Origin of the sequence: Pseudomonas corrugata, from assembly GCF_001269905.1 — a bacterium.
GTDB lineage: Bacteria > Pseudomonadota > Gammaproteobacteria > Pseudomonadales > Pseudomonadaceae > Aquipseudomonas > Aquipseudomonas corrugata.
The window spans coordinates 399,029-455,381 of sequence record NZ_LHVK01000003.1 but is presented as its reverse complement, the minus strand read 5'-3'; the positions used below and the strand labels follow the sequence as shown (position 1 = coordinate 455,381).

General features: G+C 60.7%; 55 protein-coding genes, 4 tRNA genes and 1 pseudogene (1 of these 60 only partly in view). 20 read left to right on the top strand and 40 right to left on the bottom strand.

All coding sequences use genetic code 11. The features are described from left to right. Positions 1-138: 138 nt before the first annotated feature. The gene (locus AD665_RS02385) at positions 139-654 is read left to right on the top strand and encodes a DUF2062 domain-containing protein (protein ID WP_024776925.1); all 516 of its coding nucleotides are present in this window, start codon (positions 139-141) and stop codon (positions 652-654) included. A gap of 140 nt (positions 655-794) precedes the next feature. Here AD665_RS02385 and AD665_RS02380 read toward each other — a convergent pair whose 3' ends face one another. From AD665_RS02380 to AD665_RS02370, 3 genes are all read right to left on the bottom strand, one after another. Beyond that, positions 795-1,574 (bottom strand): ABC transporter permease, encoded by a 780-nt coding sequence (locus AD665_RS02380; RefSeq protein ID WP_024776926.1) that lies wholly within the window; start codon positions 1,572-1,574, stop codon positions 795-797. Further along, positions 1,571-2,503 (bottom strand): ABC transporter ATP-binding protein, encoded by a 933-nt coding sequence (locus tag AD665_RS02375; protein WP_053190739.1) that lies wholly within the window; start codon positions 2,501-2,503, stop codon positions 1,571-1,573. Before AD665_RS02375 ends, AD665_RS02380 begins: the two co-directional genes overlap by 4 nt. 133 nt (positions 2,504-2,636) lie before the next feature. Further along, a complete protein-coding gene (locus AD665_RS02370) occupies positions 2,637-3,260 on the bottom strand; it encodes a glutathione S-transferase (protein WP_053190737.1) in 624 nt (207 codons plus the stop codon). A 344-nt stretch (positions 3,261-3,604) separates the two neighbouring features. Between AD665_RS02370 and AD665_RS02365 the strand changes: the two genes are divergently transcribed. The 6 genes from AD665_RS02365 (at position 3,605) to AD665_RS02345 (ending at position 9,222) form a co-directional block, all read left to right on the top strand. Then, on the top strand, positions 3,605-6,052 hold the full coding sequence (locus AD665_RS02365; protein WP_053190735.1) for an acyl-CoA dehydrogenase: 2,448 nt from the start codon (positions 3,605-3,607) through the stop codon (positions 6,050-6,052). 94 nt (positions 6,053-6,146) lie between these two features. Next, positions 6,147-6,554, top strand: a complete 408-nt coding sequence (locus AD665_RS02360; RefSeq protein WP_024776930.1) for a PA2817 family protein — start codon at positions 6,147-6,149, stop codon at positions 6,552-6,554. Positions 6,555-6,629: 75 nt separating this feature from the next. Continuing rightward, on the top strand, positions 6,630-6,884 hold the full coding sequence (locus AD665_RS27275) for a hypothetical protein (RefSeq protein ID WP_147460434.1): 255 nt from the start codon (positions 6,630-6,632) through the stop codon (positions 6,882-6,884). A gap of 52 nt (positions 6,885-6,936) precedes the next feature. Beyond that, positions 6,937-8,160 (top strand): type II and III secretion system protein family protein, encoded by a 1,224-nt coding sequence (locus AD665_RS02355; RefSeq protein ID WP_053190732.1) that lies wholly within the window; start codon positions 6,937-6,939, stop codon positions 8,158-8,160. Between the two features lie 56 nt (positions 8,161-8,216). Continuing rightward, positions 8,217-8,930, top strand: a complete 714-nt coding sequence (locus AD665_RS02350) for a tetratricopeptide repeat protein (protein ID WP_053190728.1) — start codon at positions 8,217-8,219, stop codon at positions 8,928-8,930. Positions 8,931-8,952: 22 nt separating this feature from the next. Then, on the top strand, positions 8,953-9,222 hold the full coding sequence (locus AD665_RS02345) for a DUF3613 domain-containing protein (RefSeq protein ID WP_024776933.1): 270 nt from the start codon (positions 8,953-8,955) through the stop codon (positions 9,220-9,222). A gap of 624 nt (positions 9,223-9,846) precedes the next feature. Here AD665_RS02345 and AD665_RS02340 read toward each other — a convergent pair. The 12 genes from AD665_RS02340 to AD665_RS02285 form a co-directional block, all read right to left on the bottom strand. After that, positions 9,847-10,812, bottom strand: coding sequence for a type II secretion system F family protein (locus AD665_RS02340; RefSeq protein ID WP_053190724.1), 966 nt, complete (start codon positions 10,810-10,812; stop codon positions 9,847-9,849). A 27-nt stretch (positions 10,813-10,839) separates the two neighbouring features. Continuing rightward, a complete protein-coding gene (locus AD665_RS02335; protein ID WP_053190722.1) occupies positions 10,840-11,826 on the bottom strand; it encodes a type II secretion system F family protein in 987 nt (328 codons plus the stop codon). After that, complete coding sequence (locus tag AD665_RS02330) at positions 11,823-13,265, bottom strand: TadA family conjugal transfer-associated ATPase (RefSeq protein WP_053190720.1); 1,443 nt, start codon at positions 13,263-13,265, stop codon at positions 11,823-11,825. Before AD665_RS02330 ends, AD665_RS02335 begins: the two co-directional genes overlap by 4 nt. Before the next feature lie 3 nt (positions 13,266-13,268). Beyond that, positions 13,269-14,489 carry an AAA family ATPase gene (locus AD665_RS02325; RefSeq protein WP_053190717.1) on the bottom strand — a complete coding sequence of 407 codons (1,221 nt, stop codon included), beginning with the start codon at positions 14,487-14,489 and terminating at the stop codon, positions 13,269-13,271. Beyond that, positions 14,483-14,977 (bottom strand): TadE family protein, encoded by a 495-nt coding sequence (locus AD665_RS02320; RefSeq protein WP_053191292.1) that lies wholly within the window; start codon positions 14,975-14,977, stop codon positions 14,483-14,485. The genes AD665_RS02325 and AD665_RS02320 overlap by 7 nt, the downstream gene beginning before the upstream one ends. Before the next feature lie 8 nt (positions 14,978-14,985). Then, the gene (locus AD665_RS02315) at positions 14,986-15,465 is read right to left on the bottom strand and encodes a TadE/TadG family type IV pilus assembly protein (RefSeq protein ID WP_024776939.1); all 480 of its coding nucleotides are present in this window, start codon (positions 15,463-15,465) and stop codon (positions 14,986-14,988) included. Positions 15,466-15,473: 8 nt separating this feature from the next. Next, positions 15,474-16,793 carry a TadE/TadG family type IV pilus assembly protein gene (locus AD665_RS02310; RefSeq protein WP_053191290.1) on the bottom strand — a complete coding sequence of 440 codons (1,320 nt, stop codon included), beginning with the start codon at positions 16,791-16,793 and terminating at the stop codon, positions 15,474-15,476. A 63-nt stretch (positions 16,794-16,856) separates the two neighbouring features. Next, the gene (gene cpaB / locus AD665_RS02305; protein ID WP_024776941.1) at positions 16,857-17,672 is read right to left on the bottom strand and encodes a Flp pilus assembly protein CpaB; all 816 of its coding nucleotides are present in this window, start codon (positions 17,670-17,672) and stop codon (positions 16,857-16,859) included. Between the two features lie 15 nt (positions 17,673-17,687). Further along, positions 17,688-19,016 (bottom strand): P-loop NTPase family protein, encoded by a 1,329-nt coding sequence (locus tag AD665_RS02300; protein ID WP_053190714.1) that lies wholly within the window; start codon positions 19,014-19,016, stop codon positions 17,688-17,690. 2 nt (positions 19,017-19,018) lie between these two features. After that, positions 19,019-19,549 carry an A24 family peptidase gene (locus AD665_RS02295; protein ID WP_024776943.1) on the bottom strand — a complete coding sequence of 177 codons (531 nt, stop codon included), beginning with the start codon at positions 19,547-19,549 and terminating at the stop codon, positions 19,019-19,021. 25 nt (positions 19,550-19,574) lie between these two features. Further along, a complete protein-coding gene (locus AD665_RS02290) occupies positions 19,575-19,769 on the bottom strand; it encodes a Flp family type IVb pilin (RefSeq protein ID WP_024776944.1) in 195 nt (64 codons plus the stop codon). A 155-nt stretch (positions 19,770-19,924) separates the two neighbouring features. Then, complete coding sequence (locus AD665_RS02285; protein WP_024776945.1) at positions 19,925-20,119, bottom strand: Flp family type IVb pilin; 195 nt, start codon at positions 20,117-20,119, stop codon at positions 19,925-19,927. 266 nt (positions 20,120-20,385) lie between these two features. Between AD665_RS02285 and AD665_RS02280 the strand changes: the two genes are divergently transcribed. Further along, positions 20,386-21,258: a response regulator transcription factor gene (locus AD665_RS02280; protein ID WP_053190712.1), complete on the top strand. Its 873-nt coding sequence runs from the start codon at positions 20,386-20,388 to the stop codon at positions 21,256-21,258. 36 nt (positions 21,259-21,294) lie between these two features. Here the strand turns inward: AD665_RS02280 and AD665_RS02275 are convergent, their stop codons facing one another. The 6 genes from AD665_RS02275 to AD665_RS02250 all read right to left on the bottom strand — a co-directional run bounded on the left by AD665_RS02275 (position 21,295) and on the right by AD665_RS02250 (position 23,927). Further along, positions 21,295-21,726 (bottom strand): Lrp/AsnC family transcriptional regulator, encoded by a 432-nt coding sequence (locus tag AD665_RS02275; protein ID WP_024776947.1) that lies wholly within the window; start codon positions 21,724-21,726, stop codon positions 21,295-21,297. A gap of 893 nt (positions 21,727-22,619) precedes the next feature. Beyond that, positions 22,620-23,252 (bottom strand): LysE family translocator, encoded by a 633-nt coding sequence (locus AD665_RS02270; protein ID WP_024776948.1) that lies wholly within the window; start codon positions 23,250-23,252, stop codon positions 22,620-22,622. A gap of 261 nt (positions 23,253-23,513) precedes the next feature. Then, positions 23,514-23,589: transfer RNA gene (locus AD665_RS02265), tRNA-Gly, on the bottom strand. Between the two features lie 3 nt (positions 23,590-23,592). Continuing rightward, positions 23,593-23,668: transfer RNA gene (locus tag AD665_RS02260), tRNA-Glu, on the bottom strand. A 105-nt stretch (positions 23,669-23,773) separates the two neighbouring features. Continuing rightward, positions 23,774-23,849: transfer RNA gene (locus AD665_RS02255), tRNA-Gly, on the bottom strand. A 2-nt stretch (positions 23,850-23,851) separates the two neighbouring features. Beyond that, positions 23,852-23,927 (bottom strand) — tRNA-Glu (locus AD665_RS02250). A 358-nt stretch (positions 23,928-24,285) separates the two neighbouring features. Here AD665_RS02250 and AD665_RS02245 point away from each other — a divergent pair. Continuing rightward, positions 24,286-25,044, top strand: a complete 759-nt coding sequence (locus tag AD665_RS02245) for a hypothetical protein (RefSeq protein ID WP_053190708.1) — start codon at positions 24,286-24,288, stop codon at positions 25,042-25,044. Between the two features lie 161 nt (positions 25,045-25,205). On the opposite strand, the gene AD665_RS28080 is transcribed toward AD665_RS02245, so the two are convergent. From AD665_RS28080 to AD665_RS02230, 4 genes and pseudogenes are all read right to left on the bottom strand, one after another. Continuing rightward, a complete protein-coding gene (locus AD665_RS28080; RefSeq protein ID WP_411157122.1) occupies positions 25,206-25,910 on the bottom strand; it encodes a methyl-accepting chemotaxis protein in 705 nt (234 codons plus the stop codon). 204 nt (positions 25,911-26,114) lie between these two features. After that, positions 26,115-26,291, bottom strand: a pseudogene (locus AD665_RS28075) (HAMP domain-containing protein); the annotation flags it as partial. 988 nt (positions 26,292-27,279) lie between these two features. Continuing rightward, positions 27,280-28,677: an aminotransferase-like domain-containing protein gene (locus tag AD665_RS02235; protein WP_053190704.1), complete on the bottom strand. Its 1,398-nt coding sequence runs from the start codon at positions 28,675-28,677 to the stop codon at positions 27,280-27,282. A gap of 215 nt (positions 28,678-28,892) precedes the next feature. Further along, positions 28,893-29,654, bottom strand: a complete 762-nt coding sequence (locus tag AD665_RS02230; RefSeq protein WP_024776952.1) for an SDR family oxidoreductase — start codon at positions 29,652-29,654, stop codon at positions 28,893-28,895. Between the two features lie 225 nt (positions 29,655-29,879). Between AD665_RS02230 and AD665_RS02225 the strand changes: the two genes are divergently transcribed. Continuing rightward, positions 29,880-30,884 (top strand): NADP-dependent oxidoreductase, encoded by a 1,005-nt coding sequence (locus AD665_RS02225; protein ID WP_053190702.1) that lies wholly within the window; start codon positions 29,880-29,882, stop codon positions 30,882-30,884. Positions 30,885-31,012: 128 nt separating this feature from the next. Here AD665_RS02225 and pyrF read toward each other — a convergent pair whose 3' ends face one another. Then, positions 31,013-31,711, bottom strand: a complete 699-nt coding sequence (pyrF, locus tag AD665_RS02220) for an orotidine-5'-phosphate decarboxylase (protein ID WP_047699017.1) — start codon at positions 31,709-31,711, stop codon at positions 31,013-31,015. Between the two features lie 291 nt (positions 31,712-32,002). On the opposite strand from pyrF, the gene AD665_RS02215 reads away from it, so the two are divergent. The 3 genes from AD665_RS02215 (at position 32,003) to AD665_RS02205 (ending at position 34,274) form a co-directional block, all read left to right on the top strand. Then, positions 32,003-32,761, top strand: coding sequence for a response regulator (locus tag AD665_RS02215; RefSeq protein ID WP_024776955.1), 759 nt, complete (start codon positions 32,003-32,005; stop codon positions 32,759-32,761). Next, positions 32,761-33,807: a sensor histidine kinase gene (locus tag AD665_RS02210; protein ID WP_024776956.1), complete on the top strand. Its 1,047-nt coding sequence runs from the start codon at positions 32,761-32,763 to the stop codon at positions 33,805-33,807. Before AD665_RS02215 ends, AD665_RS02210 begins: the two co-directional genes overlap by 1 nt. 173 nt (positions 33,808-33,980) lie before the next feature. Then, a complete protein-coding gene (locus AD665_RS02205; protein ID WP_024776957.1) occupies positions 33,981-34,274 on the top strand; it encodes a hypothetical protein in 294 nt (97 codons plus the stop codon). Between the two features lie 259 nt (positions 34,275-34,533). Here the strand turns inward: AD665_RS02205 and AD665_RS02200 are convergent, their stop codons facing one another. The 8 genes from AD665_RS02200 to AD665_RS02165 all read right to left on the bottom strand — a co-directional run bounded on the left by AD665_RS02200 (position 34,534) and on the right by AD665_RS02165 (position 41,824). Further along, the gene (locus AD665_RS02200; protein WP_024776958.1) at positions 34,534-35,571 is read right to left on the bottom strand and encodes an AI-2E family transporter; all 1,038 of its coding nucleotides are present in this window, start codon (positions 35,569-35,571) and stop codon (positions 34,534-34,536) included. Positions 35,572-35,633: 62 nt separating this feature from the next. Beyond that, the gene (locus AD665_RS02195; RefSeq protein ID WP_024776959.1) at positions 35,634-36,455 is read right to left on the bottom strand and encodes a DUF4892 domain-containing protein; all 822 of its coding nucleotides are present in this window, start codon (positions 36,453-36,455) and stop codon (positions 35,634-35,636) included. 129 nt (positions 36,456-36,584) lie between these two features. Further along, the gene (locus AD665_RS02190) at positions 36,585-37,436 is read right to left on the bottom strand and encodes an alpha/beta hydrolase (RefSeq protein ID WP_053190696.1); all 852 of its coding nucleotides are present in this window, start codon (positions 37,434-37,436) and stop codon (positions 36,585-36,587) included. Then, positions 37,433-38,227, bottom strand: a complete 795-nt coding sequence (locus AD665_RS02185; RefSeq protein WP_024776961.1) for an alpha/beta fold hydrolase — start codon at positions 38,225-38,227, stop codon at positions 37,433-37,435. Before AD665_RS02185 ends, AD665_RS02190 begins: the two co-directional genes overlap by 4 nt. Positions 38,228-39,324: 1,097 nt before the next feature. After that, complete coding sequence (locus tag AD665_RS02180; RefSeq protein ID WP_024780596.1) at positions 39,325-39,768, bottom strand: hotdog fold thioesterase; 444 nt, start codon at positions 39,766-39,768, stop codon at positions 39,325-39,327. 203 nt (positions 39,769-39,971) lie between these two features. Then, entirely contained in the window at positions 39,972-40,424 is a 453-nt protein-coding gene (gene sixA, locus AD665_RS02175) for a phosphohistidine phosphatase SixA (RefSeq protein WP_024780597.1), read from the bottom strand. Next, positions 40,421-40,768, bottom strand: coding sequence for a DUF4389 domain-containing protein (locus AD665_RS02170; protein ID WP_053190694.1), 348 nt, complete (start codon positions 40,766-40,768; stop codon positions 40,421-40,423). The genes sixA and AD665_RS02170 overlap by 4 nt, the downstream gene beginning before the upstream one ends. 30 nt (positions 40,769-40,798) lie before the next feature. Further along, a complete protein-coding gene (locus AD665_RS02165; RefSeq protein ID WP_053190691.1) occupies positions 40,799-41,824 on the bottom strand; it encodes an NAD(P)H-dependent glycerol-3-phosphate dehydrogenase in 1,026 nt (341 codons plus the stop codon). 243 nt (positions 41,825-42,067) lie between these two features. Between AD665_RS02165 and AD665_RS02160 the strand changes: the two genes are divergently transcribed. The 5 genes from AD665_RS02160 (at position 42,068) to fabB (ending at position 49,007) form a co-directional block, all read left to right on the top strand. Continuing rightward, a complete protein-coding gene (locus tag AD665_RS02160) occupies positions 42,068-44,191 on the top strand; it encodes a TonB-dependent receptor plug domain-containing protein (RefSeq protein WP_053190689.1) in 2,124 nt (707 codons plus the stop codon). After that, entirely contained in the window at positions 44,192-45,124 is a 933-nt protein-coding gene (locus tag AD665_RS02155; RefSeq protein WP_024780601.1) for an ABC transporter substrate-binding protein, read from the top strand. It abuts the gene before it with no gap. Continuing rightward, entirely contained in the window at positions 45,121-47,022 is a 1,902-nt protein-coding gene (locus AD665_RS02150; RefSeq protein WP_024780602.1) for an ATP-binding protein, read from the top strand. The genes AD665_RS02155 and AD665_RS02150 overlap by 4 nt, the downstream gene beginning before the upstream one ends. Positions 47,023-47,259: 237 nt before the next feature. Next, complete coding sequence (gene fabA, locus AD665_RS02145) at positions 47,260-47,775, top strand: 3-hydroxyacyl-[acyl-carrier-protein] dehydratase FabA (protein ID WP_024780603.1); 516 nt, start codon at positions 47,260-47,262, stop codon at positions 47,773-47,775. Positions 47,776-47,786: 11 nt separating this feature from the next. Then, positions 47,787-49,007 (top strand): beta-ketoacyl-ACP synthase I, encoded by a 1,221-nt coding sequence (gene fabB, locus AD665_RS02140; protein ID WP_024780604.1) that lies wholly within the window; start codon positions 47,787-47,789, stop codon positions 49,005-49,007. 310 nt (positions 49,008-49,317) lie between these two features. Here fabB and AD665_RS02135 read toward each other — a convergent pair whose 3' ends face one another. Continuing rightward, positions 49,318-50,349 (bottom strand): amidohydrolase family protein, encoded by a 1,032-nt coding sequence (locus tag AD665_RS02135; RefSeq protein ID WP_053190687.1) that lies wholly within the window; start codon positions 50,347-50,349, stop codon positions 49,318-49,320. A gap of 106 nt (positions 50,350-50,455) precedes the next feature. Here AD665_RS02135 and AD665_RS02130 point away from each other — a divergent pair, with 106 nt between their 5' ends. Then, the gene (locus tag AD665_RS02130; RefSeq protein WP_024780606.1) at positions 50,456-51,316 is read left to right on the top strand and encodes a pirin family protein; all 861 of its coding nucleotides are present in this window, start codon (positions 50,456-50,458) and stop codon (positions 51,314-51,316) included. A 145-nt stretch (positions 51,317-51,461) separates the two neighbouring features. Here the strand turns inward: AD665_RS02130 and AD665_RS02125 are convergent, their stop codons facing one another. The 4 genes from AD665_RS02125 to AD665_RS02110 all read right to left on the bottom strand — a co-directional run bounded on the left by AD665_RS02125 (position 51,462) and on the right by AD665_RS02110 (position 55,181). Further along, entirely contained in the window at positions 51,462-52,190 is a 729-nt protein-coding gene (locus tag AD665_RS02125; protein WP_053190686.1) for a dienelactone hydrolase family protein, read from the bottom strand. A gap of 65 nt (positions 52,191-52,255) precedes the next feature. After that, a complete protein-coding gene (gene htpG / locus AD665_RS02120) occupies positions 52,256-54,160 on the bottom strand; it encodes a molecular chaperone HtpG (RefSeq protein WP_024780608.1) in 1,905 nt (634 codons plus the stop codon). Between the two features lie 86 nt (positions 54,161-54,246). Next, complete coding sequence (locus tag AD665_RS02115) at positions 54,247-54,708, bottom strand: PaaI family thioesterase (protein WP_053190683.1); 462 nt, start codon at positions 54,706-54,708, stop codon at positions 54,247-54,249. Next, positions 54,705-55,181, bottom strand: a complete 477-nt coding sequence (locus AD665_RS02110; RefSeq protein WP_053190681.1) for a PaaI family thioesterase — start codon at positions 55,179-55,181, stop codon at positions 54,705-54,707. Before AD665_RS02110 ends, AD665_RS02115 begins: the two co-directional genes overlap by 4 nt. Positions 55,182-55,339: 158 nt before the next feature. On the opposite strand from AD665_RS02110, the gene AD665_RS02105 reads away from it, so the two are divergent. Then, positions 55,340-55,591 (top strand): hypothetical protein, encoded by a 252-nt coding sequence (locus AD665_RS02105; RefSeq protein ID WP_024780611.1) that lies wholly within the window; start codon positions 55,340-55,342, stop codon positions 55,589-55,591. A 73-nt stretch (positions 55,592-55,664) separates the two neighbouring features. Here AD665_RS02105 and AD665_RS02100 read toward each other — a convergent pair whose 3' ends face one another. Beyond that, positions 55,665-56,353, bottom strand: partial view of a DUF599 domain-containing protein gene (locus tag AD665_RS02100; RefSeq protein WP_024780612.1) — the 3' portion only. Its footprint extends 49 nt past the window's final position; only the last 689 of its 738 coding nucleotides appear in the window; the start codon falls outside the window, past its right edge; the stop codon is at positions 55,665-55,667.

The window sequence follows — 56,353 nt, the reverse complement described above, 5'->3', positions numbered from 1 at the left end:
CCTTGAGAGTTCTCTCTCCAGGCTTAGCCGATCTGCGGCACCGTGGGCGTTATCAATTGTCACAAACTCTGAATCTGCCGGACTTAGAATCCGGACATACTTGCCGCTTCATTGCTTTAGAACCGACCGAGAAGCCTTATGCCCCGGCGCCTATTCAAACGTTACCTGCCAGACCCAGCGAGCATCCGGGAACACAAGTCCTTACGTTTTCTCGGCACCCTCTTGCATGACCCCAACCTCTGGCACCTCAATCGCCATTCAGTGGCCCGGGCGATGGCGGTCGGCCTGTTCGCAGCTTTTCTCCCCATTCCCTTGCAAATGCTCCTGGCCGCAGCGTTGGCCATCGTGGTACGGGGCAACATTCCGATTGCGGTGAGCCTGGTCTGGCTGACCAACCCCATCACCATGCCGGCGGTGTTTTTCTGCACCTACCAGACCGGCGCCTGGCTGATGGACGTGCCGGCCCGGACCTTGCCGGATGAACTGACCTGGGCCTGGATCACCGAGCAGGTGTCCACCTTGTGGCAGCCGTTCCTGCTGGGCTCGGTGGTGACCGGCCTGGTGCTGGGCGCACTGGCCTACTTTGTCACCATGAGTTATTGGCGCTGGTGGGTGGCCCGGCAATGGAACCGGCGCAGGAAAAGCCGGATGTGAAAAAAGAAGGCCTCCAATTTGGAGGCCTTCTTTTTGCGGCGTATCTGCGGCTAAGACAGATCAAGTGTGGGAGCGAGCCTGCTCGCGATTGCGATGGGTCAGATCCGACGCCATCGCGAGCAGGCTCGCTCCCACAGGGATCAGGTGCGCATGCCACGCCCACTGACCAGCAACCGGGCGCAACCGATATAGAGCGCCACGGTCGCCACCAGCATGAAGGTAATCGCAACGCTGATGCGGATATCGGAAACCCCGAGGATGCCGTAGCGGAAGGCGTTGACCATGTGCAGTACCGGGTTGGCCAGGGACACCGTCTGCCAGAACAATGGCAGCAGGGAAATGGAGTAGAACACTCCGCCCAGGTAAGTCAGCGGCGTGAGCACGAACGTCGGGATGATGGAAATGTCATCGAAGTTGCGCGCAAATACGGCGTTGATGAAACCCAGCAGCGAAAAGATCGTCGCCGTGAGCACCACCACCAGTATGGTCACGCCCAGGTGATGCACCTGCAGATGGGTAAAGAACAGCGACAGCAAGGTCACGATCAGGCCCACCGCCAGGCCGCGCAACACGCCGCCCAGGGCATAGCCGATCAGGATCGTGTGGGGCGAAACCGGCGAAACCATCAACTCTTCGATCGAGCGCTGGAACTTGCTGCCGAAGAAGCTCGACACCACGTTGCCGTAGGAGTTGGTGATCACCGACATCATGATCAGCCCCGGCACGATGTAGTCCATGTACGTGAAGCCGCCCATGTCGCCGATCTGCCGGCCGATCAGGTTGCCGAAAATCACGAAGTACAAAACCATGGTGATGGCCGGCGGCAGCAGGGTCTGCGGCCAGATCCGCGTGAAACGCCGGACTTCGCGGTAAACGATGGTATTGAGGGCGATGAGGTTGGGGCGCAATTCGGAACTCATACCGCCTCCTTTGCCAGGTTTTTCTCCACCAGGGACACGAACAGCTCCTCGAGGCGATTGGTTTTGTTGCGCAGGCTCTGCACTTCGATGTTCTGCAGGGCCAGTTGAGTGAATAGCCCGGTGATGCCGACGGTTTTATCCACCTGGACCTCCAGGGTGTGACGGTCCACCAGCCGTGCCGGATAGCCGATCAGTTGGGGAGCGGCCATCAGGTCACTCTTCAGATCCAGCAGGAACGTCTCCACGTGCAGTTGGCTGAGCAACTGCCGCATGCTGGTGTTCTCGACGATGGTGCCGTGGTCGATGATGCCGATGTTGCGGCACAACTGTTCGGCCTCTTCCAGATAATGGGTGGTGAGGATGATGGTGATGCCTTTCTGGTTCAGCTCGGTCAGGAAGGTCCACATCGAGCGACGCAGCTCGATGTCCACGCCCGCGGTCGGTTCGTCGAGGATCAGCAAGCGCGGCTCATGCACCAGTGCACGGGCGATCATCAGCCGGCGCTTCATGCCGCCGGACAACGAACGGGACGGCACGTCGCGCTTGTCCCACAACCCCAGCTGGGTCAGGTATTGCTCGGCGCGCTCGTTGGCGATCTTCGGCGGGATGCCGTAATAACCCGCCTGGGTCACGACGATGTCGAAGGTCTTTTCGAACTGGTTGAAATTGAATTCCTGGGGCACCACGCCAATGCAGCGCTTGAGCGCGGCAGGCTCGCGGTCCAGGTCATGGCCGAAGACATTCACTGTGCCGCTGGTCTTGTTCACCAGGGTGGAAAGAATGCCGATGGTGGTGGATTTGCCGGCACCGTTGGGGCCGAGCAAGGCGAAAAAATCACCTTCGGCAACGTCCAGATCGATACCACTCAGGGCCTGGAAACCGTTGCCGTAGGTTTTGGTTAGCTGCCGGATGGACAGAGCGGAACTCATATCGGATCTACGCACCAAGAAGGGAGGAAAGGAATACATGAGGGCGAGCGGCGAGCAATACAACCACAACGCATGGACGCCATGGTGCTTGGCGCCGCTGCACAAGTACAGTCACGCGTGTCGATAGTAAGTATTAAGTCAACGCGGTCATGACGGCCTTGCGGTAAGCCGGGCGCTGTTGCAACCGCCGGTACCAGGCTTCGAGATGAGGCTGCGCCGCCCGCTCGATGGGCATTTCGAACCAGGCATAAATGAAACTGCCCAGGGGAATGTCGCCCATGCCGATGTCCTCACCCGAGAGATAGGGTTGTTCGCTCAAGGCCTCGTCTGCCATTGCCAGCAAGCCCTCACACTCCTTGATCGCTGCCTGGATGGCGGGCCAGTCCTGCTGCTCTGCTGGCGTGCGAACGATCCCCCAGAACACGGTGCGAAACGGCCCGGCAAAGGACGATGTGGTCCAGTCCATCCATTTGTCAGCCGTGGCTCGCGCCTGGAGATCGCTCGGATACCAGGCTGAACCGGGCGCATGGCGAGCCAGCAGATAACGTACGATGGTGTTGGATTCCCACAGCACGAAACCGTCGTCTTCGATCATTGGAACGCGACCGTTGGGGTTCTTCGCCCGGTACTCCGGGGTGTCCACTACCCCGAATGCACCACCCGCATCGATGGCCTCGAAGGCCAGCCCCAGCTCTTCGGCGCACCACAGTGCCTTGCGGACATTCGATGAATTCTTCCGGCCCCAGATCTTCAGCATCACGGTTTCCCTCAGTGGATAAGTGCCGCAGCAGCATACGCCGGATCAGTCGCGGCTCAAATCGTCACCATGCCCCGGAACCGAACTGATCCCCTCACCACAGGTTCTGGGTTCGCTTTTATGATTTAGCGTCCGGGCTCGATCCACAGCTAATGTCATTTCAGCCAAATCATGGCGTTTTCTCACTTTTCCAACGAACCATTTCCCACGATTGTTGCCAACCAGACTGGTGCAATGCATCCGGGGTTTCCCGCGAAATCAATCACATTGCGCTGACCGCCGCTTTTACAGATGCCGTCTAAGCTCTGTGGGTCGGTTTTGCCCTGGTTCACGGAGGACTTCCTATGCTGTTGTTGTGGATACTGGTTCTGGTCGTCGGGATAGCCTGGCTGGCCCATCGGCGCACCGCCCCGCTGCCCGTACTGGGTATCGTCGCGGTCTACCTGCTGGCGATGGGCATATTCAGCCATGCCCCAGGCGCGCTGATGCTGATCCTCTGGATCATGCTCGGCGCTATCGCGGCACCTTTGTTGCTGCCGGACCTGCGTCGCAGGTATTTCAGCGCGCCGATGTTCGACTGGTTTCAGAAGACCCTGCCGCCCATGTCGGAAACCGAGCGCGATGCCATCGACGCCGGCACGGTGTGGTGGGATGGCGAGCTGTTCAGCGGCCGTCCGGATTGGGACCGGTTGCTGGCCTATCCCAAGGTGCAACTGACCGAAGAGGAACAGGCGTTTCTCGACGGTCCCACCGAAGCACTCTGCGCCATGGTCAGCGACTGGCAGATCGGCCAGGCCATGGACCTGCCGCCCGAAGCCTGGGCGCACATCAAGGAACATGGATTCTTCGCACTGATCATTCCGAAGGAATATGGGGGCAAGGGCTTCTCCGCCTATGCCCACTCCCAGGTGGCGATGAAGCTGGCCACCCGCAGCGGCGACCTGGCCTCCACGGTGATGGTCCCAAACTCCCTTGGCCCGGCGGAGTTGCTGCTGCACTACGGTACAGAGGAACAACGTGACCATTACCTGCCGCGACTGGCCCGTGGCGACGATATTCCATGCTTCGCCCTGACCGGGCCCCTCGCCGGTTCCGACGCCGGTGCGATGCCCGACACCGGCATCATCTGCAAAGGTGACTGGCAAGGCCAGGAAACCCTGGGCCTGCGTCTGAACTGGGAAAAGCGCTACATCACCCTGGGCCCCGTGGCCACCCTCCTCGGCCTGGCTTTCAAGGCCTATGATCCCGACCACCTGCTGGGGGACGAGGAAGACCTGGGCATCAGTCTTGCCCTGATTCCCACCGACACTCCCGGCGTCCATATAGGCCGGCGCCACCTGCCCTTGGGTGCAGCGTTCATGAACGGGCCGAACTGGGGCAAGGACGTGTTTATTCCACTGGACTTCCTCATCGGCGGCCAACCCATGCTCGGCAAGGGCTGGATGATGCTGATGAACTGCCTGTCGGTCGGCCGTTCGATTTCCCTGCCAGCCGTGGGCACCGGAGCAGCGAAGTTCACCAGCCTGGTGACCGGCCAGTACGCCCAGGTACGCGAACAGTTCAACGTGCCGTTGTCAGCCTTCGAAGGCATCCAGGAAGCCATGGCACGTATCGGTGGCAACGCCTGGATGATGGATGCCGCCCGCATGCTGACCGCCAACGCGGTGGACCTGGGGGAAAAGCCCTCGGTGCTGTCGGCGATCCTCAAGTACCACCTGACCGAACGCGGCCGCGAGTGCATCGGCCACGCCATGGACGTGCATGGCGGCAAAGGCATCATCATGGGCCCGAACAATTACCTGGGGCGCAGTTGGCAAGGCGCGCCGATCTTCATCACCGTGGAAGGCGCGAACATCCTGTCGCGCAACCTGATGATCTTCGGCCAGGGGGCGATCCGCTGCCATCCGTTCGTGCTCAAGGAAATGGCCTTGGCGACACGCGAAGACAAGGACCAGGCGCTGGTCGAGTTCGACGGCTTGTTGCTCAAGCACATCGGCTTCGCCATAAGCAACGCGGCCAGCACCCTGGTGCTGAACCTGGGACTGGGGCATTTCGACCGGGCTCCCGGCAACACCCTGAGCCAGGGGTATTTCCGCGCGCTGAATCGACAGGCAGCGGCCTTTGCCCTGCTGGCGGACCTGAGCATGATGCTGCTGGGCGGTGAACTCAAACGTCGCGAACGCCTGTCGGCGCGCCTGGGCGATGTACTGAGCAACCTCTACCTGGCCTCGGCGGCCCTCAAGCGTTATCACGACCTGGATTCGCCGGACCACATGACGCCGCTGTTCACCTGGGCCCTGGAGGAGAGTCTCGGCCAGTCGGAGCGTGCGCTGGACGAACTGTTGGCCAACTTCCCGAACCGGCTGCTGGGCGGCCTGTTGCGCTGCGTGGTGTTCCCCTTCGGTCGGCGCCACAAGGGGCCAAGCGACCGGCTGGATGCAGAAGTGGCCGCAGTGATCGGGCGGGCCAAGGGCGACCCGACGCTCGAAGAATTGCTGCAAGGCTGCTATCGCCCGAACTCGGTCGATGATCCGGTCGGCGCCCTGCAACACGCCGCCGACCTGCTGATGGCGGCCCAGCCGTTGCAGAAAAAATTGCATGCGGCGCTCAAGCACGGTCAGCTCAATCCGGCTCCCGGCGAGCACCCTATCGATGCGGCCCTCGAAGCCGGTGTGCTACAGGCTGGCGAAGCCCAGACCCTGCTCGCGGCCGAAACGGCGCGGCGCAAGGTGATCGACGTGGACGATTTCGACAAGAAGGCCCTCACGCTTGCCGAGGACAAGGTTCGTTGATTTTGGACTGGCCCCATGCTGACCCACGGCCATGTAAAAACCGGCGCGGGCGCTTTATACTCCCGCGCCCGTTTTGCTCTTGAGGACTTATCTCGTGTCCAATGTCGTTGCCGATCACCTTGTCTTGCTTGACCACTTGCGCAGCATCCTGGTCGCCGTAGGTGAGGCCGAACAGGTTCCCGAAGAAAGCCATGCGCTGTTCCTGGAGCGCTTCGATGAATTGCGCGCGCAATTGCCCGTCGATCCGATCGAAAGCCAGTACCTGGGCCAGGACCTCCTCTGCCAGGTGATCGTCCGTTATCCACAAATCGCCCACCTGGTGCCGCGTGACCTGCTGTGGTACTTCGGCGGTGACTGCCTGCACTACATGCCCGACGAGGAAATCGACCTGTACCAGGCCCTCGAGGAACGTCGTTTCGAAGCCGAACAGAATGACGAACCTTTCGACTGGAACCAGGAGAAGCAATTGCTGGCGATGTCGGACCAGGACAGCAAGCACTGATTGCGATCAGTCATGCAAAAGCCCGCACGGTTAACCCTGCGGGCTTTTTTGTGCCCCTGCCAAAGGATGTTGTCCATGGAGGCGCCAAAAAAATCCGAAAAAGACGTTTTATTGACGCATCCATCATCACTTTTTTCACCCCCGCCACTTTTCAGACGTTTTTTTCAATTTCGGCGTGGCGCTTTGCCATGGGTGAACTACCGTCAATCAGAAGCGAGCAAGGTGACCGGCAAATCGCCTCAGGCGAACTGTTTGCGCCAGTCACCGCTCGACAGCCTGGGTCTATTTCCGGGTGGTGAGATAGGGGGGCAGCCCGGACCCCATAAATGATCCGTGGCAACTGGTTAAGTCTAGGGACGGCCTGTCTGTCGAGGAGCATTCTATGAGCTATCGTACCGCGCCCGCGTTGAAACACTTTATCCATGGCCTGTTCCTGATGGGCCTTGGGCTGGATGCGGCGCAGGCCGCAGCCAGCAATTGTTCGCAACTGGACAACTTGCCGGCGACCTTCGAGGTCGGCCAGGGACTCCAGAGCGAGTTGCGCATCCTGGCCCCCGTGACCAAACTCGCGGTGGGCGACCCGAAAATCGCCGACGTGCAGCCCAGTGGCAGCGACGCGTTCATTCTCACGGGCGTAGCGCCGGGCGCTACCAGCCTGATGGTCTGGACAGCGTGTTCGAAGATGCCCCGCCAGAGCATGATTTTCGTCAAAGGCAGGGCCACTGAAGCACTGACCACGGCAGCGAGCGTGCCTTCCGAAGATCCGATGCTGCTCGCCCAGGTGCAGACCGACATCCGCTTCGTCGAGGTCAGCCGGACCAAACTCAAGGAAGCCTCGACCTCGATCTTCGGCAGCCGCGGCAACTTCCAGTTCGGAGCACCGAGGACCCTGCCCACCATCGGCGGTGTGGTCCGGCCTTCACTGCCGGTCAATAACGACATGTTCAACCTGTCCTTCGCCACCGGACAAACCTTGCTGATGATCAACGCGCTGGAGGGCAGCGGCTTTGCCTATACCCTGGCGCGTCCGAGCCTGGTGGCCCTCAGTGGGCAGAGCGCAAGCTTCCTGGCCGGCGGCGAGGTGCCGATTCCAGTGCCCAGTGCCGGCAGCGACAACGTGTCTATCGAGTACAAGGAGTTCGGTATCCGCCTGACCCTGACGCCGACGGTCATCGGTAAAAGCCGCATTGCATTGAAGGTAGCCCCGGAAGTCAGCGAGCTGGACTTCACCAATGCCGTGAACATCGCCGGCACGCTGGTTCCGGCGCTCACCGTTCGCCGCACCGATACCAGCATTGCCTTGGCCGACGGCGAAAGCTTCGTCATCAGCGGCCTGATCAGCACACGCAACGCCTCCCAGGTGAACAAGTTTCCCGGTCTGGGCGATATTCCGATTCTCGGCGCCTTCTTCCGTAACCACTCCATCGATCGTGAGGAACGGGAACTGCTGATGATCGTCACGCCGCACCTGGTCCAACCGTTGGCCGCCGACGCACAACTGCCGACCTTGCCGGGCGAACAATTGCGCAACTATGACCCGAACTTTTACCGCATGTATTTCCTCGAACACGGCGAGTTCGACAACCGTAGCGGGCTTTCCCAATGAGCCGGCGCCTGATGTGCAGGGAAGCGGGGGGGCAGCCTGATGCCGGAGGGCATTCCATGAAAGCAGTGATTGCGATAACGGCGACCTTGATACTCGCCGGTTGTGCCAGTAACGGCGTAGTAGCCTCCCGTCCCTCCAGTTGCGCCAGGCCCGGTTCCGATCAGGAACTGGCGCTGAACCTGGCGGATGACATGGCCAATGATGGGCGTTTGTACGCCAGCCTGGCGAACCTCGAAGGCTTACCCGAAGACCTCGTCCAGGTCCGTCTGCGCAAGGCCCGGGTGCTACGCCTGATGGGACGCAACGAGGCAGAGCCGTTGTACAAGAGCCTGCTCGGGACCTGCCTGGCTGCCGATGGAGAACATGGCCTGGGCCAATTGGCCGCCGCCAAGAATGACAACGCCAGCGCGACCGAGCACCTTGAACGCGCGGCGAAAATGGCCCCGACCGAAGGAAAAATCCGCAACGACCTGGGTGTCGTCTACCTCAATCAACACCGGATCCCTGAAGCGCGTTTCGAGTTCATGACCGCCATGGAACTCAGGCAGGCGGATTCCCTGGCCGCCCTGAACATGGTGACGCTGCTGATCTACCAGGACAACTGGAAGCAAGCCGCCGAACTCGCGAGCATGGCCAAGTTGACCCCCGCACAAGTGGCGGATGCCCAGGCCCGCGCGGAGAGAATCAGGGGCTCGGCCACCAAGACGGGAACGACACAGGCAGACCGGTCCAATGAGGTAGTCGATGCCTCATCCGGCGCGGTCAAGTAGAGTGTTACGAGGAGTCCAAGAGATGAAAACGAAACAGCTGTTGATCATCTGCACCGCATGCCTGTCCACCTCCGCCTGGGCAATCGAGCCGGGGCCCTCTTCGGCCGCGCAACAAGGCACGGAAAGCTGGATGCAGTTGCAGATTCGCGGTGTGGTCGCGTCCACCAACCTGCAGACCGCCTCCGCCGCCGAGCGTGAAATGGCCATGCAGCGCTGGCTCAATAGTTTCAACTATCCGATTCCGGAGTTCTTTGAACAGAAGTCGGGTGGAGAAATCACCAGCAGCAAATGAGTCGTGCTGGAAACCAAAAAGATCGTCCGAAGGCTTTGCGGCTTTCGGACGATTTTTTTACGCCACCACGCCTATGGGAGCGAGCTTGCTCGCGATGGCGGCCCATAACCCTTGCGTGACAGACGCTCCGCTATCGCGAGCAGGCTCGCTCCTACAATGGGATTGGGGTTCGACCGGAGAGGTAGGTCGGCTGTACGGCCGCCTTCGCGGGCGAGCCCGCTCCCACACTGGACTCGGGGTGTACGCAGCCTTTGCATCCACCACCAACCTCTGTCTGCGAGCCTGCTCGCGATAGCGTCGGCCCATTCAACACTTGCGTGACAGACGCTCCGCTATCGCGAGCAGGCTCGCTCCCACAATTGGATTGGGGTATGGCCGGGGAGATAGGTCGGCTGTCAGGTCGCCTTCGCGGGCAAGCCCGCCCCCACAGGGGGGTTGATGGTCATATGCATAAAGTGGGTTCAGCCGGGAACAATGTGGGAGCGAGCCTGCTCGCGATGGCGGTCTGTCAGTCGGCATTGGTGGCGACTGATCGGACGCCTTCGCGAGCAGGCTCGCTCCCAGAGTTGGATTGGAGTGCACCCGAAGGAACCAGGTCGGCTGCAAGGCCGCCTCGTCACACAGCTACATATTCCCAAACGCCCTGAACACCCCAATCATGGCCGGCCCAATCGCAACCAGAAAGAAACTCGGCCACAAACAGAAGATCAGCGGAAAGATCAGCTTGGTGCCAATCTTCGCGCCCATTTCCTCGGCAGCCTGGGTACGCCGGTCGCGGAACTCATCAGCGTAGATACGCAAGGTATCGGCCACACTGGTGCCGAAGCGGATGCTCTGCGCCAACAGGCTGACCAGCCCCTGGATGTCCTCCAGGCCGGTGCGCATTGCCAGTTGCCGGAGCGCCTCGGTGCTGGTGATGCCTGCGCGGATCTGCGCATTGACCAGGGCCAGCTCTTCGGCCAGTTCAACCTGGCTGACCGCCATTTCCTCGGCCACCCGCTCGATGGTCGTGGGCAGGGCCAGGCCCGACTCGACGCACACCACCATCAGGTCCAGCGCATCCGGGAATGCGGCGCGCAACCGCGCCTGGCGCGCCTGCTTGCGCTTACCGACGTAGAGCGCCGGCAGCAGCCAGCCGATGCCCACCATCATGATCACCCCCAACAGCCCGATGATCATCGGCACCTTGACCAGCGGCAGCAACAAGAGCGCCAGGCCCAGCAGCAACAGCGGCAGCATCAAGCGCACGGCCCAGTACATCTGCACCGCCGACGCGGAGCGGAAACCGGCGTGCGTCAGCAGGATCTGGGTGGCGGACGTCTGGGTCGGATCGGCCGAGGCAAAGCGCTGGCCGATCCGTTCGAGCAGCAGTTGCAGGTTCCCGGGCGCCTCATGCCCCGCCGCACCGCCCGAATAGCCGCGCTTGATCAGCGCCAGGCGCCGCTGGACCGGGTCCTGCAACCCCAGCATCAGCAATAGCAAGGCCACCACGGTCAACACCGTACTGAGACCAACCGCAGTGATGAATAGCAGGCGAGCCAGCTCTTCGTTCCCGGTAAACCGACTGAATAACCCGAGCAAAAAATCCATGACTGATACCCCGCGGCAAAACAGCGTTCAAACCTGGATCCGGATGATCTTCCGTATCCAGAAAATCCCGATCAACATGGCGCAGAACGCACCGATGATCAGCTTGTGGCCTATGGGATCGTTGATCAGCACAGGCATGTAGCTGGGGCTCGTGAGCACGATGGCAATCGCCAGCACGAAAGGAATCGCCACCAGCACCCAGGCCGACATGCGCCCTTCCGCCGACAGGGTCCTGATCTTGCGCTGGAAGCGGAAGCGCCCGCGGATCAACCGGCTCAGGCGCTCCAGCACCTCGGTCAGGTTGCCACCGGTTTCGCGGTGGATGAGGATCGAGGTCACGAGCATCATCACCGTCATGCTGGGCATGCGCTCCAACAGGCCGAGCATGGCCCGGCGCACATCGTTGCCATAGTTGATGTCGGCGAAAGTCATGCCGAACTCCTGGGCCACCGGCCCCTTATGCTCATCGGCCACCAACCGCAGGGTTTCGTTGAACGGGTGACCGGCACGCAGGGCCCGGCACATGGCGTCCAACGCATCCGGCAAACCCTCCTCGAACGCAGCAAAACGCTTGCTGCGGTCACGCATGATTTTCAGCACCGGCAGCCAGAACAGCACGAAGGCCACCAGCAGTGCCATCCACCAGAACGGCGAAACCATCATTACCAGGGCTCCGGCCGTCACGCCGAGGACCAGACCGAGCAGCATCACCCGATAGGCGCGGTATTCATGGCCGGCCTGCTCGATCAGTTGCGTCAGGTTGGCCATGAAGGGCAGCTGCTCGAGCCGGGCCTCCAGGGGAGACAGGCGCGTCAGGTATTTCTGCCGCAATACGGTTTGCATATTGGGCAGATGATTGGCCTTTTCCAGTACATGCAGGCGCCCGCGAATGCGCTTGCGCATCTTGCCGGCCTCACCGAACACCGGCACCACCACGCCCTGGGACAAGAGGAAAACGGCGATGAAGACCATGCCCAGGAAAATCAGAATAAATTCGGTAGGGATATTGTTCATGACGTCCGGGCCTCCATCCACTCAGGGCGGAACAGGGTCAGCGGCAACTCGATGCCGCGCTTGGCCAACACATCGCGAAAGGCCGGGATCATGCCGCTGGGCCGATACTCGCCGAGCACCCCTCCCTGCTCGCCGATACCCTGGCGTGCAAAGCAGAAGATTTCGGTCATGGTGATGACTTCCCCTTCCATGCCGTTGATCTCTTGGATACTCACCACGCGTCGTTTGCCATCTTCTTGACGCTCCAGTTGGATCACCACATCGATGGCTGAGGCAATTTGTTGACGCATGGCCTTGATCGGAAAAGTTGCGCCGGTCATCGACACCATGTTCTCGACGCGCCCCAGTGCATCCCTTGCAGTGTTGGCGTGGATCGTGGTCAAGGAACCGTCGTGACCGGTGTTCATGGCCGTGAGCATGTCCAGCGCCTCGGCACCGCGCACCTCGCCAATGACAATTCGGTCCGGACGCATCCGCAGGCTGTTACGCACCAGTTCCCGCTGGCTCACCTCGCCCCGGCCCTCGATGTTCGAAGGCCGGGTTTCCAGGCGCACCACGTGGGGTTGCTGCAGTTGCAGCTCGGCCGAGTCCTCGATGGTGACGATGCGCTCGTTGTGGGGAATGAAACTGGACAGCACATTGAGCATGGTGGTCTTGCCGCTGCCGGTCCCGCCGGAAATCAGCACGTTAAGGCGCCCACGCACGATGGCCTTGAGCAACAGGGCGATGGCCGGGGTCATGGTGCCCACCTGGATCAGGCTGTCGGTGTTGAGCAGGTCCACTGCGAAACGCCGGATCGACATGCTCGGACCGTCGATGGCCAGCGGCGGGATGATCGCGTTGACCCGCGAGCCATCCTTGAGCCGGGCGTCTACCAGCGGCGAGGACTCGTCGATGCGCCGCCCCAGGCTGGAGACGATGCGGTCGATGATGTTCAGCAAGTGCTGGTCGTCTCGAAAGCGCACGTCGGTCCGTTGCAGCTTGCCGAAGCGCTCGACATAGACAGAGGCAAACCCATTGACCAGGATGTCGGAAACGCTGTGGTCGGCCAGCAATGGCTCCAGCGGACCGAGACCCAGCACCTCGTCGGTGATCTGCTTGATGATCAATTGACGACTGGCAGTGCTCACCGGTGCCGAGTGTTCATCGAGCAGGCGCTGGCAGATATCGCGAATCTGCCGCGAGGCCTCGGCCTGCTCAAGGGCATCGAGCAAGGACAGGTCCATGACCTTGAGCAACTGCTGGTAGATCTTTTCCCGCCACTCGGCTTCCACCGGCGTGACCTGGCTGCGGGTTTCGTAGAGCACATCCGGGACGGCCTGTTCCCAGGCCATCAGGTCCTCAGTCGAATCCGGCAAGCCATCGCCCTGCTGGGAGGCCACTGAAGCGCCGGGTTTACCTGACTGTTTACGCAAGCGGTTGCGGAAATCGCTGATCATGGGTCATCCCCCGAAGAAACGGTTGAAGGCGCGTTTGAACAGGCCTTTGTCTGGGCTCATCTGGTGACCGACCAGGTCTTCGGTCAAATCGCGCAGGGCGACGGTGATGGCCGCCCTCGGCGCATGTAGCCCCAACGGCACGCCAGTGTTCTGACTCTGGCTGACCAGGTTGAAGTCATTGGGTAATTTGGACAGGTTCGCGCAGCGCAGGGCCTCGCCGATGTCCTTGAGGCTGATCGCGGCGGCCTTGTCGTAGCGGTTGACCACAATCTGCAACTGGTCCCCGCGCAGACCCAGGTCTTCACGCAGGATCCGCACCAGGGCGCTGGCATCGCGCAGGTGGCTGACGCTTTGTTGCACCACCACGTACACCCGGTCCACCTGCTCCAATACGGAGCCGGTGAGTTGGTCGATCTGCCTCGGCAGGTCCACCACCACCCAGTCGTAGCTGGCGCGAGCCAGCTGCAGCAGGGTGTCGAGCTGTTCCGGTTGGGCGTCCTGGGGCAGGCACAATTCGCCGGCTCTCCCGCCCAGCACGTGCAGCGTCGGGCTGAAGTGGCTGCAGAAACCGCGCAACGCGATGCTGTCCAGATCGTCGATCTGCTGCAGCACTTCCAGGTGGCTGTGGGACTGCGCCACGTCGAGGTAATGGGTCACACTGCCGAACTGCAGATCCATATCCAGCAACAGCGTATTACCCGCACGGGCACTCAATTGCTGGGCCAGGTTGCAGGCCACCAGGGTCCCGCCCGAGCCGCCCTTGGCGCCGATCACGGCGACCAGCTTGCCCTCGGCGCCGTTGCCCAGGCGAACCTCCGCCACCAGGCGATTCAGCGCAGCGACCAATTCATTTTCGGCGATGGGCTCAGGCAGCACGTCGCGAGCACCAGCCTGCATGGCCAGGCGCATGGCCTCCTGGTCGCCCAGCAAACCACACACCAGCATCGGTGGACGCTCATGGGCCGGACGTTGCAGCAACGCCGCCAGCTCCTCGCGCCACAGATGGCTGACCCGCAACAGCAGCAAGTCAGGCATGCGCTCCAGGCCGTAAAGGGGATCGACATGCCCATTGCTCACCAGCCGGGTACTGACTTCCAGGCAGGGCATGCGCTGGCAGACACATTGCAGGTCGCGCAGGGCTGCGGCGTCGCGGCTGCTGATCAGCAGTCGCAGCCCGGCTTTGCCGGTGGCGGTCGGAACGGGCGTTTCTCTGGTATTCAGCATGGTGTGATCTCCCCGGAATCGGAATGACGCCCAAGGCTTTCGCGTGGCAAGGTTGCCCTGAAGGCGGGCAAGGTAATGGACACGCCCAAGCCGGGAATGAACAGGTTGAACACGTAGTTCTGCACACTCAGCCGGACATAGCGGATGGCCCGGAAGCCGGTGGCGCTGGACGTGTCGGCGGGGTTCGCCACCACGGCGCCATTGACGTCCAGATAGGTCAGCGCCAGATTCGTGGTGGCCAGGCTGCTGATCAGTTGGCTGGTGCCTGCGTCGGTCGCGGCATTGAAGATGGCCCGGCGCAACACCACCGGATCGCTGATGTTGCACACCGCCGCCAGGCGCGCACCGCGCCGCGCGGCTTCATCCAGGGCGTTGGCGGTAAAGTACAACCGGCCCATCTCCAACACGCCGAACAACAGGACGAACACCAGCAGGCCGACGAAGGAAAACTCGACGATGTAGGTACCGCGCATGCATTTATGGTTCATCGGCTTCATCACAGCACCCTCATCACAGTGGTTGCGACCAGCGGAATGCCCAGCGGCATGGCGGCGCCGAAAAACCCCGGCAGCGACCCGGTGCAATTGCCCGCGCCAATCACCGGGCAGAACGTGTACGTGACGGTGACGCGTACATGGTTGGTACCTACCGCAGCGACCGTCACGTTAGTCGCGGTCAGACCGGACACAACCGGGTTGCCGACCTGGGCGGGCACGCCGTATACCGCAACGTTTTTTGTCTGGGTCAACAACGTGTTGCTCAGGGCGATGCCGCCCAACGTGGAGTTCCAGGCCTGGCCGGCGACAAAACGACCGGCGTCACGGCTGGCCTGCAACAACACGTTGTACTGGTAGAGCATGCGGCCGAACTCGCCGAAGGCCAGCAACAGCACCAGCACCAGGGGCAGCACCAGGGTGAACTCCACCAGCGCCAAGCCTTGCTGAGCCTGCGGGGATCTGAATTGAGTAAGTCCCATGACGCCTCCTACGAGTCAGTGCTCGGGTTGCCACTGCCGTTGAGGTAGGTTTTGTAGAGCTGGATGATCTGCGGGCCGGCATCACTGGACGGTGTGGGGCCTGGCACGCCATCGCCTTCACATTCCTGGACGAACTGGCCGAAGACCAGGGAGTCCGAACCACCGCCATCCACCGGTTGCACCACGAAATAGCAGCCGAACCCCAGCACCGGAATCGAGCTTGAGCCACCCTGCTTGCCGGTGCAGTTGCCGATCACGATCTTGAGCATCCGCCGTTCGAACACCCCATTGCTTTCACAACCGCTGCCGCTTCCGCCGACACAGGCGGCGACCTGGGTGCGCCAGTCGTTGTAGTCCTTGATCGCCTCACCGCCCGCCGAGAGATCGCCGTTGCTCGAAGTGACCGTCTTACCCTTGTACTTCACCTGGTCAAGCGCACTGTCGTAGGTCATCGCCGGCGTGCTCGACGAGGTCACCAGGTCCGGCGGGTAATCGGAGGAACTGACCGGCCCCTTGTAAATGCCGAAGCGGGTGTTCAAGCCCTGGGAGGTCGGACCGGCCTTGTTGCCGGGTGCGGTCTGAACGTTATCGCCGACACTGCGACAGACCGAACCGCCGCCCGCCAGATCCTCCCTGACCGTACTGCCGCCAGAGCCAAAATCGAGTAACTGAAAGTTGCCCGGCCCGATAGGCGAAGAATTACCCGCCGCCGTCTTCAAGACCTCAAGGTCACCAAAGTGGTAGCCCCAGAAGTTGCCGGCCGCCGGGTTGTACTGGCCGGGGTCGCCACAGACCATCAAGGGCGCCAGGTCGCAAGGCGAAGTCGGGCTGGGACCGGCAGTGGCAATCGCCGCCACTCGCTTGTTACCCAGACCGGCGCTGCCCATGGTCTGGACGAAACTCCAGAAAAAACCGTTCAGTTGATAACTCGACACCGACACCCGCACGTACTTGGCATCCGCTGGCCCGGGGTAAGAGAACGGACCGTAGACACTGCTGGCCAGCTCTACCACGGCAAACGCCCCCGGATTGCCGGCGACGGCGGTGGCCAGTTCAGTGTTGCCCAAGGCCTGGGCGTTCTTGTTCAGCGTGTCCAGGGCCGCCGCACGCGTCGTGCTGGCCATGTTGAGGCCGCCGGTGACCTGGCTCAGAGTCTTGGCCCCGCTCAAGGCCGCGGCATCCACTGCGTTCTGCAAACGCGTCTTGTTGAGCAACATGTGGCCACCGTCCAGGGCCAACGCTGCCATCATGGAGATCGCCACCAAGGCGAACACCATCAATACACTCACTGCCCCTCCCTGGCGCCTCCGGATATCGGAATTCATCATCACGCCCTCGTTGACTGCATTGAGGATCGCCATCGCCTGGAAACCAGGTGTTTTTCACGCCATTCAGCGAAGGTTGATCACCTTGCTTTCAATGCCACGGATCACCGTCACCGCCCCGCCGTCCTGCGCCTTGACGATGCGTTGCACCACGGGCCTAGGCACCGCGGCGGCCGCTACCGCCATGACCGGTGGCGCTGGCGGCGCGACAGCCACGGCTTTTTTCTCCAGGTTCAACGGATTGCGCAGGGCCAGTTGCAGCTTGCCTTCGGTTTGCGCGGTGACCAGCGCTTCCGCTTCGGTCGCCGTCATCTCCAGCGTGACGGCGCGCACCACAACCGGTTGGGTCTTGTCGGTACCCGCTGTCTGATCCACCGCCAATACCCGCAGGTTTTCCAGGATGGTCCGGGATGTGGCGCTGTTGCTGCCGGCGTTGGTGGTCTTGGTCGCCAGCACGTCGACCCGGTTGCCCGGCAGCAGGAACCCGCCGACGCCCACGACATCGTCCACCCGGACCGAGATGGCACGCTTGTCGGGCGCGATCAGCGAGGCCAGGGTGCTGCCACCCAGGTGCTCACTCAGACGCGCACCGCGCACGATGTCGCCGCGCAAGATGTCAAACGTGGCGATCTTGCCCACGGCCTTTTCACTGGCGTCGAAGGCATCGTCCGGGATCGTATCCATCGGCATGCGCACGGTGGTGACCTGCTGGGCCTCGACCATTTGCCCGAAAGGGATTTCCACGGTGGCGACCACCACGCTTCGCAGATGGTCATCGGGGGTCGCATTGAGTCGCGCACTCAACCAGGAGTCGGCCATCCATGCAGCGCCAAGGCCCATTACCAGGGAAACGCCAATCAGCGGAAGCGTACGAGAGCTCATGTCAGTATCTCCGAATCAAAGAAAGTCGAGCTGAACGAAGTAGTTGTGCCAGGCCCATTCCAACTCTTGTGGCATCAGGGGTCCGGAACCGCCCAGGTAGCGTTGGCGGTCGAGCGCCATGTTCAACAGGTCACGGGGATGGCAAGGCACCAGGGGCATGCCTTCGCCGGCATACAGCCGCTGCAGCACATAGCGCACCAGCAGCGGATCGTAAGGGACACCCAGGCGCTCGCATTCCTGGCGCCAGATGCGTTCGTATTCGTCGGGGTTGAGGTAACCGAACTGAACCTTGTAGCCAATGCGTCGCAGGAACGCCTCGTCGGCCAGTTCCAACGGATTGAGGTTGGTGGAAAACACCAGAACAAGGTCGAACGGCAGCTCGCAGTGCCGCCCGCCGCCCAGGTTGATGAAGTCACGCTTCTCTTCCATGGGCACGATCCAGCGATTGAGCAACTCGGCCGGGGCCATGCGCTGGCGCCCCATGTCGTCGATGATGAACAGGCCGTTGCTGGCCTTGAGCTGCAAGGCGGCCTGGTACTGACGAGTGAACGGATCGTAGCGCACATCCAGCTGCTCCATGCTCAACTCGCCACCGGTGATGACGATGGGGCGTTTGCAGCACAGCAGCCGGCGGTCGATGCCTTCGTTGAGCATCAGATTGTTCGGTTGGCTGTTGTCATCCAGGCGCTGATGCACCTGCGGGTCGTAGATCTCGATCACCGACTCGTTGATGACAATGGCATGGGGCACCCAGATGGCTTCGGCAAACAGGCGGATCAACCGGCTGCTGACGTAGGTCTTGCCGGTACCGGCCGGGCCATAAATCATGATCGCCCGCCCGGAGTTCAAGGCCACGCCCAACTGGTCGAGCATGCCCTGGCTCAGCACCATGCCGGACAGGGCACGCTGCATGTCGTTGGCGGTGACACGACCGTGGTGAATGGTCTGGATCTTGATCAGCGAGCGATAGGTGCTCACAGGGAACGGCGCCGCACCGATATAACCGCTACGGGACAGGGCGTCCCGGGCAGAGCTGCGACCACGTTCGGTCAGGCCATAACGCAACGCCTGCACGCTGGCCTGGCCAATCTGGCCGAGCACCTCGACACGGCCATCCTTGCGCAAAAACGCCAGGACTTCTTCCAGCACAGCACCGGTCAGCGCCAGGCGCTCGACCAACCGCGGCATGTCCAGCACACCGGCGTCGTGCAGATGCTTGCACACCAGTTCGCCCAGAAAACTGTCGGTCAAGCCGGTGTCGCGAATCGTACAAGGCTGGGGTGCCAAGCGTTGTACCGCCTCCCGTTCGCTGGGGTAGGCATCACTATCGTTGATGACGTGCATGACTAGACTCCCCAGCCGCCGGCAACCAACTGCCAGTAGACGCTGTTCAAGGTGCCGATCAGGATCGCAATCGAATAAGGAAAGGGTTTACCGGCCACTTCATCCGAGGTGGGTGCCAGATAGGACTGGGCGCGGACCATCAGCCAGTAACGTCCAAGGGTTTGCAGCAGTTGGCCACGAGCCAGGACAATCAGGAATCCACACACGCCGCCGGCGATCAGGCTGAACAGCGCGGCCCACAATGCGTAGTGGAATGGCAGGAAGCTGCCGACCATGGTCATCAACTTGACGTCACCGGCCGCCATGCCTCCCACCGCGTACATCGGCAGGAATAGCGCGAAGCAGATCAGCATGCCCAGCAGGCTGTCGCCCAAGCCGCTGATTCCGCCCGTGTAAACCTGACTGGCCAGCCCCAGGACGAGCCCCAGAAGGACCAGTGAGTTGGGGATGCGGTGGCGGAGCAGATCGCTCACCACCGCCACGCCCAGCAGTCCCAGCAGTATTGATGTCGACACCAGCAATTCCATGGACATGGCGCGTCTCCCGGTTGCGTAATCGTTAGCAGGCAACGTTGCCGTTGACGGCCTGGCACAGCGCACGGATCTGTGTATCCACGGCCCCTCCCAACAGCACGAATGCCGCCGCCACCGCCACCGTGATCAAGCCTCCCGCCACCGCATACTCGACAATGGTCAGGCCCTCTTCATCTTTTACGAACTTGCTGATCGAAGTTCTGATTGTGTGCAGAGTCATTTTATTTACCTCACGCGCAGAAGTAATACGGCAATGAACTTAGAAGTTGGGGACAGCGCCAAGTCCATTTGAGGTATTCGTTGTACTCACTGCAAAAGAGTCGCAAGCGTTATTCCGTAAAAGTTGCCGTGTCCCCCTATCGCAAAGCGTTGTGATCAGCAGGCAACGTTGCCGTTGACGGCCTGGCACAGAGCACGGATCTGGGTATCCACGGCACCACCCAGAAGAACGAAGGCGGCCGCCACCGCCACCGTGATCAACCCACCGGCCACGGCATATTCCACAATGGTCAGGCCGTCTTCATCTTTGGCGAACTTCAGTACCGAAGCCTTGATAGTTTGAAGAGTCATTTCGCACACCTCATCGGGGTTGTTTTTCAGGAGGCAGTACATCGCGAACTGCCTGATGCAACCCTAGTCAGGAGGCCGACATAGTCGTTAGGAGGATTTTGCACATCGCTAGGATTATTTTGCGCGAGGTCATCTACGGCTGCCGTGCATTCGCTGCACCGGGATAGAGATAAGAACCTGGTTTTTTATAAGAATTTATTCGGCGAAATGATGGCACATTGACGATACTTCCGGCTAAAGGGCAGGAAGAACCACTGAGTAGGCACATGACGTCGAATCTGACCGGAAAGCCAAGGTTGTTGTGGTTCGATCTGACTCACGATCGGTCCACGGAGGAACTCGCCATCCAGTTCGAGCAAGCCTGCCATTGCACGCTGGCCACCAACGCCACGCTGCCGGGTGGGGAGCAGGTCGACATGATCTGCATTCATTTCGACCGGCCGGACACCCCGGGTCTGAGGCGGTTGCTGGAAATCAAGCGGGCCGTGCCTACCATCCCCATCACCATGTTCACCGTGCAGCACTCTGAAGAGCTGGCGGTCTGGGCCATGCGCTCCAATGTCTGGGAATACATGGTCCTGCCCCTTTCAGCCACCGAGAGAAAGCGCTACCTGACGGCGGTGCTGCAATTGTGCGAGTTGCGACGCAATACCGGCAGCCGGGGCAGGACGTCGCCGATCGACCACTCCCCCACCCTGCCGGATAGCATCCGCCTGACCTCCAGCCACCAGAAACACCAGGCCCTCAACCACATCCTGTTGTACATCGATCAGCATTTTCGCGAGAGCATCGATCAGCGTGACCTGGCCAAGCGCTGCGGCATGACCACGTTTCGCTTCAGTCGTCTGTTCAAGGAGGCCAACGGGCTGGGCTTTACCGACTACGTACTGAACAAGCGCATGAGTTTTGCCAAGGAACTGCTCGATAACAGCGAGATGCCCATCACCAGCATCGGCTACGAAGCCGGTTTCAAGGATCCGTCCTACTTTGCCCGCGCCTTCAAGCAGTACGCCAACTGTACGCCCAGTGAATACCGCCTGGCGCGGCAGATGCGCACGACGGTTATCACGCCATCGGTACCGGAGGAAGAAGCAAGCACGAAAGCGCTTGAGAGCCTGGTGCACAGTCTGGAGGGCTGACGGGCGTTTTGATGCGATGGCTGGCGTTCAAGTCTCTCAAGGGGCGAGCTTTCTTCTCTCGATAGGAACTGACAAGACAATGCTGGTGCGCGTCTCTCCGTACCCGTTGATATTGGCAATGATCGCCTCGATCTCAGCCATCGATTTGGCATAGATCCTGATCAGGTAAGAGTCATTACCCGTGATATGCAGGCACTCCACGACCTCGGGAATGTCCTGGAGCGTCGCTATCAATTTGGCTTTCGCCGGCTTGAGGGTGGTGATGCCGACGACAGCCGAGATGCCGTACCCCAGCTTGGTGGGATCCAACTGAGCGCTATAGCCCTTGATGACCCCAGCGTCTTCCAGCTTGCGTAACCTGTCAGTCGTGGCAGGAATAGAAAGCCCCGCATGCTTGGAAAGTTCCGTGATGGAAATGCGGCCACAGTCCTGTACCTTCCCCAGGATTTTTATGTCTATACGATCCATGTGCGTTTCTCTCGGTAAGAACTTTAAAATTTAATGAAGAGCCCGCGTTTTTCATTAAAAAAATCATGCACCAAAATAAAGCAGAGCGCTAGCCTATTTCCTGCCTGAGAAGCCTTGAAAGAATCCGCGCAATCAATAGCCCCTCCTCTTTAGCATGACGCACCGCATAATAAAATATTTCTCTCAACATGGTTTGATCCGCACGTCTTCCGCTTACTGACTACAACAAGATGACTGCCACTTATGGCGGCAGGATTGTTTCGCCTAGGCTTTTTAGCGATGATGTTGTTGGCAACTTTCGCAATGAGGAAATGAGAGATGGACACTACAAGAAATGAAAACTTGCCCCCTGGAAAGCCCCCCGGCAAAACTGGAAGAACTACTCCACGGGGGAGCCGTAAAGTGTCATCTTTCGTCACGCAACTGTGTCATCCAGGATGGGTAAGTTGGATTTTTGCAAGGTTCGCGGAAACCGAGGCGGGCGGCTCGTTAAATTGAATTGCATGTGGTTCCTTTTCTGCGTGTAAGACAACACTCTGGGCCTTGAGCATGCATTCCCATCCGAAGGCGGTTCCCAACGAACCGTCACCTGGAATCAGCCGGCGGGAGGCTTCTTCATCAATGTGCACCTGCCTTTTGTCTTCGGACAGGCTGAGATGAACGAGTGCGCCCGGCACTTCAGGGTTACTGTATTCCCTACGTCCTTGTTCTCACTGACAAACGAAGCGGTCAATCAGGTCAGGTTGTCGTTCAGTAATGCCACAGCCGCACAAACCACACAGGCGATAGGTCGTTTCAAAGCCTACGTTGAGTCCAGGCTGGGTAAAGCTCCCTCCTGACTCCGAAGGGGACCGAAGAAGGCATCGGCATCATTCACCGAAGGGGAAACCTTCTCAGGTTCCCGTGGCCAGCATGACGCCGGTTGCCACTTGGTACGCGCCTAACAGACTGATGGTTGCCCCGGAAAAGTAGTTGATCAATTTAATCTTTGACTGAGCGATCCTGGCCTTGAAGATGGAGGAGAAGCCGCTCAGTCCTAACCACCAGACGGCCGAGCCCAGAAATATGCCGGTCACCATGGACAGCACTGAGTGCTGACTGCCTTGTTCGCTGGCCATGCTATCGCTCAAGGCGGCAAATATCGCGATAAACGACAAAATGGTCATGGGGTTCGACAAGGTCAGGAACAGCGTGGTCGAATAAGCCTTGAACATGTTGGCGCGCTCGCCCCCCATGGCGGTCGCATTGCTGTTCGAGCGTATTGTCTGATAACCAATGTAGGCGAGGAACAGCCCTCCCAGAATACATAACCAGGGCTTGAAGCTGATGAGCGTCGCGATAATGGCGGTAATACCCAACGCCCCTATGAACCCATAGATTGAATCGGCAGTGGCGGCCCCCAACCCTGTCGCAAAACCGGCTCTCCAGCCAAGCATGAGACTCCTTTGTATACACAACAGCCCGATGGGCCCCACAGGGGCCGCAATGCACAGACCAATGACCATTGATTTAACGAAAATCAACATGGATGCACCTCCAGAATGGGTACTGGAAGGTTAGGAGAACGGTAATTTTTTAGAAATTAATTATTAATTTTCCGACATGCTTTTCCGTTAATTTTGCATGTAGTTCGCCAAACCTCCCTTCATTATTAAGGCGATAAGGCCCACGCCCTAAAACACATGCAAATTGTCCGTCTAAAGCACCTGGACCGGTCCGGCGCGATTGAGATGGCTTTTTCACAGGCATAAAAAAACGCCGCTCAATGAGCGGCGTTTTTTTGAATTTGGAGCGGGAAACGAGACTCGAACTCGCGACCCCGACCTTGGCAAGGTCGTGCTCTACCAACTGAGCTATTCCCGCAAATGGCGTCCCCTAGGGGACTCGAACCCCTGTTACCGCCGTGAAAGGGCGGTGTCCTAGGCCACTAGACGAAGGGGACACGCTGCCCGGAACACATGGTGTGTGTCCCAGTGCCCAGATCCGAACCCGAAGGTATCGTTTCTGGTTTCACTCAACCCTGCTCGAAAGCAGGATTGTTTAAAATTGGAGCGGGAAACGAGACTCGAACTCGCGACCCCGACCTTGGCAAGGTCGTGCTCTACCAACTGAGCTATTCCCGCATTGGCGTCCCCTAGGGGACTCGAACCCCTGTTACCGCCGTGAAAGGGCGGTGTCCTAGGCCACTAGACGAAGGGGACACACGTACAACATTCACTGCTTATGGCGCTTGGCTGAGTGCTTTACGCTGTAAGTGGCGCGCATTCTATGGATGGATTGAGAAGTCGTCAACCCCCAGATATAAATTTATTTAAATCAATGACTTCGACCGGTTTGAGGAGCGATTCGCAGATTTTGCCTGTCCAGTCTCTGACGCCTATATTCTGTCGTCCGCCAAGACGATATAGTCGCGCCCAGCAAATAGTGGCAATGTGCATCTACGCTACCGTGCCTGGTCGTCCGTCTAATCTCGTCGTTCGGGCCTATGCGCTTAAAAGCCTAGCCACTACACTGATCTATGCGAATCCTATTAAAGAGGTCTTACCGGTGACACCACTCATGATCACCCTGCTCGTCGTAGCCGGGATCGCATTGTTGATCGCCATTGGCTATATGAACCATGTGGCGGAAAACAACAAGCTGGAAAAGGCCCGTACCAAGGTCGAACTCAACGACCGCCTGCGTCGTTGCGGCGAGCTCACCGAAACCTTCCCCGGCCAGTTTATGACCCCGGTCCTGAAGCTGCTGATCACCCGCCTTGAGATCAACGTCTGCCAGCGCTTGCTGGGCATGGAAAAGACCAATGCAGCGGTGAAGGCACGCCTGGACGAGTTGAACGCCCTGGCGGCCCAGGGCGAATCGATCCCGGTGAACAATCCCCCGGCTCCGATCCAGACCGAAGCCAAGGCCAAGGATGTGCGTTTCCTGCTTGAGGCCTTGCATGGCCAGATCACCCGCGCCGCCCAGGACGGTTTCCTGCCGCCCAACGAAGCCAAGCGCTGGATCCGCGAAGTACGGCACGTCCTGGTGCTGCTGCACATCGAGTTCTTCAACAACCTCGGCCAACAGGCCTTGCAACAGGAACAACCGGGGCAGGCTCGCCTGGCGTTCGAACGTGGCGTGCAATACCTGCGTAAACAGCAGGAACCACAGGTCTACGCCGAGCAGCTGGCTTACCTCGAGAAACTCCTGGCCCGCGTCAATGCCATGGTCCTGGCCAGCACCAAGGCGGCCGAAGGTGAGGTCAACCAGTTGACCGAAGGCTTGAAGGAAGACGAAATCAACGACGAGTGGAAGAAGAAGAAGGTTTACGACTGAGGCCTGCGTGGTGCAGGCAGAGGCTGATGCAGGAGCTGGCGAAGCCTGCGATCTTTTGATCCTGATCTTTCGCTCGCGACTCAATTGTCAGGGCAAAGATCGCAGCCTCGTTGCACTCGGCAGTTCCTACAACAGTCCGTGCTTGCTTCAAACTCCCATGCTTACAACCTGAAATGCCCCACCATCCCCTTCAGCTCGACGCCCAACTGTGCCAGCTCAATGCTGGACGCGGCGTTGCCTTGCATCGCCAGGGAGGACTGATCGGCACTGGCGCGGATGCTGGTGACGCTGCGGTTGATTTCTTCGGCGACCGAGCTCTGCTGTTCGGCTGCCGCGGCGATCTGCTGGTTCATCTGCTGGATCAGCGACACGGCTGCAGCAATGCTGCCCAAGGCACTTTCAGTCTGCAGGGCATCGCTGACCGCCATCTTCACCAGCTCACCGCTGCTCTGGATCTGTTGCACGGAAGTCTGGGCGGCTGAACGCAAGGCACTCACCAACCGCTCGATTTCTTCGGTGGATTGTTGTGTGCGCTTGGCCAGGGCACGCACTTCATCGGCCACCACCGCAAAGCCCCTGCCCTGTTCACCGGCGCGAGCTGCTTCAATGGCGGCGTTGAGCGCCAGCAGGTTGGTTTGCTCGGCGACGCTCTTGATCACACTCAATACCGTGCCGATGTTCTGGATTTCGGCACTGAGGCTTTCGATGCTGGAACTGGCCGATGTGGCCGAGTCGGCCAGTTGTTCGATACGCACCATGCTCTGGCGCACCACCTGTTGACCGCTTTCGACTTTGTCGTCGGCGGTCTGGGCAGCCTGGGCCGCTTCTTCGGCATTGCGCGCCACGTCGTGCACAGTGGCGGTCATCTGGTTCATGGCCGTGGCAACCTGTTCGGTTTCCTCCTTCTGGCTGCTGACTTCCAGGTTGGTCTGTTCGGTCACGGCCGATAACGACTGGGCGGAGTTGGCCAACTGCTCGATACCGGACTGCAACCCACTGACGATACTGCTCAGCCCGGCTCCCATCTGCTGCATCGCCAACATCAACTGCCCGATTTCATCCCGGCGCGTCACTTCCACCGTTGCACTCAAGTCCCCTCCGGCAATTTGCTGGGCGACACGAATGACACTGCGCAACGGCGCCACGATCAGTCGGGTAATGACCCAGGCCGCAATCAACCCCACCAGCAACGCGAGGGCCGACGAACCGACGATCAGCAACGAGTTCTTTTTCAACTCGGCCTGCATGGCCTTGTCTTCGGCGGCATAGGCCTGGTCAACCCGCTCCACCACCTGGGCAGCCCGTTCGCGCAGCTGCCCGGAGATGACCTTCTCCTGGGCCAGCAGACCAGTATATTCAGCGAGTTTCTCGTTGAATCCGGCGATGTGCCCGGCCACTTCATTGATGACCGTCTGGTAGCCCGGATCCTTGATCGCGGTCTTGAGCACCTCGGCCTGCTTCATGGCCTGCTCGGCCTGTTCGATCTGGCCTTGTCCCGCTTCCTCACTGCCTTTGCGGGTCTGATCGAGGCGCACCCGCGCCTCATTCATGGCCACCAGCATCAACCGGGACACCTCACTGACCTGGTTGGCTTGTTCAACAAACTCGGCGCCTTCCTTGCCCTGGGTCTCTTTCAACGTGTAGGTGCCATCATCCGCCAACCCGGCCCGAAGCACATCGAGGTTGTTGGCGACGCTGGACACCGACCAACTGGCCATCTCCAGGGCCAGGTCCTTGCTCTGGCTCAATCCGACGAACTCATCGAACGCCTTGCGATAAGCCACCAAGGCTTGCTCCACATCGTTCATCACCGGCACGTTGGCAGCCGACTGCGCCTTGAGTTCATTGGCCTTGGCGATCAAGCTGTCCACGCCCTGGTGCAGGGCATCGACCGTCTTGGGATCGGAGCGCAACGCGTAGTCCTGTTCGAGCAGCCGGACCTTGAGTAGCTCGCTACTGAACGAGGACATCTGCTTCAAGCCATCGAAACGCTGACTGATGGTTTGCAACGACCAGACCCCAATGGCCGCCACAACTGCAGTGAGCAGCAGCACCATGACAAACCCGATCCCCAACTTCTTTGCCATACCCAGGTTGGCAAAACGTCTTTGCACGGCCGAAATCATTGCGCTCAGTCCTCTGCCAGTGTGTGTAATCGCAGATTCGCAACGAGACGCCCCATCGCACAAGATGCTGGCGTCGGAATAATGGCAAAAAGCTACGGCTTCGTCGTTTTCAGAACGCTCGAGGTCGATCCAGACCCGTGGCCCGGAAGAACGCCAGCGCCCTGGAGTCCCGGGCATAGGCCACATTGATCCGTAGCCAGTCACTGTCAACACCCGACGGGCTGAACGCTGTACGCGAAGACAGCAGCACACCGAACCTTTTGGCCAGGCGTTGTAATCCAGCGTAGTCGCACCTGGGCGGACGTGCCCAGATGAACAGCCCTCCGGCCGGTTTGCCGAAAACGGTCCAGTCGGCATCCTCCAGTACCTGGAGCACCATTGCCATTTCGATACCCAGGCGTTGCCGCTGGCGCTGGACCAGCTTGCGATAGGCGCCGTTGGCCAACAGGCCGGCGACAACCGATTCGCAGAACCGCGACCCCCCCATGCTGGTAACCTCCTTGACCTTGCTCAAACGCTCGATGATCGCAGCGCCGGCCACCACGAAGCCGACCCGCAACGAACTGCTCAGGGTTTTCGAGAAACTGCCCACGTAAAGCACGTCGGCATCCAGCGCCGCCAACCGGGTCCGCGTCGTGCTCTGGAAGTCGGCATAGACGTCGTCCTCGATAACCAGCACAGCATGCTTGCGTGTCAGTTGCAGCAACTGCTGGGCCACGGCCGGCGCCAGGCAACTGCCGGTCGGGTTGTGACACGCGCTGTTGATGAACAAGGCGCTGGGCCGGTGAGTCGCCAACAACGCTTGCAACGCGTCGACATCCGGGCCCCGTGGTGTCCTCGGTAACTCGATCATGTCGATCCCATGGAGCCTGAGCAGCTCGAACAGCCTCGAATAGCCGGGGCTTTCCACCACCACGCAACATCCCGGCCGCAGCAGTGTCCGCACGATCAGGTCCAGGCCATGAGTCGCCCCCGTTGTGGTCAGGATAAGGTTTTCATCCACATTGATATTGAGCTGCTTCAGTCGCCTTGACAGTTGCTCACGCAAGGCAGGCAACCCCAGCGGCGTACTGTAGTTGAACAGTCCCGCCATGTCGGTGCGGGACACCTGTCGAATCGCATAGGCCAGGTCATCGCTCTCACGCCAACGTTCGGGTAATCCGCCACTGCCTAACTTCAGTTCCCACAGCCCGTTGTCGGCTGAATCGGCCCAGGCACGCTGCATGCCTCCCGGCAGCCCCTTGCCGGAGAGGTCGGGCCTGATCGAGGAAGGTGATGCAACAAAAAAACCCGAGCCATGGCGGGAGGCCAATATCCCTTGGGCGACCAGACGTTCACATGCTTCATTGACGCTGGACTGACTGAGCAGATTCTCCCGCGCCAATTGGCGGATGGAAGGCAGGCGCGTCCCCGGTTGCACCCCAGCCTGTCGAATCCAGCCGACCAAGGCGTCGACAATTTGCTGTACGACAGGCACCAGGGCCTGTCGGTCGATTCTCAACTCCATGAGTAACCAAGCTCCTAAGCGATTGTTTTATTTCCAGAAACAGTCGGTTTTCCATGGCAGTTAAGCACAGGGTGTTGCCGGACGATGTACGACAACGTCGCCAAATGGGCCGATTCTCACGCCTTGAAACACATTGACGGGCAGATCCAGGGAATTTCCGACCGCCCAAGAAAAAGCCCGCTACAGGTGCGGGCTTTTTCCTACAATCCACTCCCTTAGAAGGCCGTGACACCGCCGTCCACCGCCAGCGAATGCCCGGTGGTGAACGCCGCGCCATCGCTGCACAAGTACAGCACGGCGCTGGCAATTTCCTCGACCCTGCCGATACGTCCTACCGGGTGCATGGCGTTGGCGAATTCACCCTTCTTCGGATCAGACTCGTAGGCACGGCGGAACATGTCGGTGTCGATCACTGCCGGGCAGACCGCGTTCACGCGAATCTTCTTCTTGGCATATTCGATGGCGGCCGACTTGGTCAGGCCGATCACGGCATGCTTGGAGGCCGCATAAATGCTCATTTTCGGCGCCGCACCCAGGCCGGCCACCGAGGCGGTGTTGACGATGGCCCCGCCGCCCTGGGCCAGCAGCAGCGGCAACTGGTATTTCATGCACAGCCAGACACCTTTCACATTGACGCCCATGATCGCGTCGAACTCATCGAGGGTGCCGTCGGCCAGTTTGCCCTTCTCTATCTCGATCCCGGCATTGTTGAAGGCGTAATCGAGACGACCGTAGGTACCGATCACTTCATTCATCAGGTTCTGCACGTCGCTTTCCAGTGTCACGTTGCAGCGCACGAACACCGCCTCGCCGCCCGCCTCGCGAATCAACTGCACCGTGCCCTCGCCGCCCGCTACATCCAGGTCGGCCACCACGACCTTCAGGTCCTCTGCTGCGAACGCACGGGCCGTGGCGCGGCCGATGCCCGCAGCGGCACCGGTGACTACGGCGACTTGTCCAGAAAACGTCATGCTCATTGTCAGTTCCTTGAAGGATGCGGGGTTGCGCCAGTGTAGCCACAGCCAAGCATGGCGTAGCAGCACTATCCAGATGCCGGTTGAACATGCATGGACACCAGTGATAACAGCCCCGGCAGCATTATCACCGGGTTGTATCGGCCTGCATTCGCTACCCCGGCAAACCTTGCGACAATCACTTCGACGGGCTATCAACAAAGCTTAATTTCATCTTGAGTAACCACCATGACTGCCCAGACCAATCGCCAGTTCCTGCTCGCCAAACGCCCGGTGGGCGCCGCGACCCGCGAGACCTTCACTTATCAGCAAGTCCCGGTTGGCGAACCCGCGGCCGGTCAGATATTGGTGAAGAACGAGTACCTGTCCCTGGACCCGGCCATGCGCGGCTGGATGAACGAGGGCAAGTCCTATATCGCGCCCGTGGGCATCGGTGAAGTGATGCGTGCATTGGGTGTGGGCCAGGTGATTGCCTCGAACAACCCAGGGTTTGCGGTCGGGGACTACGTCAACGGTGCGCTAGGCGTGCAGGATTATTTCCTCGGTGAGCCAAGGGGTTTCTACAAGGTTGATCCGAAACTGGCGCCGCTGCCACGTTATCTGTCCGCCTTGGGCATGACCGGCATGACCGCTTACTTTGCGCTGCTGGACGTCGGCGCACCCAAGGCCGGTGAAACCGTGGTGCTGTCGGGTGCCGCCGGCGCGGTGGGCAGCATCGCCGGCCAGATTGCCAAGATCAAAGGCTGCCGCGTGGTGGGCATCGCCGGTGGGGCCGACAAATGCAAGTTCCTGATCGATGAGCTGGGCTTCGACGGTGCCATCGACTACAAGAGCGAAGACGTCCAGGCCGGCCTCAAACGCGAATGCCCCAAAGGTGTCGATGTGCATTTCGACAACGTCGGCGGCGACATCCTGGATGCCGTGCTCAGCCGCTTGAACCTCAAGGCCCGCGTGGTGATCTGTGGCGCCATCAGCCAGTACAACAACAAAGAAGCGGTGAAAGGCCCCGCCAATTACTTGTCCCTGCTGGTGAACCGGGCGCGCATGGAAGGCTTCGTAGTCATGGACTACGCCGCCCAGTTCGCAGCCGCCGGCCAGGAAATGGCCGGCTGGATGGCCAAGGGGCAGCTCAAGAGCAAGGAAGACATCGTCGAAGGACTGGAGACATTTCCCGAGACGCTGACCAAATTGTTCAGCGGGGAGAACTTCGGAAAACTTGTACTCAAGGTCTGACCGGTCACGATCCAAAAACCTGTGGGAGCGAGCCTGCTCGCGATAGCGGTCTGTCAGTTGACGGGGATGTCGACTGACACGGCCTCATCGCGAGCAGGCTCGCTCCCACATTGGTTTTCAGTGCGGGATCAGGCCAGTTCGGCCACGACCGCCGCCAGTGCCTTGGCCGGATCGGCCGCCTGGCTGATCGGACGGCCGATCACCAGATAATCGGAACCGGCGTCCAGTGCCTGGCGCGGGGTCAGGATACGGCGTTGATCATCCTGGGCGCTGCCCGCCGGACGAATACCCGGGGTGACCAACTGCAGCGACGGGTGCGCCGTCTTCAGGGCATTGGCTTCCAGGGCCGAGCAGACCAGACCGTCCATACCGGCCTTCTCGGCCAGCGCCGCCAGGCGCAACACTTGCTCCTGAGGCTCGATGTCGAGGCCGATCCCCGCCAGGTCCTCACGCTCCATGCTGGTCAGTACGGTCACGCCAATCAGCAAGGGCTTCGGGCCGCTGCGCTGATCCAGCACTTCCCGGCAGGCCGCCATCATGCGCAGGCCGCCGGAACAGTGCACATTGACCATCCACACGCCCATCTCTGCGGCAGCCTTGACGGCCATGGCGGTGGTGTTGGGGATATCGTGGAATTTCAGGTCGAGGAACACTTCGAACCCCTTGTCACGCAAGGTGCCGACAATCTCCGACGCGCAGCTGGTGAACAGTTCCTTGCCGACTTTGACCCGGCAGAGCTTGGGGTCCAACTGGTCGGCCAGCTTCAGGGCGGCGTCACGGGTAGGGAAATCCAGGGCGACGATGATAGGCGTCTGGCAGGCGGACATGAGCGGGCTCTCAGGCAAGTCGAAATCGGCGCGCATTGTAGCGGAACCAGCGCCCGTGCGGGACCCGATGATCGGTAAATCATCATTGCGTCCCACTCAGCATGGACAATAGAGGCCTTTGTGTCCAAGCCGATACATTCAAGACATCCGGGCAACACGCCGGCCAATTACCGTCCGCCGCAGCACTCCGTCCTTCCAGCCCTTCACGCCCTGCGGGCCGAAGCCTATGCTGGAGCCACAACCTCGCCGCCTTCTTTGTGGTTGGCAGCTTACCTGGCAGATGATTCACCCATGCAGAACACCCCTGTTGCAAATGCTGGCGGCCAACCGGCCTCAGGCGATGACAAGCGCTGGAGCATCCGCGCGCTGATCGTCGATGACGATGTGCCGATCCGCGAGCTGCTGATCGATTATCTGGCCCGTTTCAACATTCGCGCCAGCGGCGTCTCGGATGGCGCCGGTATGCGCCAGGCCATGCAGGCCGAGCATTTCGATGTAGTCGTGCTCGACCTGATGCTGCCGGGCGAAGACGGCTTGCAGCTGTGTCGCTGGTTGCGCGCCGAATCGGATATTCCGATCCTGATGCTCACCGCCCGCTGCGAACCCACTGACCGTATCATCGGCCTGGAATTGGGCGCCGACGACTACATGGCCAAGCCTTTCGAGCCCAGGGAGCTGGTGGCGCGGATCCAGACGATCCTGCGCCGGGTGCGCGACGACCGCACCGAACAGCGCGCCAACATCCGCTTCGATAACTGGCGACTCAACAGCGTGCTGCGCCAGTTGATCTCCGCCGACGGGCTGGTCGTGCCGTTGTCCAATGCCGAATTCCGGCTGCTGTGGGTGTTCATCGAACGACCACGTCGGGTGCTCAGCCGCGAACAACTGCTGGACGCCGCCCGTGGACGCTCCATCGAGGCGTTCGACCGCAGCATCGATCTGCTGGTCTCGCGCCTGCGCCAGAAACTGGGCGACGACCCCAAGGCCCCGCAGTTGATCAAGACCGTGCGTGGCGAAGGCTACCTGTTCGACGCAAGGGACATCGGCTGATGCGATTGCGCCTGGACTCCCTGTTCGGCCGCCTGTTTGGCGTGCTGTTGTTGGCAATCGTCCTGGCACATCTGTTGGCCTTTGCCTGGTTCATCCAGTACGACCAGCCGCCACCTCCCGGCCCACCTCCGGAGTTTTCCCGACACGCTGACGGACCACCACCTTTTGGACCACCACCTGATCATCGCCCCCGTCCCTGGTTCGGTGGCCCGGTGGTGCCGCTGACGTTCCAGTTCATATGCCTGATCATCGCGGCCTGGTATGGCGCCAAACTCCTGACCCGGCCGATCCAGCGCCTGAGCGATGCAGCAGAACGCCTGAGCGAGGACCTCGACAGCCCGCCGCTGGACGAAACCGGCCCCCGGGAAGCCTGGCAGGCGGCCCATACGTTCAACCTGATGCAAAAACGCATTCGTGAGCAGGTTCAGCAACGCTCACGCATGCTCGGAGCGGTATCCCACGATCTGCGCACCCCGCTGTCCCGACTGAAGCTGCGCCTGGAACAGATCGACGACATCAAGCTGCAAGGCCAGATGCGCCAGGACCTGGACGACATGATCGGCATGCTCGACGCTACCCTCACCTACCTGCACGAACAGCGCACCAGCGAAGCACTGCAATGGATGGACGTACAGGCCCTGGTGGAATCCCTGAGCGAAAATGCCCAGGATCAGGGCGCCGACGTGCAGTCCAGCGGTTCCTGCGCCCCCTTGCAGGTGCAACCCATGGCGTTGCGCTCGTGCATCAACAACCTCATGGACAATGCCTTGCGCTACGCCGGGCACGCATCGATCGCCCTGGAGGACCAGGGCTTCCAGGTGCTGATCCGGGTCATCGACCATGGCCCCGGTATAACCGAGGACAAACGCGAAGCGGTGTTCGAACCGTTCTATCGCCTGGAAGGTTCACGCAACCGCAATTCCGGCGGCGTCGGCCTGGGCATGACCATCGCCCGGGAAGCCGCGGAGCGCCTGGGTGGGCAACTGAGCCTGGAAGAAACGCCGGGCGGTGGGCTGACCGCCGTCATCCGTCTGCCGCGCGCTTGAGCGCTTCCCTACTTTCTCTGTGGGAGCGGGCTTGCCCGCTCCCACAAGGACCGCGTCTGGCCGGCATTTTTGTACCTCCTCCGGTACAAACCCCACATACCCACGACAACTGCCCCACCGAGGCTGCATGAGCCGGTCCATCCACCGGTTATGTCACCTCAAGGAGAGCGCCCATGATCGGCAGCGTCAGCAGTAGCAGCTACTCGACGTACACCAGCATCAACCGTACCGCGACCAACAGTGCCCGCGACCAACAGTTCCAAAAGGAACTGCTCGGCAAGCTCGACAGCGATGGCGACGGTAGCGTCACCGCCAGCGAACTGACCAGCGTCTTGCAGTCCAGCGACAGCTCCACCACTCAATCCAGCGTCAGCGAAGCACTGAACAGGATGATCACCAACCTCAGTCGGCAGTATTCGCTGGATGACGTGGCGAGCGTGGGGAAACATCTGAACGTGGCGACCTGATGCCCTAAGAGCCTGGACTCACAAGCGCCAGGCTCATTGATCAGTCCCACTTGTGGCGAGGGGATTCATCCCCGCTGGGCTGCGTAGCAGCCCCAAACTGCCTACATAGAAGCAATCTGAATACCGAGGCGCCAGCTTTTTAGGGCTGCTGCGCAGCCCAACGGGGATAAATCCCCTCGCCACAGATAAATCCCTCCACCACAGATAAATCCCTCCACCACAAATAAATCTTTCACCACACTTAATTACCCATACCGAATCACCGCGCCTGGCTCTTGCTCCAATCCGTCAGCAGGCTGTACGCCACCGCCAGCAGCGTAGGGCCGATGAACAGGCCAATGAAACCGAAAGCGATCAACCCGCCGAAAACCCCCAGCAACACAATCACCAACGGCAGGTTTCCACCACGGCTGATCAAGTAGGGTTTGAGCACGTTGTCCACGCCGCTGATGATGAACGTGCCCCAGATGCCTAGGAACACTGCCATTCCGTATTCGCCCTTCCATACCAGCCAGGCCGTTGCAGGGATCCAGACCAGCGGCGGCCCCATGGGAATCAGGCTGAGCAGGAAGGTGGCGATACCCAGCACCAGTGCACCCGGTACCCCGGCGATCAGGAAGCCGATCAGTGCCAACAAGGCCTGGGCGGCCGCGGTGCCGATCACGCCGTTGACCACCCGTTGCACCGTACCAGCCACCAGTTCGATGTAGTAACCGGCACGGTCACCGATCAGGCGCTCGAGCAGTCCGTGGACAAAAGCCGCCAGGCGTGGACCGTCGCGATAGAAAAAGAACACGAACACGATGCTCAGCGTCAGCTCGAGCATGCCGCCGCCAATCTGCTTGCTGCGGGCCAGCAGCCAGTTGCCGACTTGTCCCAGGTAGGGCTTGATGGACACCATCATCGCCGCTCCCTGCTGGTCGACGCTGTTCCAGATAGCGACCAACCGCCCACCCACCAGCGGCAAGCCGCCCAGCCAGGCTGGGGCATCGGGCAGGCCATCGACCTGCACGTCCCTGATGAACGCCGTGGCATCGCGTACATGATCAGCCAGGTTGAAACCCAACCACACCAAGGGTACCGCCACCAACAGCATCCAGCCGACCGTCAGCACCGCCGCCGCGAGAGATTCGCGACCATTGACCCAGCGGGTCAGCAGGCGCATCAGCGGCCAACTGGCGAAGGCCAGCACCGCCCCCCAGAACAGTGCCGACCAGAACGGCGCCATGACCCACAGGCTTGCACCGAACAACACCAGGAGCAGGATCTGCACCAACAGCCGATCGTTATTGAGCATGAAAGGTCTCGAAGAATGAACAGGACCGGGGCAGCGGTACAAGGTCCGCTGTCCGGCACAGATTAGCGCAGCAACTCAAGGTGAAGGCCCGGAGTATTGCCATCTCCGGCTGCCTCCATCCGCGCCTCACGAACACCCTGATCCGACAGCGCCTGGCGCCAGGCCTCGGCCTTGGGGCCGGCGAGGCTGACCCGCAGGCCGGTGTCCAGGTTCAGCGCCCGGGCCAGCAGGCGCAACCAGGTCTCGTCCGGTTCACCGGCAAGACGTGGCAAATCCAGCACGCCGGTGTCCTTGAGCTGGCGCAGCAGCGTGGCGGAGGTTGGCAACAAGTCCCCCAAAGGAGTGCTCGCCTCGAACTGCTCGACATGCAGGTAGGCCTTGCGGTTGCCGCGGGTGATGCCGTAGAGCGCAATCAATGTGTTGTCCGTCGGCGGCGCCAGGCGTAGCAACAGATACGCCTGGCCATTGTCGGCACCATAGAGCTTGGCGTTGCCAAACACTTCGTTGGCCCAGAGGCTGCTTTCGCCACAATCACGGGCCTGGCACCAGAACAACAGCTCGGCACCTTGCTGCTGCAAGGCTTCGCGAGCGGCGGTAAAGGCCTGGGTGGCGGAATGTTCCGGAGGTAGCTCATAAGTCACCGACGTGACGACACCACGGCCATCGACCTGTCCGTCGAAACGCAGCTGGCCGCTGATCTTGCGAATCGAGCCCAGGGGGTAGATGCGCTCGACGTCGCTGGTTTGCCGATAATCGACAATCTGCGCGTCGGGCAGACGGGGCACGCGCTCCAGGTCCCGGCTGCCGGGCACATCGGCGGCGAATGACGCCGGACTGACACAAGCCAGCGCCAACAAGGTGAGTGAATGAACGAATGATTTCATCGGATCGACTTGGCCTGGCGCCCGCGGACGAAACCGGCGTCGTCCCTGCGCCGCAAGGCGGGTAAACAAAGCTCTGTCATGGTGGTCTCCCTTTCAACCCGCCCAGCCTCGACAGTTGCCCGACGCAAGTCAAGAAGTGCTGAAGAACCGATTGAAACAGTCTGCTACAAGCACGGCACCGGTTTCGTCGTTCAGATGCAAATGATGGCCGCCGGGCAATTGTTCATGACTGAAGGGTAGACGCTCCAGCAATTCGGTGTGCCGGGCCAGCATGCCTTCGGCCGCCACGATCAGATGGGCGGGACAACCGACCCGCGCCACGAAGGCCATGGCCTGCTCGTCGGTCAGGCGCAGGGGCGATGGCAGGGTCAGGCGGTTGTCGGTGCGCCAGGTATAACCTCCCGGCACCGGCATCAGGCCTCGCTGGGCGAGCAGTTCGGCAGCCTCGCGGCTGACCGCCACCAACCCTTTCATGCGGGCTTCGATGGCCCAGTCGAGAGTTTTATAGACCGGTTTGGTTTTTTTCTGCAGATCCAGTTGTGCCTGGAGTGCCATGCCCATGCGTTCGGCCGCGTTGTCGCTCTGGGCAGTCGGCGGAATGATGCCGTCGATCAGCCCCAGGTGTGTGACCCGTTCCGGCAGGGACCCGGCCAACACCAGCGATACGATGGCGCCCAGGGAATGCCCCAACAGGGCGAAACGTTGCAGACCCAGTTGTTCGGCCACCTGCAGCACATCATGGGCATAGTCCCATAGCGCGTAGCCGGCACCGGGCGGTCGATGCCCCGAATGACCATGCCCGGCCAAGTCCAGGGCAATGATCCGCAAGCCTTCGAGCCGGGGGGCCAGACGGGCGAAACTGTTGGCATTGTCCAGCCAGCCATGCAAGGCGATCACCGGGCGGCCATCCTCCGGTCCGAACAGGTGGGCAGCCAGTTCGATGTGAGGCAGGCTCAGGCGAACTTCTTCAACTCCGTTCATGCGCTACGCCCCTGCCAACGCTGGAACAACCCCTTGAGCAGATCCGCCGTATCCAGCGGATGCTCCAGGGGAAACATATGACCGCCGGGCATGCTCAGGGACTCGCCCAAGGGCATGCTGCCTACCGAACGGGTGTGGTGACGCATCACCACGCGACTTTGCCGACCACGCACCACCGCCAAGGGTATCTTGAGCGTGCGGGCCCGACCGGGACTGGTGTGCGGCACACCGCGGTAAATGCTGATTTCCGTGGCCGGATCGAAGCGCAGCCGCAGGCGATCACCGACTTGCTGCAGGCCATGTTGCAGGTAGGCGTCGAAGCAATCCGGGTCGAAACCGCGAAACAGCGTCTTGCCGGAAAAATACTGCCGGGCCGCTTCCAGGTTGGCGAACTCCTCGCGTCGGCCCAAGGTCCGTCCGGCCGGGGTCAGGCGGTCGATGAAGCCCAGCCGCTTGGCAGCCAGGATCACCCAGCGATCCGTGCGGGTCAGGACTGGCGAATCGAGCATGACCACGCCACGGTACAACCGAGGGCAGCGCAATGCCGCGTGCAGGTGAAGTACACCGCCCAGCGAATGACCGACACCCCAGACCGGTTCCGGCTGTTGCTCCAGGTGATGGATCAACTCGTCCACCAGGTTGTGCCAGTTATCGTCCACCGGGAAACGCGGGTCATGGCCATGCAGCTCCAGATGCGCGACCTGATACTGCGGCGCCAGCGCGGCAAACAGCTTGCCGTAGGTGGCCGAGGGAAAACCATTGGCGTGGGCGAAAAACACCTGTTGCGACATGACAACCGATCCATTGGGGGAACTGGGGCAGATTGTCCGCAGAAGCCGATGGCGCGGCAATGACCGTAACTGACAGGAATGATGACAGTCTGGCTTGGGCTATGGCGTTATGGCTGGCCAGCCGCAAATTTTGTGGCAACGACACCTGTAGGAGCAAAGCTTGCTCGCGACGCAGACGCCGCCATTTCTGAAAGACTGCGTTGGCTTTATCGCGGGCAAGCCTTGCTCCCACAAATCCCTTCGCTACAAAGCCAGTCTGGCTTGGGCTATGGCGTTATGGCTGGCCAGCCGCAAATTTTGTGGCAACGACACCTGTAGGAGCAAAGCTTGCTCGCGACGCAGACGCCGCCATTTCTGAAAGACTGCGTTGGCTTTATCGCGGGCAAGCCTTGCTCCCACAAATTCCTTCGCTACAAAGACAGTCTGGCTTGGGCTATGGCGTTATGGCTGGCCAGCCGCAAATTTTGTGGCAAAGACATCTGTGGGAGCAAAGCTTGCTCGCGACGCAGACGCCGCCAATTCTGAAAGACTGCGTTGGCTTTATCGCGGGCAAGCCTTGCTCCCACAAATTCCTTCGCTACAAAGACAGTCTGGCTTGGGCTATGGCGTTATGGCTGGCCAACCGCAAATTTTGTGGCAACGACACCTGTGGGAGCAAAGCTTGCTCGCGACGCAGACGCCGCCAATTCTGAAAGACTGCGCTGGCTTCATCGCGGGCAAGCCTTGCTCCCACAAATTCCTTCGCTACAAAGACAGTCTGGCTTGGGCTCTGGCGTTATGGCTGGCCAGCCGCAAATTTTGTGGCAACGACACCTGTAGGAGCAAAGCTTGCTCGCGACGCAGACGCCGCCATTTCTGAAAGACTGCGTTGGCTTTATCGCGGGCAAGCCTTGCTCCCACAAATCCCTTCGCTACAAAGACAGTCTGGCTTGGGCTATGGCGTTATGGCTGGCAAGCCGCAAATTTTGTGGCAACGACACCTGTGGGAGCAAAGCTTGCTCGCGACGCAGACGCCGCCAATTCTGAAAGACTGCGTTGGCTTTATCGCGGGCAAGCCCTGCTCCCACAAATCCCCTCGCTACGAAGGATCTGTGGAATCAGCGCGCCGGCGGTTGCTCGCCCAGCGGCACCACCGCCATGGTCAGGCGCGACACACAGTTGACCTTGCCCTCGTCGTTGCTCAGGCGAATATCCCAGACTTGGGTAGTACGACCCAGATGAATCATCCTGGCCGTGGCAGTCACCCGCCCACTGCGAACACCGCGCAGGTGGTTGGCATTGATTTCCAGACCCACGCAATAAAACTTGCTGGTGTCCACGCACAGGTAGGCGGCCATGGAGCCGACCGTTTCGGCCAGGACCACCGAAGCGCCGCCATGCAACAGACCGAACGGCTGGTGGGTCCGGTGATCGACCACCATGCTGGCGGTCAGGGACTCGTCGTCGAAGGACTCGAAACGAATGTCCAGCACCTCGCTGATGGTGTTTCTAGCAGCAGCGTTCAGTTGTTCAATGTTGGGGGTGGTGCGCCACAGACTCATCGTTGCCCTTCCTTATGTTTATGTGCAAACAAGGCATCAATGCCAACCAATCAAGGATCAAGCGATATCTCTGCGGGAGCGAGCCTGCTCGCGACAGCGGTGGATCAATCAGCAGGCACGTTGACTGACACACCGCCGTCGCGAGCAGGCTGGCTCCCACAAGTCGTGCGGCTTGCTTGACTGAAGGCAAGGCCCGGTCTTTTTCATGGATGCCGGATGCCCTTGAGCCGCATCGCCCCGGCCAATGGCAGGTCACCTTCCAGCTCAGCCAGGCCGGCCGTTTTCACTTGCTCGGGTTGTTGCAGGTGACCATGTTGCGCAAAGCCCAACAGGCTACCCACCAGCGGGTTATGACTGACGAGCAGCACATCATTCCGATCCGCGAGATGTTCAAGGACGGTTTGTGGCCGGGTTTCCGGCTTGAGCCAGTCGACCGTGATCAACTCAGGTTCGAAGCCCAACGCCTCGCGCACCAGTTGCGCAGTTTGCTGGGCGCGCAGATAGGGGCTGGCATAAATGGCGGTCAGCGGTCGGCCGATCAGTTCGGCGGCACTGCGCAGGACTTCTTCACGCCCGTGAACCGTCAAGGCCCGTTCGGGATCGGGGCGGGCGCCGTATGGCTCGGCTTCACCATGGCGCAGCACCCACACGTTCATAGCTTGGGCTCCTCATCCTGCACAGGATGCGAAGCCGGCGGCACGACGTGGGGCGCTTCGCCTTCCGGCGGACGTGGACTCGGCCAATCAGCGAACGGCCAGGGCTTCTGGTCGCTGTGAAAGGTGCCGAAACGGCCGATCTGGGCCAGGAACCGGCTCAGGCTGTCGCCGAAATTCATCAGACTTGCATTGGGTGCGCCATAGATCAATCGATAGATCAATTGCACCAGTACCACGGCGCCGAGGATGAATTGCGCCACTTGCCAGACCAGCAGGTAGACCACCATCCACAGCACCCGCAACAGGATGGACTCGTATCGGGCCTGCCCTTTCGGATCATTCATAGCTCACTCCTGCTTGTCATCAACAACGGCTCAGTTGAAGCCACTGATGGAAATGAAGTCGACATCGGTCTTCGGTTCGCCACGCATCAGCAGTTCGATCACCTGTTCCAGCGTGCGCCCTTCGAACAGAATCGCATGCAGCCCCGCGACCAGCGGCATATAGACCCCGGCCTCCTGGGACTTGGCCTTGAGCACTTTGAGGGTGTTCACCCCTTCCGCCACTTCGCCCAGGCGCGACATGGCCTCGTCCAGGCTCAGGCCCTGGCCGAGGGCAAAGCCTACCTGGTAGTTGCGGCTCTTGGGCGAGGAACAGGTGACGATGAGGTCACCCACCCCGGCCAATCCGAGAAAGGTCATCGGATTGGCGCCCTGACTGACGGCAAAGCGCGTCATTTCCGCCAGGGCCCGGGTGATCAGCATGCTCTTGGTGTTCTCCCCCATGCCCAGCGCCACCGCCATGCCGGAGATGATCGCATAGACATTCTTCAGCGCCCCGCCCAGCTCCACGCCGAAACGGTCGGCACTGGCATAGACCCGGAAGGTACGACCATGGAGTGCGGCCTGGACCCGCCGGCACAACTCTTCGTCTTCACTGGCCACCACGGTGGCGGTCAAGGCATGCTCAGCGATTTCCCGCGCCAGGTTCGGCCCGGAAATCACCCCGATCCGCGCTTTTGGCGCGATCTCTTCAAGAATTTCGCTCATCAGTTTGAAGGTCTGGGCTTCGATGCCCTTGGTCAGGCTGATCAGGAGCTTGCCGCTCAGGCACTCGGCATGGGGCGCCAGCACCGAACGCAAGGCGCTGGAGGGCAAGGCGACAAAAAACAGGTCGCTGCCCTGGAGAGTGGCCTGCAGGTCGGTCACCGCCTCCACTTCCGGACGAATTTTGATGCCCTTGAGGTAACGCGGGTTCTCACGGTTGACCCGGATGGCCTCGGCCTGCTCCGGGTCACGCATCCATTGGTGCACCGAGTGACCATTCTCGGCCAGCAGGTTGGCCACGGCGGTACCGAAACTCCCGCCTCCCAGGACCGCAATCGGGCGCTGTTCAGTCATATGCAATCCGTTCATCCATACCAAGTGGCGATGCCGGGCATTATACGGAGCAGCCAGATCGCGACCACCCCTAGTGTCCTGTCTCACAGATACTGTTCATTTCTGCGAAAGCACACAGCATCAATTACCCGCAGCTGTAGGAAGCTGACTATCAATTTCTAGGAAAATGCTGTCAACGCAACTGGAAAAGTCTCTCAGCTCAGTTAACATGCCTGCCATCGTTCTGTGATCAAAGGCTCTGCCGTGACCGTTGGCCCCTCCCGCTCAGGTTCGTCACTGCTATTGGTGCTGCTCATCAGCCCGCCAGTGTGGGCCGACGACTTGTTTGTCGACAGCCAACCCCTGCCCCAGGTCCTGACCGCCACGCGCCTGAAACAATCACCGGCCGCAGTGCCGGGCAGCATGACCGTGCTGGACAGCGAGCTGATCAAGGCCAGCGGCGCCCGGGACATCAGCGAGCTGCTGCGCCTGGTACCCGGCATGATGGTCGGCAATCTTAGCGGCAACCAGCCCACGGTGAACTACCATGGCACCAACGCCAGCGAAGCACGCCGAATGCAGGTGCTGATCGACGGCCGCTCGGTGTACCGCGCCGGCCTTGCCACCGTCGACTGGAGCGACATTCCGGTGGCCATGGAGGACATTGAGCGAATCGAAGTCTTCCGCGGCCCCAACACCGTCAGCTATGGCGCCAACGCGCTGATGGCGGTGGTCAACATCATCACCCGGGCGCCGGCCAACAGCCACGGCACGCGGCTGAAAATCACCCGAGGCCAGCGCGGTATCAGCGACTGGTATGCCAGCCAGGGCACCGGCTGGGACGGCGGCGATCTGCGCCTTTCGCTGTCCGGCCAGGAAGACGATGGTTTTGACAGCGACCGCAACGGTGCCGACTACCGCGACAGTCGCCGCTTGAACCGCATCAACCTGTCGGTCAGCCAGACGCTGAACGAACAGCAGAGCATCGACTGGCAGTTGAACGCCAAGGACGGGACCAACCAGCGACCTTATACCTATCACCCGGTCTTTGCCGGGATTACCGCCGCAGGGGATAACTCCGACGTCATCGCCAAGGACTATGCCGGCTCGCTGCGCTGGAACCTGGACCTCAACCCCGACCACAGCCTGTATGTGCAGAGCTCGATCCAGCACTGGGATCGCCAGCAGACCTGGCGCGCCTGCGATGCGGAGGTGTCCTTCAGCCCGCAACTGACCGACCTGTGGCGGCTCAATCCCAACTACGCCGAGAAACTGGCGCGCAACATGCCCGGCTTCACCAGCACCGGAGCCCCACCCGGTACGGCGCAAGAACAGGCGTTGGCCAACCAGGTGCTCGACCAATGGCGCAACGGCGCCTCGCGAACCGTGTGCGGCGATATCGACCAGAGTGCCCGGGAATCGCGCTACGACCTGGAAATCCAGGACACCCTGAGCCTGTCCGACAGACTGCGGCTGGTGACCGGGGCGAACTATCGCTATGACCGGGCCGATTCCGAGACCTACTTCAACGGCACCCTGGATGACACCACCTGGCGGCTGTTTGGCCAGTTCGAGTGGCGGGCCACCGAGCACTGGCTGTTGCAGGGCGGCGCGATGTTCGAGGACACCCGCCTGACGGGCAGTTCGCTGACGCCGCGGGTGGCGGTCAACTACCTGATCACACCAAGACATGGCTTGCGGGCGGTGTACTCCGAAGCGATACGCTCACCGGACATGTTCGAGAACAACGTCAACTGGAGCTACCAGGTCACGAACCTGCAGCCCACCGCCTTTGGCCAGAGCAGCGCTCGCTACTTTGTCCAGACCCGCGGGCCGGGGAACCTCGAGCAGGAACACATGCGCTCCCGAGAACTGGGTTACAACGGTTATTTCATGGACCTGGGTCTGACGGTTGACGTCAGGCTGTTCCATGACGAAATCACCGGCATGATCAGCGAACCGCTGCGCAACAATCAGTACATCGCCAGCAATGCCAATGAATCGCAGTTTTCCGGCGCCGAAACCCAACTCGACTGGCGCATGACCAACGCCGACCGCCTGCGCGTGACGTATGCCTACGTCGACGCCCTGGCCAGCGCCCCCCTCGATGAACAACTGACCGCCCGCAACAGTGGATCGGCCGGCTGGCTGCGGGACTGGGGAGAGGGCTGGAACAGCTCGGTGTTCTATTACGCCGCCGATGCCCTCAACGGCTACCGCTTCGAACGGGTCGATACCCGCCTCGCCCGACGCATCCCTCTGGGCAAAGCCAGCCTCGAGCTGGCTGGCGTCCTGCAGCAACGCCTCGACAATCAGCCCACGACATTCGTCGATAACCGCTACGACTCCCGACATGTCATGTACTTCAGTGCGGAGTTGTCCTTCTAGATGCCCCGCCGCCAACCGCGCACGAGGTCATTTTCTGGCCGCCTGTCGCTGGCACTGTGCCTGGTGCTGGCCGGCCTGCTGGCAACGCTCCAGGCCCGCGCCGCCGAAATCCTGTTGACCGGTGCCCAGGACAGCCCCGGCATACAGTCCTTTACCCAAGCCCTGAAAGCCTTGCGCCCCGAAGACGACGTGCGCTTCACCCCGCTGGCAAGCCTGCCGGCAGCGGACAAGTTGCCGACCAATATCCGACTGATCCTGCTGGACCTGCCCAGCCTCGACTGGCGCCTGCAAACGCCCCAGGGCCCGGCCACCCTGGTGCTGCGGATCAGTCGCCTGCAAGCCCGGGAGCGCCTGAAGGAGGCAATCCCGGCGCACCTGAGCCTGCTGTGGAGCGATCCGCCAGTAACGCGACAATTGCACCTTATTCGCGCGATCCTCCCGCAGGCGAGCAGGATCGGCGTGCTTTTCGACGGGCACAGCGAATTCCTGCTCAAAGAGCTCCGCCAGGCCGCCGCACCGCTGGGCCTGGAGATCGTCACCGAGCGCTGGGAAGACACCAGCGACAGCCGCCCCCTGCAAAGCCTGCTGAGCCAGAGCGATGTATTGCTGGGTCTCGACGACCCCGACCTCTACAACCCCAAGACCGTGAAGAACCTGTTGCTCAGCAGCTATGCCCGGCAACGCGCGCTGATCGGGCCGAGCGCGGCGTTCGTCAGGGCCGGCAGCCTGGCCAGCACCTACAGCGACCAGGAAGATTGGCTGGCGATTCTCGACGATCTGCTCGACCGTCCCGCCGCCACTTGGCCACGCGCGCTGTATCCGGCCCGCTTCAAAGTCCTGGACAACCGGCAAGTGGCCCGCTCCCTGGGGCTCGAACCGATTGACGCCGCTTCCGTCGCTACGCAGTTGGCCGAAGGAGAACACCGCCCATGACCTTGCGTCGCCGTTGGGATATCAGTACACGCACCCAGCTCATTGCCCTTGGTCCGGCGCTGCTGCTGACCGTGCTGTTAATCAGCTTCTTCACCTTCGTGCGAATCCAGGACCTGCGCCAGGAACTCAATCACACCGGGCAACTGATCGCCAACCAACTGGCTCCCGCCACCGAGTACGGAGTGATTTCCGGCAATAACGATGTGCTGGAGAGCCTGCTCACCGCCACGCTGGCCACGCCCCACGTGCGTTTCCTGGAGGTGCAGGACAGCACCCACCGGGTGTTGGTGCACGTCGAGCAGCCTCCTCAGAATCGTGTTCACTCCCAGCAGATCGAAATGTTCCAGGCGCCGGTTCGCTTGCAGCGCATCACCCTGAACAACGATTTCCTGCAAGGCAACAGCACACCCATCGAGGCGCCCGACGAAGATTACCTGGGCCGGGTGATCGTCGGCATGTCCAGTGATGCCTTCAGCCAGCGGCAGCAGGAAATCCTGTTCAAGGCCGCGATCCTGGCGTTGTTCGCCCTGCTGTTCACCTTCCTGGTGGCGCGTCGCCTGGCCGCTGACCTGTCCCGGCCGATCCGCGACATCGGCAACGCCGTCAAGGCCATCCAGCAAGGCGATTACAGCAAACCGTTGCCCATCGTCGACGACGCCGAACTGGGGGCCCTGTCGCGGCATATCAACAACCTGGCCGACGGCCTTGAACAAGCCAGCCGGGAACAGCATCAGGCCATGGCGCAACTGATCAAGACCCGAGAAGAAGCGGAAAAGGCCAACAGCGCAAAATCGGAATTCCTGGCCATGATGAGCCACGAATTGCGCACGCCCATGAACGGCGTGCTGGGCATGCTGCAGCTGCTGGAAACCACTCGCATGACCGATGAGCAGCACGAGTACACGGCGCTGGCTTCGGAATCCACCGAACACCTGCTGAAGGTGATCAATGACATACTCGATTTCTCGCGCATCGAACGCTCGGCCCTGGAACTGGAACACATCCCGTTCAACCTGACCGAGCTGGTGGGCAGTTGCGCCCAGTCTTTCCAGCACAGCGCCGCCCAACGCAAACTGGGCCTGGACCTGCTGATTCCAGACGACATGAAGGCCTTGCAGGTGCAAGGCGATCCGACGCGGATCCGGCAGATCCTGGTGAACCTGATCGGCAACGCACTGAAGTTCACTGAGCAGGGGCGCGTCACCGTGCAATGCCAGTGGCAGGCCCTGGACCACGAACTGCTGTGGTTCACCTGCACGGTGCGCGACAGTGGCATCGGCATATCGCCCGAAAGCCTGGAGCGCATGTTCGATGCTTTCCAGCAGGCCGACAGTTCGATTTCCCGCCGCTACGGCGGCACCGGCCTGGGCCTGCCGATCGCGCGCACCCTGGCCGAACGCATGGGCGGTACCCTGCGAGCCCAGAGCGAGGAAGGCCAGGGCTCGGTGTTTACCCTGGAGATTCCGTTGGCCCTGTCCACACAGAACCCGACGGAAATGGCGCCGCGGTTGTCCCAAGGCAGCGAGAGTGGCGAAGGCCGCAATGTGCTGCTGGTGGAGGACAACCCGGTGAACCAGACCGTGATCGAAGCCATGTTGCGCAGCCTGGGTTTTACCGTCAGCATCGCCGCCGACGGCGCCCAGGCCATCCGCAGCGCTGAGAGCCTGATGTTTGAATTGATCCTTATGGACTGCCGCTTGCCAGTGGTCGACGGCTACGAGGCCACGCGACGGATCCGCCAGTTGCCAGGTTGCAGCGAGGTACCGATCGTCGCCCTGACGGCCAATGCCTTGCAGGGCGATCGCGAAGCCTGCCTGGCGGCGGGTATGAACGATTACCTTGCAAAGCCGTTTAAAAGGGTTGATCTGCAGCATATTCTGCAGCGTTGGGTGCATTAGTAGCCTGTGTAGCTGGCGTGAAAGGCGAAAGTGCGGCAGTCTTAGGCACCCGAACGAGCCTCGATTGAGGCTTGAATAAAAAATTTCAGTGCACAGGTGTACATTCATTTTCCGTGTGCTGTGACTTTCACCACAACGCAATAGTCTATGAGTAGGCTGTCGATTCGAGGCATGACCGCTTCGATCGGCCGGGAAGATTTGCCCCACCCTGCCGCAGGGGACTATTGAGGAGCTCGCATGACCAAACAAAACGCCTTTACCCGGGAAGATCTGCTGCGCTGCAGTCGCGGTGAGCTGTTCGGCCCAGGTAACGCGCAACTGCCCGCCCCGAACATGCTGATGGTGGATCGCATCACCCATATCAGCGAAGAGGGCGGCAAGTACGGCAAAGGTGAATTGGTCGCCGAGCTGGATATCAATCCGGACCTGTGGTTCTTCGCCTGCCATTTCGAAGGTGATCCGGTCATGCCGGGCTGCCTGGGCCTGGATGCCATGTGGCAGCTGGTCGGCTTTTTCCTAGGCTGGCAGGGTCTGCCGGGCCGCGGTCGCGCCCTGGGTTCGGGCGAAGTGAAGTTCTTCGGTCAGGTCCTCCCGACCGCGAAGAAAATCACCTATAACATTCATATCAAACGCGTCCTCAAGGGCAAGCTGAACATGGCCATTGCCGATGGTTCGGTGACTGTCGACGGTCGCGAAATCTACACCGCCGAGGGCCTTCGGGTCGGCGTTTTCACCTCCACTGACAACTTCTAAGGGTTATCCGCATGCGCCGCGTCGTTATCACTGGTCTGGGCATCGTTTCTTGCCTGGGCAATGACAAAGAGACCGTCTCCGCTAACCTGCGTGCAAGCCGCCCTGGCATCCGGTTCAACCCGGAATACGCCGAAATGGGTCTGCGTAGCCAGGTTTCCGGCTCCATTGACCTCAACCTCGAAGAACTGATCGATCGCAAGATCTACCGTTTTGTCGGCCATGCGGCGGCTTACGCCTACCTGGCCATGAAGGATGCCATCGCTGACTCCGGCCTGACCGAAGAGCAGGTATCCAACCCGCGTACCGGCCTGATCGCCGGTTCCGGCGGCGCCTCGACCCTGAACCAGATGGAAGCGCTGGACATCCTGCGCGAAAAAGGCGTCAAGCGCGTTGGTCCGTATCGTGTCACCCGGACCATGAGCAGCACCGTTTCCGCCTGCCTGGCCACGCCTTTCAAGATCAAGGGCCTGAACTACTCCATCGCATCTGCCTGCGCCACCAGTGCCCACTGCATCGGTACCGCCATGGAACAGATCCAGATGGGCAAGCAGGACATCGTGTTCGCCGGCGGCGGTGAAGAAGAACACTGGAGCCAGTCGTTCCTGTTCGACGCCATGGGCGCCCTGTCCAGCAAGCGCAACGACACGCCGGAAAAAGCCTCTCGTGCCTACGATGCCGACCGTGACGGTTTCGTCATTGCCGGCGGCGGCGGCATGGTGGTGGTCGAGGAGCTGGAACATGCCCTGGCCCGTGGTGCAAAAATCTACGCGGAAATCGTCGGCTACGGCGCTACGTCCGACGGCTACGACATGGTGGCCCCAAGCGGCGAAGGTGCTATCCGCTGCATGCAGATGGCGATGTCCACCGTCGACACCCCGATCGACTACCTGAACACCCACGGCACTTCGACTCCGGTCGGCGACGTCGCGGAAATGAAAGGTGTGCGTGAAGTGTTCGGCGACAAGGCGCCAGCCATCAGCTCCACCAAGAGCCTGTCGGGTCACTCCCTGGGCGCCGCCGGCGTTCACGAAGCGATCTACTGCATGCTGATGATGGAAGGCAACTTCATCGCCGGCTCGGCCAACATCGACGAGCTGGACCCGGAAGTGGCCGATCTGCCGATCCTGACCAAGACCCGCGAAAATGCCACCATCAACACCGTGATGAGCAACAGCTTCGGCTTCGGCGGCACCAACGCCACCCTGGTACTGAAGCGCTGGCAGGGCAAGTAAGCCCCGCTGCTACGCCGCACACGAAAACGCCCCGACCGGTTCGGGGCGTTTTTTTGCCTGCTTCTACCCTGTGGGAGCACTGCTTGCTCGCGATTCAGACACCTCAGCGCTCAAGACCGCGTTGAACTCATCGCGGGCAAGCCTTGCTCCCGCACAACACCGCCATGAAATTATCCCGCACTCGACAGCTTCTACGACCGCACACAAAAACGCCCCGACTGGTACGGGGCGTTTTTTTGCCTGCTGCTAGCCTGTGGGAGCATAGCTTGCTCGCGATCCAGACACCTCAGGGCTCAAGACCGCGTTGACCTCATCGCGGGCAAGCCTTGCTCCCACAGAACACCGCCAGGAAATTATCCCGTGCCACCTTTCTCGCCACTTCCTCGGGCAAGGCATCCAGAAACGGATCGAAGCCGTGCAGCTCCTTCCCCAGCTTGCCGAAACGTCCGACCACATCCGACCCCACCATGAAGCGCTCCGGAAAGCGCTCCACCAGTTTCACCCACTCCGACTGAGGCTTGCCCGCTTCGTCGAGCAAGTAGGGCGTGAGCAGGCTCCAGGACAGGTCTATGTACAGATTGGGGTAGGACTCAAGCATCCGGGTCAGGGTCGGCAACAGGAAATCCAACCGGGTCTGATGTCGATGAATCTCCATGCTGGTGCCGGCATGGGCCCAAATGAAGCGGGTGTGTGGATGCTTGCGCAACGGCTCTTCGATTTCTGGCAGGTACAGCGGATTCTTCTCACGCTTGGAGGTGATGTTGGAATGCAGCATCACCGGCAGGTCGTGCTCGGCCGCCAGGTGATAGATCATCGTCATGGCTTCGTTGTTGGCGCGCGGGGTGTCACCCGAGGTCAGCGCCGTAAGGTCATCGTGACGGGTGAAGACTTCGCCGATGCCTTGCCACAATCCCGGGTACAGATCGAGCATGCGCTGGACATGGGCCGCGGAGTTCTTGTCATTGGGGTTGAAACCGGAGAGAAAAGGATGAAAGTGCTTGCGTTGCTCGGTGGTCAGCTTGCCCACCGCCGCCGCGACAATCGTATCGGTGGCGCTGTACCAATAGGCGTCCGCATCGTCACCGGCGTAATAACGTGGACGCTTGGGCTCGTCCTCATGCCATTTCTTGGCGACAGGGACACCTGAGATCATTACATGCTCGATGCGATTGTCAGCCATCGCCTGAAGCAGCTTGGGCATGCCGGCGGATTCCTGAAAGAAGTCGACGTAATGCAGGTGCGCATCGCTGTAGGCATATTCGCGAGCCATGGCGGCGCTGCTCGAAGCGATCAGCAACCAGGCGAAGATCAGGCGGGTCAACGGCTCATCTCCAAAGACCATGAGCAGCTTGGACCCCTCCCGTCCCGCTTGGGTTCAAGTCGCCTGTGCCGCCAACCCCGACGACGGGTTATGCTCGCCGCATCCGTCATTCAATCTGGAAGACATCATGACCATGCCCCTGACCGTTCGTCCCCGCGCAGAAGATGTCGAAGGCCAGCCGATTCTTCGCCCGCTGCCGTCTGCCAAGTGCCGCAACGTCGGACCTTTCGTGTTCTTCGACCACATGCTGCAAACCACCTACCCGGCCGGTAAGGGGATGAATGTCCGCCAGCATCCCCACATCGGGCTCTCCACCCTCACCTACCTGTTCGAAGGCAGACTCCAGCACAAGGACAGTCTGGGCTCAGACCAGGTGGTCGAGGCCGGGGATGTCAGCTGGATGACCGCCGGTAGCGCCATTGCCCACGTCGAGCGCACGCCGGCATCGCAAATGGCCAGCGATTTCGTCATGCACGGGTTGCAGGTCTGGCTGGCGTCGCCCCAATCCCATGAGCAAGGGCCTGGGCACTACAGCCATCATCCGGCACGCACCCTGCCGGTCAGTGACAACCTGGGCGTCGGTATCCGCATGATCGCGGGCTCGGGCTTTTGCCTGGAATCGCCGGTACCGGTGCTGTCTCCTACGCTCTATGCCGAACTCAACCTGCAAACCGCGACGACACTGCTGATTCCCACCGAGCATGAAGAACGGGCACTGTACGTATTGAGCGGCGAGGCGCTGCTCGAAGGAGAGCCAGTGGAGCCCCACTCCCTGGTGATATTGCCGGTCGGGGAAGAGATGACGCTGTTTGCCAGCAGCGACTGCCATGCCGTGCTGTTCGGCGGCGCACCGCTGGACGGACCGCGCCGGATGAACTGGAATTTCGTCTCCAGCGATCCGGCCCGGATCGACGAAGCCCGTCGACGCTGGGCGGCCGGAGACTGGCCGACCGTGCCGGGGGAAAGTGAGCGGATCGAGTTGCCCTGAGTTCCGTGGGATGAGCTCAGTGGTGTCTGACCGTCCGCTATCGCGAGCAGGCTCGCTCCCACATCGGATTGGTGCCCCCCTGTGGTCGCGAGCCTGCTCGCGATGACGGCAGGCCAGACAACAACAAAATCAGATCAAGCCCAACTCAGCCCGCGAACACTTCATCCAGCAAATTGTGCATCGCCCTGAACGCCCGCTTGGCCACCTTGGCGTTGTACATCATCTTGCCCGGCACATTGGCGTGGGGATCGGTGAAAGAGTGCACCGCGCCACCGTAGCTCAGCAGTTGCCAATCGACACCGGCGGCGTTCATTTCGTCCTCAAAGGCTGGCAGTTGTTCCTTCGGTACCAGCGGGTCTGAAGCACCGTGCATCGCCAGCACCACACCCTTGATGTTTTGCGCATCCGACGGGTTCGGCGTATCCAGGGTGCCATGGAACGAAATAGCGGCCTTCAGCGGCGCGCCCATGCGGGCCAGCTCCAGGGCACAGCAACCGCCGAAGCAGAAGCCGAACGTGGCGAGTTTCGTAGCGTCGACCTGCGCCTCACCCTGCCCTTGCAGCTGCTCGAATGCCGCCTGCATGCGCTTGCGCAACAGGGCCCGATCCTTCTTGAGCGGCATCATCGCAGCCCCCGCCTCCTCGGCATTGCTCGGGCGCACCGTCTGGCCGTACAGGTCGGCGATCAACACCACATACCCCTTGGCCGCCACCGACTTGGCGATGTCCTCGGCCCCCGCCCCAACCCCCATCCAGTTCGGCGCCATCAGCAAGCCCGGACGCGGGCCCTGCTGGGCGGCATCGAAGGCCAGGCGACTTTCGTAGGTCTGGCCGTCAATCTGATAGGCCACTGAACGAACCGTAATCTGACTCATGTCTGTCTCCTTTTGATGGATACCAGAAACGAAAACCCCGCCGAAGCGGGGTTTTCCTTACCTCATCAAGCTGACAGTTCAACCAGCAGCTTGTTCAGGCGACGCACATAGGCCGCCGGGTCCTTCAGGCTGTCGCCCGCCGCCAGGGCCGCTTGATCGAACAGGATGTGCGACAGGTCGCCAAAGCGCTCTTCGCTCTGCTCGTTGTCGAGTTTCTCCACCAGCGGGTGAGCCGGGTTGAACTCGAAAATCGGCTTGGAATCCGGGACTTTCTGGCCACTGGCTTCCAGGATCTGGCGCATTTGCAGGCCGAGGTCCTGTTCACCGATGGCCAGGATCGCCGGGGAATCGGTAAGGCGGTGCGAGACACGCACTTCGCTGACGGCATCGCCCAGGGCTGTCTTGATCCGCTCCACCAGGCCTTCCTTGCTCTTGGCGACTTCTTCGGCGGCTTTCTTGTCTTCTTCCGAATCCAGGTTGCCGAGGTCCAGGTCGCCACGGGCCACATCGACGAAGCTCTTGCCGTCGAACTCGTTGAGGTAGCTCATCAGCCACTCATCGATACGGTCGGTCAGCAACAGCACTTCAATGCCCTTCTTGCGGAAGACTTCCAGGTGCGGGCTGTTCTTGACCTGTGCATAGGTTTCACCGGTCAGGTAGTAGATCTTGTCCTGACCTTCCTTGGCGCGGGCCAGGTAATCGGCCAGACCGACGATCTGCTCGCCATCGTCACCCTGGGTCGACGCAAAGCGCAGCAGGCCGGCGATCTTTTCTTTATTGGCGAAATCCTCGGCCGGACCTTCTTTCATCACCTGGCCGAAGTTCTTCCAGAAGCTCTTGTACTGCTCGGGCTCGTTCTTCGCCAGTTTTTCCAGCATGTCCAAGACACGCTTGGTCAGCGCCGACTTCATGGAGTCGATGATCGGATCTTTCTGCAGGATTTCCCGCGAAACGTTCAGAGACAGATCGTTGGAATCCACCACACCCTTGATGAAGCGCAAGTACAGCGGCAGGAACGATTCGGCCTGGTCCATCACGAAGACGCGTTGCACGTAAAGCTTCAGGCCACGTGGCGCTTCGCGTTGATACAGGTCGAACGGGGCGCGGGCCGGCACGTACAGCAGCGAGTTGTATTCCAGCTTGCCTTCGACCTTGTTATGGCTCCAGCTCAGCGGGTTCTCGTAATCGTGGGCAATGTGCTTGTAGAACTCCTGGTATTCCTCGTCCTTCACCTCGGTCCGTGGGCGAGTCCACAGGGCGCTGGCGCGGTTGACGGTTTCCCATTCCACTTCAGGCTTTTCTTCGCCTTCAGCGGCGGTGACTTCCTTCGGCAGCTCGATCGGCAGCGCGATATGGTCGGAATACTTCTTGATGATGTTGCGCAGGCGCCAGCCATCGGCAAACTCGTCCTCGCCGGACTTGAGGTGCAGCACGATGCGGGTGCCGCGATCAGCCTTGTCGATGGTGGCGACTTCAAACTCGCCCTCGCCCTTGGACGACCAGTGCACGCCTTCGCTCGCTGCGAGGCCGGCACGGCGACTGAACACTTCGACCTGCTCGGCAACGATGAACGCCGAATAGAAGCCGACGCCGAACTGCCCGATCAGGTGGGAATCTTTCTTCTGGTCGCCCGACAGGTTTTTCATGAAATCGGCAGTGCCGGACTTGGCGATGGTGCCCAGGTGCGTGATCACCTCTTCGCGGCTCATGCCGATGCCATTGTCTTCGAGGGTGACGGTCTTGGCGTCCTTGTCGAAGCTCACACGGATTTTCAGCTCAGCGCCCCCCTCCAGCAGCTCTGGCTTGGAAAGGGCTTCGAAACGCAATTTGTCGACAGCATCGGAGGCGTTTGAAATCAACTCGCGAAGGAAAATTTCCTTATTCGAATACAGCGAGTGAATCATCAGGTGCAGCAGCTGTTTCACCTCGGTCTGGAAGCCCAGGGTTTCCTTTTGAGTTTCCACGCTCATGGTCATCAAACTCCAAGTGGATGGTGGTGTCCGCCTCGCTGAGATGGCGGCGGGATGTCCTCAAGGTGGGGGCAACGATGGGGATTTCAAGGGTGGTCAGGTTTGGCAGACTCCTGGATCTTGAAATGCGCCCGCGCGGTTGCGATCGGCTCGGCCTCCGCGTCCTGCCAGGCGGTGATGGCAACGTTGGCCACCCGTCGGCCCTGGCGCCAAACCTGGCACCTGGCATAGGTGTCGCGAAATTGCCCGGCGCGCAGGTAATCCAGGGAGAAATCGATGATCTTCGGCACACCCGGCGCGCGGGTGGCGATCAGCAGATGAACGGCTGCCGCCAGCTCCATGAAGCCGGCAATGACGCCGCCATGGATCGCCGGCAGTAAAGGGTTACCAATGTTGTCCTTGTTGGCCGGCAGGCGGAAGATCAGGTCATCGCCCTGGCGCGCGCATTCGGCGCCGATGAGCTGGGCATAAGGGATCGAGGCCAGCAGCAGCGCATAATCACCCTGCTCACAGGCCTGACGCAGTCGTTCTCCGGTGATATCGGTCATGGCGTGTCCATGCCAGCCGTCCGGCCACCCTTCGTTATACCCCTGGCGTGTTGGCCCAGGCGCATGAAAGTCCCCACCACATGGGCGATGGGTTGAGCGGGGTCGTCCTGATAGGCGAAACCTCGGGTGAAAATCACGTCCGGCGTCACCCGGTAGCATTGCGCGAAACCATAGACATCCTTGTTCGGCTCGGCGGCGTGCATGTAGTCGATGCGCAGGTCCAGGGTCGGACAGACCTCGAACTCCGGTAAAACGCAGAGGGTCGACATACCGCAGGCCGTGTCCATCAATGACGTCAACGCCCCGCCATGCAGGACGCCGGTAAGCGGGTTGCCCACGATCCGTGGGCTGAAAGGCAGCACCAGGGTCAGTCCTTCCTGGCTGGCGCTGTGCAACTTCAAGCCCAACACCTGGCAATGTCTCAGCGCGGACAAAAAACGCGTCGCACGCTCAAAAACGGGATCTTCAGCCATTGATTCAATGCTCTTGTCAGTAACGGGGACCTGATAACAGGCGCGCCTCATAAAGTTCCATTTCACCGCAACGTTATATATCTGTCGCAAAAGAGGAACTTAACCCCAGGCGAATTGCTCAAACGGCCAGTAGTTATTTCCATAAGGAGAAACACCCCATGCGTAAGACTTTAGCTATTGCCTTGATGTTGGCCGCCTCCCTTGGTCTCGCTGCCTGCGATAAGAAATCCGAGGACAAAGCTCAAGATGCCAACCAACATGCTGAGCAAGCTCAGCAGGACATGAACAAAGCACAGGATAAAGTGAACGACGCGGCGAAAGAAAACGCCGAAGCCGCCAAAGATCAGGCTGAAGCGAACAAAGCCGCGACGCAGGAACAAGCGCCTGCCGAAGCACCTAAAACCAACTGATACGGTTTTAGCGGCAAAAGAAAACCCGCCTGGCGCGGGTTTTCTTTTGCCTATGATTTAGCCGGCCATGTTGTCATGTCGCGTCCTTGACGACTTCGGCTGCCGGCACTTCCGTCGGCGTATAGACCATGACATCCAGCACATCGGAATGAAACTCGCGCTGATAGAGCACAAACACCACGCCAGCACTCATCAACATGAATAACCAGGGGCTGACGAACCACGCCAACATGGTCATGCCGAAATAATAAGAGCGCAGGCCGAAGTTGAACTGGTTGGCGGCCATCGAGATCACCCGCGCGGCCCGCAGTGCAAAGGCCTTGCGCTCCTGCTCCGAGACATGGCGTTCGCCGATCATCGGCGCCGACCCCACCAGGACCGCCGCGAAGTTGTATTGACGCATGCACCAGCTGAACGTGAAGAACGCGTACACGAACACCAACGCCAGGCACAGCAGTTTGACCTCGGCCATGCCCTGTGAAGCCTGCTGTACCAGTGGCAGGTCCGCCAGTAACGACACCGCACGGTCGGATGCGCCGAGTACCGTCAGGATGCCAGCCAGGATGATCAACGTACTGGAGGCAAAAAATGACGCATTACGCTCCAGGTTACCGATCACACTGGCATCGGCAATACGGTTCTCACGCAGCAGCATGCGGCGCATCCAGTCTTCACGATACAAGTGCATCACACTGGCCAGGCAGGCCGTATCGCGGGCCTTCCACGTGGCATAACGGGTATAGCCGCCCCAGCAGATGATGA

Coding starts and splice junctions, on each gene's coding strand:
- AD665_RS02130 (WP_024780606.1), top strand. CDS start 50,456: ATGACCATGCCCCTGACCGTTCGTCCCCGCGCAGAAGATGTCGAAGGC.
- AD665_RS02310 (WP_053191290.1), bottom strand. CDS start 16,793: ATGATGAATTCCGATATCCGGAGGCGCCAGGGAGGGGCAGTGAGTGTA.
- AD665_RS02180 (WP_024780596.1), bottom strand. CDS start 39,768: ATGAGTCTGTGGCGCACCACCCCCAACATTGAACAACTGAACGCTGCT.
- AD665_RS02335 (WP_053190722.1), bottom strand. CDS start 11,826: ATGAACAATATCCCTACCGAATTTATTCTGATTTTCCTGGGCATGGTC.
- AD665_RS02200 (WP_024776958.1), bottom strand. CDS start 35,571: ATGCTCAATAACGATCGGCTGTTGGTGCAGATCCTGCTCCTGGTGTTG.
- AD665_RS02380 (WP_024776926.1), bottom strand. CDS start 1,574: ATGAGTTCCGAATTGCGCCCCAACCTCATCGCCCTCAATACCATCGTT.
- AD665_RS02110 (WP_053190681.1), bottom strand. CDS start 55,181: ATGGCTGAAGATCCCGTTTTTGAGCGTGCGACGCGTTTTTTGTCCGCG.
- pyrF (WP_047699017.1), bottom strand. CDS start 31,711: ATGTCCGCCTGCCAGACGCCTATCATCGTCGCCCTGGATTTCCCTACC.
- AD665_RS02340 (WP_053190724.1), bottom strand. CDS start 10,812: ATGGATTTTTTGCTCGGGTTATTCAGTCGGTTTACCGGGAACGAAGAG.
- AD665_RS02210 (WP_024776956.1), top strand. CDS start 32,761: ATGCGATTGCGCCTGGACTCCCTGTTCGGCCGCCTGTTTGGCGTGCTG.
- AD665_RS02355 (WP_053190732.1), top strand. CDS start 6,937: ATGAGCTATCGTACCGCGCCCGCGTTGAAACACTTTATCCATGGCCTG.
- AD665_RS02280 (WP_053190712.1), top strand. CDS start 20,386: ATGACGTCGAATCTGACCGGAAAGCCAAGGTTGTTGTGGTTCGATCTG.
- AD665_RS02325 (WP_053190717.1), bottom strand. CDS start 14,489: ATGCTGAATACCAGAGAAACGCCCGTTCCGACCGCCACCGGCAAAGCC.
- AD665_RS02295 (WP_024776943.1), bottom strand. CDS start 19,549: ATGTCCATGGAATTGCTGGTGTCGACATCAATACTGCTGGGACTGCTG.
- AD665_RS02290 (WP_024776944.1), bottom strand. CDS start 19,769: ATGACTCTGCACACAATCAGAACTTCGATCAGCAAGTTCGTAAAAGAT.
- AD665_RS02245 (WP_053190708.1), top strand. CDS start 24,286: ATGATCACCCTGCTCGTCGTAGCCGGGATCGCATTGTTGATCGCCATT.
- AD665_RS02135 (WP_053190687.1), bottom strand. CDS start 50,349: ATGGTCTTTGGAGATGAGCCGTTGACCCGCCTGATCTTCGCCTGGTTG.
- AD665_RS27275 (WP_147460434.1), top strand. CDS start 6,630: ATGGAGGCGCCAAAAAAATCCGAAAAAGACGTTTTATTGACGCATCCA.
- AD665_RS02365 (WP_053190735.1), top strand. CDS start 3,605: ATGCTGTTGTTGTGGATACTGGTTCTGGTCGTCGGGATAGCCTGGCTG.
- AD665_RS02215 (WP_024776955.1), top strand. CDS start 32,003: ATGCAGAACACCCCTGTTGCAAATGCTGGCGGCCAACCGGCCTCAGGC.
- fabA (WP_024780603.1), top strand. CDS start 47,260: ATGACCAAACAAAACGCCTTTACCCGGGAAGATCTGCTGCGCTGCAGT.
- AD665_RS02190 (WP_053190696.1), bottom strand. CDS start 37,436: ATGAACGGAGTTGAAGAAGTTCGCCTGAGCCTGCCTCACATCGAACTG.
- AD665_RS02345 (WP_024776933.1), top strand. CDS start 8,953: ATGAAAACGAAACAGCTGTTGATCATCTGCACCGCATGCCTGTCCACC.
- AD665_RS02105 (WP_024780611.1), top strand. CDS start 55,340: ATGCGTAAGACTTTAGCTATTGCCTTGATGTTGGCCGCCTCCCTTGGT.
- AD665_RS02235 (WP_053190704.1), bottom strand. CDS start 28,677: ATGGAGTTGAGAATCGACCGACAGGCCCTGGTGCCTGTCGTACAGCAA.
- AD665_RS02230 (WP_024776952.1), bottom strand. CDS start 29,654: ATGAGCATGACGTTTTCTGGACAAGTCGCCGTAGTCACCGGTGCCGCT.
- fabB (WP_024780604.1), top strand. CDS start 47,787: ATGCGCCGCGTCGTTATCACTGGTCTGGGCATCGTTTCTTGCCTGGGC.
- htpG (WP_024780608.1), bottom strand. CDS start 54,160: ATGAGCGTGGAAACTCAAAAGGAAACCCTGGGCTTCCAGACCGAGGTG.
- AD665_RS02125 (WP_053190686.1), bottom strand. CDS start 52,190: ATGAGTCAGATTACGGTTCGTTCAGTGGCCTATCAGATTGACGGCCAG.
- AD665_RS02370 (WP_053190737.1), bottom strand. CDS start 3,260: ATGCTGAAGATCTGGGGCCGGAAGAATTCATCGAATGTCCGCAAGGCA.
- cpaB (WP_024776941.1), bottom strand. CDS start 17,672: ATGAGCTCTCGTACGCTTCCGCTGATTGGCGTTTCCCTGGTAATGGGC.
- AD665_RS02155 (WP_024780601.1), top strand. CDS start 44,192: ATGCCCCGCCGCCAACCGCGCACGAGGTCATTTTCTGGCCGCCTGTCG.
- AD665_RS02320 (WP_053191292.1), bottom strand. CDS start 14,977: ATGAACCATAAATGCATGCGCGGTACCTACATCGTCGAGTTTTCCTTC.
- AD665_RS02115 (WP_053190683.1), bottom strand. CDS start 54,708: ATGACCGATATCACCGGAGAACGACTGCGTCAGGCCTGTGAGCAGGGT.
- AD665_RS02150 (WP_024780602.1), top strand. CDS start 45,121: ATGACCTTGCGTCGCCGTTGGGATATCAGTACACGCACCCAGCTCATT.
- AD665_RS02225 (WP_053190702.1), top strand. CDS start 29,880: ATGACTGCCCAGACCAATCGCCAGTTCCTGCTCGCCAAACGCCCGGTG.
- AD665_RS02205 (WP_024776957.1), top strand. CDS start 33,981: ATGATCGGCAGCGTCAGCAGTAGCAGCTACTCGACGTACACCAGCATC.
- AD665_RS28080 (WP_411157122.1), bottom strand. CDS start 25,910: ATGACCGCCACTGTGCACGACGTGGCGCGCAATGCCGAAGAAGCGGCC.
- AD665_RS02185 (WP_024776961.1), bottom strand. CDS start 38,227: ATGTCGCAACAGGTGTTTTTCGCCCACGCCAATGGTTTTCCCTCGGCC.
- AD665_RS02315 (WP_024776939.1), bottom strand. CDS start 15,465: ATGGGACTTACTCAATTCAGATCCCCGCAGGCTCAGCAAGGCTTGGCG.
- AD665_RS02385 (WP_024776925.1), top strand. CDS start 139: ATGCCCCGGCGCCTATTCAAACGTTACCTGCCAGACCCAGCGAGCATC.
- sixA (WP_024780597.1), bottom strand. CDS start 40,424: ATGAACGTGTGGGTGCTGCGCCATGGTGAAGCCGAGCCATACGGCGCC.
- AD665_RS02170 (WP_053190694.1), bottom strand. CDS start 40,768: ATGAATGATCCGAAAGGGCAGGCCCGATACGAGTCCATCCTGTTGCGG.
- AD665_RS02285 (WP_024776945.1), bottom strand. CDS start 20,119: ATGACTCTTCAAACTATCAAGGCTTCGGTACTGAAGTTCGCCAAAGAT.
- AD665_RS02195 (WP_024776959.1), bottom strand. CDS start 36,455: ATGAAATCATTCGTTCATTCACTCACCTTGTTGGCGCTGGCTTGTGTC.
- AD665_RS02375 (WP_053190739.1), bottom strand. CDS start 2,503: ATGAGTTCCGCTCTGTCCATCCGGCAGCTAACCAAAACCTACGGCAAC.
- AD665_RS02330 (WP_053190720.1), bottom strand. CDS start 13,265: ATGATCAGCGATTTCCGCAACCGCTTGCGTAAACAGTCAGGTAAACCC.
- AD665_RS02165 (WP_053190691.1), bottom strand. CDS start 41,824: ATGACTGAACAGCGCCCGATTGCGGTCCTGGGAGGCGGGAGTTTCGGT.
- AD665_RS02350 (WP_053190728.1), top strand. CDS start 8,217: ATGAAAGCAGTGATTGCGATAACGGCGACCTTGATACTCGCCGGTTGT.
- AD665_RS02270 (WP_024776948.1), bottom strand. CDS start 23,252: ATGTTGATTTTCGTTAAATCAATGGTCATTGGTCTGTGCATTGCGGCC.
- AD665_RS02300 (WP_053190714.1), bottom strand. CDS start 19,016: ATGCACGTCATCAACGATAGTGATGCCTACCCCAGCGAACGGGAGGCG.
- AD665_RS02275 (WP_024776947.1), bottom strand. CDS start 21,726: ATGGATCGTATAGACATAAAAATCCTGGGGAAGGTACAGGACTGTGGC.